Source organism: Carboxylicivirga caseinilyticus, assembly GCF_050589785.1.
In the GTDB taxonomy this organism is placed as follows: domain Bacteria; phylum Bacteroidota; class Bacteroidia; order Bacteroidales; family Marinilabiliaceae; genus Carboxylicivirga; species Carboxylicivirga caseinilyticus.
In genome coordinates this window covers 1-57,671 of the sequence record NZ_JBNGOX010000016.1, presented here as the reverse complement: position 1 = coordinate 57,671, position 57,671 = coordinate 1, and the positions used below count along the sequence as shown (strand labels likewise).

Annotated in this window: 58 protein-coding genes and 1 tRNA gene (1 of these 59 running past the window's edge); 2 read left to right on the top strand and 57 right to left on the bottom strand. The window is 34.5% G+C overall.

The features are described 5' to 3' along the window. The 52 genes from ACRD62_RS10260 to ACRD62_RS10005 all read right to left on the bottom strand — a co-directional run. Positions 1 to 441: the 5' end (the start) of a hypothetical protein gene (locus tag ACRD62_RS10260; RefSeq protein ID WP_430820019.1), read on the bottom strand. 4,563 nt of this gene lie to the left of the window's left edge; 441 of the gene's 5,004 nt are visible here — the first part of the coding sequence; the start codon lies at positions 439 to 441; the stop codon falls past the left edge of the window. Between the two features lie 20 nt (positions 442 to 461). After that, entirely contained in the window at positions 462 to 1,988 is a 1,527-nt protein-coding gene (locus ACRD62_RS10255; RefSeq protein ID WP_430820018.1) for a carbon-nitrogen hydrolase family protein, read from the bottom strand. Between the two features lie 153 nt (positions 1,989 to 2,141). Continuing rightward, positions 2,142 to 2,270, bottom strand: coding sequence for a recombinase family protein (locus ACRD62_RS10250; RefSeq protein WP_430820017.1), 129 nt, complete (start codon positions 2,268 to 2,270; stop codon positions 2,142 to 2,144). Between the two features lie 226 nt (positions 2,271 to 2,496). Continuing rightward, entirely contained in the window at positions 2,497 to 4,113 is a 1,617-nt protein-coding gene (locus tag ACRD62_RS10245) for a recombinase family protein (protein WP_430820016.1), read from the bottom strand. Positions 4,114 to 4,173: 60 nt separating this feature from the next. Then, entirely contained in the window at positions 4,174 to 4,377 is a 204-nt protein-coding gene (locus ACRD62_RS10240) for a hypothetical protein (protein ID WP_430820015.1), read from the bottom strand. 301 nt (positions 4,378 to 4,678) lie between these two features. Beyond that, positions 4,679 to 5,056 carry a hypothetical protein gene (locus ACRD62_RS10235; protein ID WP_430820014.1) on the bottom strand — a complete coding sequence of 126 codons (378 nt, stop codon included), beginning with the start codon at positions 5,054 to 5,056 and terminating at the stop codon, positions 4,679 to 4,681. Then, complete coding sequence (locus ACRD62_RS10230; protein ID WP_430820013.1) at positions 5,053 to 5,286, bottom strand: DUF4248 domain-containing protein; 234 nt, start codon at positions 5,284 to 5,286, stop codon at positions 5,053 to 5,055. Before ACRD62_RS10230 ends, ACRD62_RS10235 begins: the two co-directional genes overlap by 4 nt. 498 nt (positions 5,287 to 5,784) lie before the next feature. After that, complete coding sequence (locus tag ACRD62_RS10225) at positions 5,785 to 6,498, bottom strand: peroxiredoxin (RefSeq protein WP_301200346.1); 714 nt, start codon at positions 6,496 to 6,498, stop codon at positions 5,785 to 5,787. Positions 6,499 to 6,514: 16 nt separating this feature from the next. Then, positions 6,515 to 6,940, bottom strand: a complete 426-nt coding sequence (locus ACRD62_RS10220) for a Fur family transcriptional regulator (RefSeq protein ID WP_301200348.1) — start codon at positions 6,938 to 6,940, stop codon at positions 6,515 to 6,517. Between the two features lie 125 nt (positions 6,941 to 7,065). After that, positions 7,066 to 8,409, bottom strand: a complete 1,344-nt coding sequence (locus ACRD62_RS10215) for a bile acid:sodium symporter (protein WP_430820012.1) — start codon at positions 8,407 to 8,409, stop codon at positions 7,066 to 7,068. A 64-nt stretch (positions 8,410 to 8,473) separates the two neighbouring features. Then, on the bottom strand, positions 8,474 to 10,165 hold the full coding sequence (locus ACRD62_RS10210) for an FAD-dependent oxidoreductase (protein WP_319399550.1): 1,692 nt from the start codon (positions 10,163 to 10,165) through the stop codon (positions 8,474 to 8,476). Positions 10,166 to 10,296: 131 nt separating this feature from the next. Beyond that, a complete protein-coding gene (gene modA, locus ACRD62_RS10205) occupies positions 10,297 to 11,052 on the bottom strand; it encodes a molybdate ABC transporter substrate-binding protein (protein WP_430820011.1) in 756 nt (251 codons plus the stop codon). Between the two features lie 7 nt (positions 11,053 to 11,059). After that, the gene (locus tag ACRD62_RS10200) at positions 11,060 to 11,842 is read right to left on the bottom strand and encodes an MBL fold metallo-hydrolase (protein ID WP_430820010.1); all 783 of its coding nucleotides are present in this window, start codon (positions 11,840 to 11,842) and stop codon (positions 11,060 to 11,062) included. Next, positions 11,833 to 12,075 carry an acyl-CoA thioesterase gene (locus ACRD62_RS10195; RefSeq protein WP_430820009.1) on the bottom strand — a complete coding sequence of 81 codons (243 nt, stop codon included), beginning with the start codon at positions 12,073 to 12,075 and terminating at the stop codon, positions 11,833 to 11,835. Before ACRD62_RS10195 ends, ACRD62_RS10200 begins: the two co-directional genes overlap by 10 nt. Before the next feature lies 1 nt (position 12,076). Continuing rightward, entirely contained in the window at positions 12,077 to 12,592 is a 516-nt protein-coding gene (gene cobO / locus ACRD62_RS10190; RefSeq protein WP_430820008.1) for a cob(I)yrinic acid a,c-diamide adenosyltransferase, read from the bottom strand. Between the two features lie 3 nt (positions 12,593 to 12,595). Beyond that, the gene (locus tag ACRD62_RS10185; RefSeq protein WP_319399554.1) at positions 12,596 to 13,534 is read right to left on the bottom strand and encodes a radical SAM protein; all 939 of its coding nucleotides are present in this window, start codon (positions 13,532 to 13,534) and stop codon (positions 12,596 to 12,598) included. 6 nt (positions 13,535 to 13,540) lie between these two features. Further along, on the bottom strand, positions 13,541 to 14,785 hold the full coding sequence (fabF, locus tag ACRD62_RS10180; RefSeq protein ID WP_301200364.1) for a beta-ketoacyl-ACP synthase II: 1,245 nt from the start codon (positions 14,783 to 14,785) through the stop codon (positions 13,541 to 13,543). Between the two features lie 114 nt (positions 14,786 to 14,899). Beyond that, positions 14,900 to 15,277, bottom strand: a complete 378-nt coding sequence (locus tag ACRD62_RS10175; RefSeq protein ID WP_319399555.1) for a pyridoxamine 5'-phosphate oxidase family protein — start codon at positions 15,275 to 15,277, stop codon at positions 14,900 to 14,902. Between the two features lie 14 nt (positions 15,278 to 15,291). After that, the gene (locus ACRD62_RS10170; protein WP_301200368.1) at positions 15,292 to 15,759 is read right to left on the bottom strand and encodes a DUF1847 domain-containing protein; all 468 of its coding nucleotides are present in this window, start codon (positions 15,757 to 15,759) and stop codon (positions 15,292 to 15,294) included. Between the two features lie 13 nt (positions 15,760 to 15,772). Then, complete coding sequence (gene kduI, locus ACRD62_RS10165) at positions 15,773 to 16,612, bottom strand: 5-dehydro-4-deoxy-D-glucuronate isomerase (RefSeq protein ID WP_301200370.1); 840 nt, start codon at positions 16,610 to 16,612, stop codon at positions 15,773 to 15,775. 20 nt (positions 16,613 to 16,632) lie between these two features. Further along, positions 16,633 to 17,622, bottom strand: a complete 990-nt coding sequence (locus ACRD62_RS10160) for a beta-ketoacyl-ACP synthase III (RefSeq protein WP_301200372.1) — start codon at positions 17,620 to 17,622, stop codon at positions 16,633 to 16,635. A gap of 24 nt (positions 17,623 to 17,646) precedes the next feature. Next, positions 17,647 to 19,356 carry a FeoB small GTPase domain-containing protein gene (locus ACRD62_RS10155; RefSeq protein WP_430820007.1) on the bottom strand — a complete coding sequence of 570 codons (1,710 nt, stop codon included), beginning with the start codon at positions 19,354 to 19,356 and terminating at the stop codon, positions 17,647 to 17,649. A 93-nt stretch (positions 19,357 to 19,449) separates the two neighbouring features. Further along, positions 19,450 to 19,680 (bottom strand): FeoA family protein, encoded by a 231-nt coding sequence (locus ACRD62_RS10150; protein WP_301200376.1) that lies wholly within the window; start codon positions 19,678 to 19,680, stop codon positions 19,450 to 19,452. A 5-nt stretch (positions 19,681 to 19,685) separates the two neighbouring features. Continuing rightward, the gene (locus ACRD62_RS10145; protein ID WP_319399558.1) at positions 19,686 to 20,822 is read right to left on the bottom strand and encodes a BT_3928 family protein; all 1,137 of its coding nucleotides are present in this window, start codon (positions 20,820 to 20,822) and stop codon (positions 19,686 to 19,688) included. 9 nt (positions 20,823 to 20,831) lie between these two features. Beyond that, positions 20,832 to 21,437, bottom strand: coding sequence for a GTP cyclohydrolase II (gene ribA / locus ACRD62_RS10140; protein ID WP_430820006.1), 606 nt, complete (start codon positions 21,435 to 21,437; stop codon positions 20,832 to 20,834). A gap of 39 nt (positions 21,438 to 21,476) precedes the next feature. After that, positions 21,477 to 22,322, bottom strand: a complete 846-nt coding sequence (modD, locus tag ACRD62_RS10135; protein WP_301200382.1) for a ModD protein — start codon at positions 22,320 to 22,322, stop codon at positions 21,477 to 21,479. Positions 22,323 to 22,353: 31 nt separating this feature from the next. After that, positions 22,354 to 23,310, bottom strand: a complete 957-nt coding sequence (locus ACRD62_RS10130) for a hypothetical protein (protein WP_430820005.1) — start codon at positions 23,308 to 23,310, stop codon at positions 22,354 to 22,356. Beyond that, positions 23,307 to 24,044, bottom strand: a complete 738-nt coding sequence (locus tag ACRD62_RS10125; protein ID WP_430820004.1) for a DUF4405 domain-containing protein — start codon at positions 24,042 to 24,044, stop codon at positions 23,307 to 23,309. Before ACRD62_RS10125 ends, ACRD62_RS10130 begins: the two co-directional genes overlap by 4 nt. A gap of 4 nt (positions 24,045 to 24,048) precedes the next feature. Further along, the gene (locus tag ACRD62_RS10120; RefSeq protein WP_301200387.1) at positions 24,049 to 24,222 is read right to left on the bottom strand and encodes a 4Fe-4S binding protein; all 174 of its coding nucleotides are present in this window, start codon (positions 24,220 to 24,222) and stop codon (positions 24,049 to 24,051) included. Between the two features lie 24 nt (positions 24,223 to 24,246). Next, positions 24,247 to 24,768, bottom strand: a complete 522-nt coding sequence (locus ACRD62_RS10115) for a P-loop NTPase (RefSeq protein ID WP_430820003.1) — start codon at positions 24,766 to 24,768, stop codon at positions 24,247 to 24,249. A gap of 5 nt (positions 24,769 to 24,773) precedes the next feature. Then, on the bottom strand, positions 24,774 to 25,022 hold the full coding sequence (locus tag ACRD62_RS10110) for a P-loop NTPase (protein ID WP_319399564.1): 249 nt from the start codon (positions 25,020 to 25,022) through the stop codon (positions 24,774 to 24,776). Positions 25,023 to 25,070: 48 nt separating this feature from the next. Beyond that, positions 25,071 to 25,685: a peptide deformylase gene (gene def / locus ACRD62_RS10105; protein WP_319399565.1), complete on the bottom strand. Its 615-nt coding sequence runs from the start codon at positions 25,683 to 25,685 to the stop codon at positions 25,071 to 25,073. Next, positions 25,664 to 26,530 carry an ATP-binding protein gene (locus tag ACRD62_RS10100; protein ID WP_319399566.1) on the bottom strand — a complete coding sequence of 289 codons (867 nt, stop codon included), beginning with the start codon at positions 26,528 to 26,530 and terminating at the stop codon, positions 25,664 to 25,666. The genes def and ACRD62_RS10100 overlap by 22 nt, the downstream gene beginning before the upstream one ends. Before the next feature lie 9 nt (positions 26,531 to 26,539). Next, complete coding sequence (locus ACRD62_RS10095; protein ID WP_319399567.1) at positions 26,540 to 27,412, bottom strand: ATP-binding protein; 873 nt, start codon at positions 27,410 to 27,412, stop codon at positions 26,540 to 26,542. Between the two features lie 7 nt (positions 27,413 to 27,419). Beyond that, the gene (locus ACRD62_RS10090; RefSeq protein ID WP_324292779.1) at positions 27,420 to 28,262 is read right to left on the bottom strand and encodes a damage-control phosphatase ARMT1 family protein; all 843 of its coding nucleotides are present in this window, start codon (positions 28,260 to 28,262) and stop codon (positions 27,420 to 27,422) included. A 12-nt stretch (positions 28,263 to 28,274) separates the two neighbouring features. Then, positions 28,275 to 28,643 carry a NifB/NifX family molybdenum-iron cluster-binding protein gene (locus tag ACRD62_RS10085; RefSeq protein WP_430820002.1) on the bottom strand — a complete coding sequence of 123 codons (369 nt, stop codon included), beginning with the start codon at positions 28,641 to 28,643 and terminating at the stop codon, positions 28,275 to 28,277. Positions 28,644 to 28,969: 326 nt separating this feature from the next. After that, positions 28,970 to 29,176, bottom strand: a complete 207-nt coding sequence (locus ACRD62_RS10080) for a DUF5320 domain-containing protein (RefSeq protein WP_319399570.1) — start codon at positions 29,174 to 29,176, stop codon at positions 28,970 to 28,972. Positions 29,177 to 29,180: 4 nt separating this feature from the next. After that, positions 29,181 to 29,498 carry a NifB/NifX family molybdenum-iron cluster-binding protein gene (locus ACRD62_RS10075; protein ID WP_430820001.1) on the bottom strand — a complete coding sequence of 106 codons (318 nt, stop codon included), beginning with the start codon at positions 29,496 to 29,498 and terminating at the stop codon, positions 29,181 to 29,183. Further along, positions 29,495 to 29,941: a DUF134 domain-containing protein gene (locus ACRD62_RS10070; protein ID WP_319399572.1), complete on the bottom strand. Its 447-nt coding sequence runs from the start codon at positions 29,939 to 29,941 to the stop codon at positions 29,495 to 29,497. Before ACRD62_RS10070 ends, ACRD62_RS10075 begins: the two co-directional genes overlap by 4 nt. A gap of 249 nt (positions 29,942 to 30,190) precedes the next feature. Continuing rightward, positions 30,191 to 31,294, bottom strand: a complete 1,104-nt coding sequence (locus ACRD62_RS10065; protein WP_430820000.1) for a hypothetical protein — start codon at positions 31,292 to 31,294, stop codon at positions 30,191 to 30,193. 56 nt (positions 31,295 to 31,350) lie between these two features. Next, on the bottom strand, positions 31,351 to 32,889 hold the full coding sequence (locus ACRD62_RS10060) for a CHC2 zinc finger domain-containing protein (protein WP_430819999.1): 1,539 nt from the start codon (positions 32,887 to 32,889) through the stop codon (positions 31,351 to 31,353). Between the two features lie 41 nt (positions 32,890 to 32,930). Further along, positions 32,931 to 34,049 (bottom strand): hypothetical protein, encoded by a 1,119-nt coding sequence (locus tag ACRD62_RS10055; protein WP_430819998.1) that lies wholly within the window; start codon positions 34,047 to 34,049, stop codon positions 32,931 to 32,933. 327 nt (positions 34,050 to 34,376) lie between these two features. Then, on the bottom strand, positions 34,377 to 34,598 hold the full coding sequence (locus ACRD62_RS10050; protein ID WP_430819997.1) for a hypothetical protein: 222 nt from the start codon (positions 34,596 to 34,598) through the stop codon (positions 34,377 to 34,379). A gap of 72 nt (positions 34,599 to 34,670) precedes the next feature. After that, positions 34,671 to 34,904, bottom strand: a complete 234-nt coding sequence (locus ACRD62_RS10045) for a DUF4248 domain-containing protein (RefSeq protein ID WP_430819996.1) — start codon at positions 34,902 to 34,904, stop codon at positions 34,671 to 34,673. A gap of 467 nt (positions 34,905 to 35,371) precedes the next feature. Continuing rightward, positions 35,372 to 37,867, bottom strand: a complete 2,496-nt coding sequence (locus tag ACRD62_RS10040; RefSeq protein ID WP_430819994.1) for a DEAD/DEAH box helicase — start codon at positions 37,865 to 37,867, stop codon at positions 35,372 to 35,374. A gap of 13 nt (positions 37,868 to 37,880) precedes the next feature. Beyond that, positions 37,881 to 38,069 (bottom strand): hypothetical protein, encoded by a 189-nt coding sequence (locus tag ACRD62_RS10035; RefSeq protein ID WP_430819993.1) that lies wholly within the window; start codon positions 38,067 to 38,069, stop codon positions 37,881 to 37,883. 126 nt (positions 38,070 to 38,195) lie between these two features. Continuing rightward, positions 38,196 to 38,555, bottom strand: a complete 360-nt coding sequence (locus ACRD62_RS10030; RefSeq protein ID WP_430819992.1) for an RDD family protein — start codon at positions 38,553 to 38,555, stop codon at positions 38,196 to 38,198. A 102-nt stretch (positions 38,556 to 38,657) separates the two neighbouring features. Continuing rightward, complete coding sequence (locus ACRD62_RS10025; RefSeq protein WP_430819991.1) at positions 38,658 to 39,248, bottom strand: energy transducer TonB; 591 nt, start codon at positions 39,246 to 39,248, stop codon at positions 38,658 to 38,660. A 324-nt stretch (positions 39,249 to 39,572) separates the two neighbouring features. Then, complete coding sequence (locus ACRD62_RS10020) at positions 39,573 to 40,406, bottom strand: hypothetical protein (protein WP_430819990.1); 834 nt, start codon at positions 40,404 to 40,406, stop codon at positions 39,573 to 39,575. A gap of 381 nt (positions 40,407 to 40,787) precedes the next feature. After that, positions 40,788 to 42,899: an amino acid permease gene (locus ACRD62_RS10015; RefSeq protein ID WP_430819989.1), complete on the bottom strand. Its 2,112-nt coding sequence runs from the start codon at positions 42,897 to 42,899 to the stop codon at positions 40,788 to 40,790. A gap of 218 nt (positions 42,900 to 43,117) precedes the next feature. After that, on the bottom strand, positions 43,118 to 44,587 hold the full coding sequence (locus tag ACRD62_RS10010) for a sulfatase family protein (protein WP_430819988.1): 1,470 nt from the start codon (positions 44,585 to 44,587) through the stop codon (positions 43,118 to 43,120). Between the two features lie 178 nt (positions 44,588 to 44,765). Continuing rightward, the gene (locus tag ACRD62_RS10005; protein ID WP_430819987.1) at positions 44,766 to 47,279 is read right to left on the bottom strand and encodes a S9 family peptidase; all 2,514 of its coding nucleotides are present in this window, start codon (positions 47,277 to 47,279) and stop codon (positions 44,766 to 44,768) included. 195 nt (positions 47,280 to 47,474) lie between these two features. On the opposite strand from ACRD62_RS10005, the gene ACRD62_RS10000 reads away from it, so the two are divergent. After that, on the top strand, positions 47,475 to 47,975 hold the full coding sequence (locus tag ACRD62_RS10000) for an outer membrane beta-barrel protein (protein ID WP_430819986.1): 501 nt from the start codon (positions 47,475 to 47,477) through the stop codon (positions 47,973 to 47,975). 252 nt (positions 47,976 to 48,227) lie between these two features. After that, on the top strand, positions 48,228 to 50,165 hold the full coding sequence (locus ACRD62_RS09995; RefSeq protein ID WP_430819985.1) for a sialate O-acetylesterase: 1,938 nt from the start codon (positions 48,228 to 48,230) through the stop codon (positions 50,163 to 50,165). Between the two features lie 61 nt (positions 50,166 to 50,226). Here the strand turns inward: ACRD62_RS09995 and ACRD62_RS09990 are convergent, their stop codons facing one another. The 5 genes from ACRD62_RS09990 to ACRD62_RS09970 form a co-directional block, all read right to left on the bottom strand. Then, complete coding sequence (locus tag ACRD62_RS09990) at positions 50,227 to 50,688, bottom strand: DUF302 domain-containing protein (RefSeq protein WP_430819984.1); 462 nt, start codon at positions 50,686 to 50,688, stop codon at positions 50,227 to 50,229. A 58-nt stretch (positions 50,689 to 50,746) separates the two neighbouring features. Next, positions 50,747 to 52,081, bottom strand: a complete 1,335-nt coding sequence (gene xrtN, locus ACRD62_RS09985) for an exosortase N (protein ID WP_430819983.1) — start codon at positions 52,079 to 52,081, stop codon at positions 50,747 to 50,749. Positions 52,082 to 52,095: 14 nt separating this feature from the next. Continuing rightward, positions 52,096 to 54,576 carry an XrtN system VIT domain-containing protein gene (locus tag ACRD62_RS09980; RefSeq protein ID WP_430819982.1) on the bottom strand — a complete coding sequence of 827 codons (2,481 nt, stop codon included), beginning with the start codon at positions 54,574 to 54,576 and terminating at the stop codon, positions 52,096 to 52,098. Positions 54,577 to 54,774: 198 nt separating this feature from the next. Beyond that, positions 54,775 to 57,390 carry a BspA family leucine-rich repeat surface protein gene (locus ACRD62_RS09975; protein ID WP_430819981.1) on the bottom strand — a complete coding sequence of 872 codons (2,616 nt, stop codon included), beginning with the start codon at positions 57,388 to 57,390 and terminating at the stop codon, positions 54,775 to 54,777. 189 nt (positions 57,391 to 57,579) lie between these two features. After that, positions 57,580 to 57,652, bottom strand: a tRNA-Met gene (locus ACRD62_RS09970). Positions 57,653 to 57,671 lie beyond the last annotated feature (19 nt).

Here is a 57,671-nt window from a genome sequence, read left to right as displayed (position 1 = left end):
TAATGAAGTACTAATAAATGTAATGGTTGTAACAATAAATAATACAATTGAACCTGTAATTCTAATGGTATTAATATTGACATCCATACCCCAATATTGAAGAAAACTTTCTGCAAAACCTATTAAATAAAGACTCACACTAAATGATAGACCTACAAACAAGGCTAATCCAAGTGTTCCTCCAATGGGTAACCCAAGACTTCGTGAAATCATAAAGTATGTTCCACCTGTTTGAACAGGTTTGTCTGTTGAAAGGGAGGCTACACTTAAACTTGTAGTTATTGATATGATATGTGCAATAACTATTATTCCAATAGTATTTATTAAACCTGCCTGCCCGATTATGGCAGGAAACCTTAGGTACATTATTACACCTAAAATGGTCAAAATTGATGGTGTAAAAACACCACTAAATGTCCCAAATTTTTTAGCTTTAGCCATAATCTTAAGAACTTAAAAACTTACTTACTATTTCTTTCTAATTTGAATATATCTGTTCTTCTATCCTTTAAATTTCTTACACTTCCAAACTGGTTTAATTCTCTTAAAGAATTAATATCAACATCAGCAAGCAATATCATTTCGGTATTTGGCGTTGCTTCTGCCTTTATACCATTTGTTGGAAATGAAAAATCACATGGTGTAAATACCATTGATTGTGCATATTGAATATCCATATTATGAACTTTTGGAAGATTCCCTACACTTCCAGCAATGGCAACAAAACATTCATTTTCAATTGCTCTTGCCTGTGCACAATTTCGTACTCTTGAATAACCATTTTGTGTATCAGTTAAAAATGGTACAAAAAGAATATCCATACCATCATCAGCTAATAATCGACTCAATTCAGGAAACTCAACATCATAACAAATCAAGATTCCAATTTTACCACAATCTGTATCAAAAGTTTTTAATGTATTTCCTCCTTGTAACCCCCAAACCTTTGCTTCATCAGGTGTAACATGTATTTTCTCAAATCTTTCAACTCCTCCATCCCTCTTGCATAAATATCCAACATTATACAACTCATTATCAATTAATTCTGGCATACTGCCAGTAATTATATTAATATTATATGATATGGATAATTTCGAGAATTTATTAACAATTTCAGATGTAAATTGAGCTAAATATCTTATTGCATCAGGTTCTGATAAATGATTTGCCTTTGCCATCAATGGAGCATTAAAAAATTCTGGAAACAATGCAAAATCAGCTCTATAACCAGAAACTGCATCTACAAAGTATTCAGCTTGCTGCATAACTTCATGTAAATCTTTATATAATCTCATTTGCCATTGGACCAATCCTAATCGAACAATACTCTTTTTTATAGCCGCCTTCTTAGTTGGTTTTTCATAATAAACATTATCCCATTCTAATAATACAGCGTACTCATTTGATTCGTGATCGCCTTCTAAATATCCTTTTAATACTTTAGCCGGATGAAAATCATTAGACATCTGAAAGTCAAGAACTGGATCATGAATTTCTTTTCTTCTAACTTTATCAATATACTCTTTAGGTGTTAAGTCTGAAATGTATTTGTAGTAATTCGGGATTCGCCCTCCAAAAACAATTCCTTTCAGATTTAATCTCTCACAGAGTTCCTTTCTATAATCATATAGTCTTCTTCCAAGTCTCAATCCTCGAAACTTGGGGCGAACAAAAACATCTATGCCATATAATATATCTCCATCATTAGTATGGGTATCAAATGAGTAATTGCCTGTAATTTCTTTATAAGTATGCTTATTATCAAACTTATCATAATCAACAATTATTGACAACGCACATCCAGCAAATTCATCATTTATTTTTATTACTACCTGCCCTTCAGGAAATTTAGCAACTAATGTGTCAATATGGTTGGGCTTCCAGTATGCATTTTGTAAATTAGCATATGCCTCCAACATTGCATTTTTTAATTCATCATAATCACTTGGTTTTAAATAAACAAGTTCTATATTGTCAATTTTTTCCATATTTAGTATAATCTATTAACACAAAATTATTATTGATACTTATAAAAAATTAATAATCAGATTCTTTCTTTACTTATTATCAATCATAAGCATTACCCTTTTAAACTGATTCAAATGTACAATTTCCTATAAAAGAATAACCATTTTCTCATGTTACGGACATTCTTTTAATACACTTTTTGTTCTCTGAAAGATTTTAGTACAACCTGTTTTATTCAATGTTTCAATTTGCATCTCCAAATTCTGATATTTGCCATTTACCCTTGCATAACCAATTTTCATAATTGTCACATTTAAGGTTATAACATGAGACTCAATAATAACCTGATTTTTAAGACTGTCAAAGCCCGCGTAGAAAGTAAAGGGGAGAATTGTATCAGTAAAGGGTGGTTTTAAAATATAATCCAAGTATTTTTTCACATTGCATACATTCATTGTATATTTGTAATCAAAAGTTCTCAATATCAGAAGAGACTATATCGAGACCTTGATTTTAAGTGCTTTACAACTATTTAAAACAAAATAGATTACGAAATTTAAAGAGTCCCTTCGGGATCACAAAAGCGGGGATTTTGTCATTATTGATAAAATCCCCTTTTTTATGTCCTTCTGTGTACCTTGCCAGTTCAGGGATTAGAGAGAAAAAAGAATTTACACGAGGGGTTCGAACTTGGTTGTTTTCGTGATTGTAGTAAATTCCTTCGGGGAATAGCATTTTTTGGAATACTTTCTTACTGTCAATACTAAGTGATTCCCACATATTCAATAAATTAGAACTTATTTTAGTGACAAATTTCAAAGCTTTATTGAGGTTCGAACTATAATTGCCCATTGAATTTAATTCCTGCTCAATTTCGATAATTTCTTTCTCGAATTTAGGCTTAAACTTATTATATAATGAACGGTCTATTTCTCCGATAACAAACCTTTCTTCGATTGCATCCAGTTTCTTTTGTACTTCACTTTTTTGAGCTTTTAGTTTTTTTGAGTCTTCACTCTTCGATTTGAAAAATACATTCATTTGTTCTGATAGTACGACCTTGATTACTTCTTGCTCATCTTTGTCGATATGAAAAGCAGAAACTAAATTCTGAAACATTTGGTGCAATGATTTGGCACTTTTATTCACTCTGCAACCTTTCGTTCTGCATTTGTAATAGTAAATTCCTTTCTTTTTAACCAAATATCCGGTCATTGGCTTTCCACATTTCTCACACTTTGTAAATACTTTTAATGGCAGATTCTCATTGTCTTTGTCATGCACAAAGCCATGAACTCTATTTTCCTGTCGAATATTATTTACTTGTAAAAACAAATCACGAGTGACCATTGGTTCATGACGACCCTCAATAACCTCACCCGGTAGCATTTTGCTTGTAATTAAACCACAGTAAAACGGATTTGTAAATAGGTTGTGTAATCTTTTTTCAGAGATATCAACACCCAATGTTTTTAATTTACGAGATATTTCTGCATTAGGAGTTTGTTTATATGCTTTCCATTCGAAAGCCTTCTTTAATATTTTACCTTCGTCATTTATTACTAAATTACGCTCAGTTGCTTTTCCTTTATTGAGGTCAGTATAACCTCTTGGAGCAGCCCAAACCCAATGTCCTTTTATTAGCAGTTCTTTCATTCCGGTTACTACCTTATCTCGCCTCAATTCATTGTCCATTTGCCCTACAAGGAAAAGAATATTTTGTTGGAACGAGCCAGCAGGAGTTGTTGGGTCTAATTCTTGCGTAACTGCTAATGTAATAATCCCATGCTTTTTGATTAAGTCATTTGCAATAGAAGCTCCATTAATACCTGAGCGAGAAAAGCGCTCATAAGAATATACGATTACGTAATTAATGCTTTTTGACCTCTTTACAAAGGTTAGCATCTTGTTGAATTCTTTACGGTCATCAGTTTTGGCTGATTCGTAAGTCCCACCAAAATAGCCTACAACATTTAATCCCCTTCGTTCAGCAAACTTTTCGCAATGCTTTTTCTGAGAACCAAGACTTGTATTATCTTCCTGGTCTGCCGATGAAACTCTTGTATAAATTACCGCATTGTTACCCTCCTTGAATTTTTCAGGGACTTTCGGTGCAAATTGTTGAAAAAGGGATAAGTTGCTCATAAACTACATTTTTAGACTTACTCTCTACAAATATACTGATTCCCTGGATTTTACATAACACTATATCTCTTGCTCCACAACTTTTTCCTTTGATAAGGACTCAAGAATCAATAAAGAAAAGGTTTCAGCGCAATCAAAAAGGTCATTGTATTCCTGTTCTGTAATATCCTTGTATTTATTTCTTCTTTGCAGTTCCCCTATGGGAAGGCGTTGTTTTGCCCTCTGAGTAGCTTCCTGAATAGTATGTGAATCCGGCTTTTGCATAATTGCTATAAAAATTATGCTACAAACCTATACCTATTGCGTAGTCTGCTCTGGCTGGTTTTGCTCAGATTTTTTTATAATTGTCTTGAATATGCTAAATGTGGTTATTTTTGTTTGTATTTGTCTATTTGTAAGGTTGCCAATGGTAACTTGATGAGCGAATTTGCTAAAAGAATTGGTCATTTTATCTTATAAATCATTGGTAATATAGCAAGAATTATAGCTTAAGGACTATAAAGAATATTAGAATTAGAACTGTGTGAGTTCTAAAAAGAACTATTTTTTAGCATTATTCAATCCCTTATAACTCATTCAAGATGTCCACTATTTCATTTAGCACATCTTTCTTTATCGAAGAATTTGTCGTTGTAATCTTCCGACGTAGATAATTTTGTGGCACTTGCTTTTTAATAAGCACCTTTGCCATTTTCCCTAAAATAATCAACAATTCTTTTTCAGGTGATTCACCTTGAAAAAAGTCATTGGGTGTAGCCTTTGAAAAATGACTACTAACGGGATTGTGACATTCTTGCAATCTTGAAAGTGTAATTCTATATTCATCCTGCATTTTTTGAAACTCAAGTACAGTTCCCCCGGCATCAGGATGGAGTTGCTTTGCTAAATGACGATAACGTAGTTTGGCTTGCTCCACATTAGTAATACCCTGAAAATACTTCATAGCTGTTCAAATTCTTCAAGTGATATACTAAAGTGTTCCAGGATTAAAAGGAGTTGCTGTTTGTTGTAATAATGGCATCTGGTATTTCCGGCTTTTGCAATTTGTTCTTTTAATGGAGGGCAAATTTCAATTTCACATCTGAGTTGCTGCATTGCCGACCTTATAGAAATACTATTGGGATATAACTTCTTTACAATGTCTTGTTTTAATATTGTTCTTCGTATTATCATATTTGAAAAAATTTGCGAGAAATGAATACTTTTTTGAAACAAAAAGCATTTTGAAAAGCATGCGTGGAATTAAACAGGATTCTATTACTAATAAAACAAAGTATATCGTAATAAATCAAAAAACACAAAGGGTCTATAAACACGAAAAGCCTCTGTAAGAGGCTTATTTTAAGTGTTATATGTATTTCTTTAGGCACAATTCATAGTATTACACCCTTTGGTAAATTGTTCTGTAAATATATTAATTTGGAATTAAATTGGAAAATATTTTTATTATTGAAGGCCTAAACAAACTTTGAAAACCAAATACTCAAAAAAACACGTTAACCTTGTTAACTTTGTTAACTATGCTTGTAAATAATAGAAATTCTGTCACTTAATGGTTAACAAGCTGTTGGTCTCTATGTTAACCTGTGTTAACCATTAATTATGCGAAAAAAATGTAATAAACGAAAAAAGTCGGCTATTCACCGACTTCCTATTTTAGAGAATAAAAGCTTACTTTTTTAACACCTTCTTCAAAACTTCGTCTTTATCTAGCTTCTTGGTACAGAAGAACCAATCCTTACAATCTATTTCACTATCTTCCATTCTATCTTTTGCTGTACCACATGAACCCGCTGGGCTAATAATCACATCGTCTCCTGGTCTCCAATCAGCAGGAGTTGCTACTCCAAATTCATCAGCAGCTTGCATTGCAATTAATGCACGGTATAGCTCATCAAAGTTTCTGCCTAAACTTAAAGGATAATAAATGATAGCACGAATAATTCCTTTTGGATCAACAAAGAAAACGGCGCGAACAGCTTTAGTTGAGTCTTCATTGGGTTGAATCATGCCATATTTCTTAGCAACATCCATTTTAATATCTTCAATCAAAGGAAAAGTAACTTCTATGTCTTTCATCCCTTTATATTCAATTTTTTCTTTAATGGTGCGTAGCCATGCAATATGACTGTACAAGCCGTCAATAGAAAGACCGATAAGCTCACAATTAGCTTCATTGAATTGCTTCTCCATATGAGCAAAAGTCATAAATTCTGATGTACATACAGGTGTAAAATCAGCAGGATGGCTGAATAAAATTGACCATTTGCCTTTATAATCAGAGGGAAAATTGATTTCACCTTGTGTGGTTACTGCTTTAAATTCCGGTGCAGGGTCACCAATACGTGGCATACTCACTGCTTGTAATTCTTGATTTTCTTCCATTTTTTAATTTTTAAATTCAACATTTATTAAAAGTTCCATTTATTTGCAATACAAAATTTTTTAGTTTAAACCCTTTAATGTTTTTTTTCTTGAAATAATCAGTTAACAGCTTGTCAAGTTCTTTATCGTTGTAATCCTCTATTAAATCACACTCCACACAATACAAATGATGGTGATTTTCCATAATTCCATCGTATCGCATAACTCCATTATCTGTTGTAACCTTCTTGACAAGTTTATTTTCGATTAGCGTATCAAGCACTTTGTAAATTGTACCCATCGCAACATTGGGATTTTCCTTTCTCACATAGGCGAGTATGTTATCCGCTGTTGGATGATTATTAAGCTCATAAACAGCTTTTAACACAGCCATTCGCTGAGGGGTTACTTTTAATCCTTCGCTTTTAATCTTTTCGCTTATTTGTTCTGTCAACTTCTTCATTATATAATTTCTTTTCGGAGAAATATTCTTATCAAAGAACAAATAAAATTACGAAATGTTTACGATTTTAATAAGAAAACAGATTTATATTTTTTTAATATCCATTTTTTAGAAAGCATTTTAGTTTATTTGCTTTTCACAATTCTTTTAAAGTAGGTTGTTTCGGTAATTACGCCACAGAGTTGTTGTTTGACATCCTTGACCAGTACCTTGTACACATTATTATCTTTCATTTCTTTTCCAATTAATATTAATGGGTCAGTTTCATTGAAAATGAGAATTGGTTTAAGATCAATATTCGATATTTTCTGAGAAATATCTGTGCTGTTGTTTATTATATGGTCAAACAAGTTTCTTGTATTGAGTATACCTATTGGCTTATTAGTTGAGTCCATTACTACTAAAGAATGAATATGTTCTTCTTCAAATAATTCTATGGCTTCCTTAATACTTTTATCATCATTTATAGTAAAGACTCCTTTACTCATTACATCGCCAGCTACATCTGGTGGTGCTTGTCCAAATATTACATTGGTAAATTTAACATACCATGCAGCCGATTGCGTTTGAATAATATAAGCTACTGCAATTATTAGCGCAATTTCTGAACCCTCAGAGCCAAACACAGTCATTGCAATTGCCAAGGCAATAGAAAGGTTACGCAAAACACTTCCATATACCAAGGCAATTCCATTTGCACGTGTAAAGAAATACTTTCCAATTAGAGTACTTATAGCAAAGTTTGCAATATACAATATAGCTAATGGAATAGCATACTTTATTAAGACTGTTGGGTCGGCAACTATTGACTTTGCTTTTAATGCCATTGCTACAAATACTATACTTAACACTCCAAGAGTAGATATAGGTGGAAATATCTTTTTTATATCTTTTTGGTATTTAGCCATTCCATACTTTTTTATGATGAATTGCTGAGTTATGTAACCAAATAGCATCGGAAGAAAAACGACCACTATAATTTGTTGAAATACTTTAGCCAAAGGAATTTCTATTTTTGCACCTAATAAAAGTTGCAAATACAATGGAGTAATTGCAGAACCTAAAATAAGACCTATTACTGTCATTTTTACAGCTTCTACCATATTACCTTTAGCAAATCCTGTCCAAGAAATAGTCATTCCAGAAGTAGGCAATAAAGAAGTTAACAACAAACCCAGCATTAAAATTGGATTTTCAGGAAAAAATAAACGACCAAGTATATACCCAATAAAAGGGATTAATATAAAATTAATAAGTTGAGTTGTAACCTGAACTTTATTGTCTCCTTTCGAAAAGACTTTTTTAATATTCAAGTTTACCATCATCGGATAAACCATGAGAAATGTCAACGGTAGTATTGTTGTTTTTAATCTTACGGCATCTATGTTTGCACCATATATTAAACCAAGCACCATAAAAGCGGGAATCGTAAAAACCAAGTTTTTTTGAAGAAATTGTAATATTTTCATATCTCTCTATTTTTATAGTTTATCACAAACGCATGTTTATTACATTTTTTAGATACCTTCAGTGTTATTTTTCTTTCTCAAATGGCCATGCAGCAACTCCACCTTCAAGCACTTTTACGTTAGTGTATCCATGTGCTTGTAATAAAACTGCTGCTTCATAACCACGTAGTGAAATTTTACAATAAGTGATAATCTCTTTGTTTTTATCTTCCGGTAGTTCATTTAGCCTTATACGGAGCATTCCTATCGGGATTAATGTCTCTCCAATACCTAAGCGTGTTTGTTCGTACTCATCAGCTCCACGGACATCCAGTATAAACAGGTCTTCTTTGTTATCCAGTTTTTCTTTTAATTCTAATGAAGATATTCCATTAAAAATACCGTGCATTTTATTTTGTAATATATGTGCTGATGCTATGCTATGGTCAATAGCTAAAGAAAACGGAGGTGCATAGGGAAGGTCGGCATTTACCATGTCATCAACCGTTAAACCACCTTTTATGGCAGTAGCCCAAATAGCCAGTTGTTTGCTTACATCGCCTGGACCAAGGCATTGCGCTCCCAGAATTTTGCCAGTAGTTTTTTCTGCAAGCAATTTAGTTATTAGCAATTTACCATCCATAAAGCCAGGTTTATCAGGACTAGCATTTACAACTTTCTCAAAATCCATTCCTGCTTCCTTTGCTTTGGATTCTGATAATCCGGTTATCCCAATGCCATAATCAAACAATTTACAAATACCTGTTTGTTGTGTTCCGGGAAAAGTAGCAACATTTCCTTTAATAACATTTTCGCCAGCCACACGTCCCTCAAGGTTTGCAAGGTCGCCATAGGGAGCAAGTACGCTATTTCTTGTAATGATATTTTTAATTTCGCAACAATCGCCTGCTGCATAAACGTCAGAGGTAGACGTTTGCATGTGTTCATCGACAAGAATACCACCTAATGCTCCAATTTTTAGCCCTGCCTCTTTTGCTAGTTTAACATTGGGTTTTACACCTATGGCTACCACAGCTAATTCGCACGGGATTTCAGTTCCGTTTTGAAGTTTTACACCTGTAAGTTTACCGTTTTCTCCAAGAAATTCAGCAACCCCATTTTGGGTAATAACATTAGCCTTAGTCTTGAGGTAGTTCTCAACCAACTTAGCCATCTTCCAATCGAGAAATGTAAGAAGCTGAGGAAGCAATTCAATCATGGTAAGTTCGATGCCTGCTAAGTGTAAAGCTTCAAGTGTTTCAATACCTATTAATCCTCCACCAATAACAACGGCTTTTTTAATCTTACCTTCATCTCGGATTTTGCGCAAGTAATCAGCATCTTGCATCGACTGTAAAGTTGTTATCCCATTAAGGTTTGTTCCGGGTATTGGAGGCATATTTGCTGTCGCTCCTGTAGTAATGATTAACTTATCATATTCCTGAGAGCCTTGTTCTCCACTTGTTAAATCCTTAAATTCAATCTTCTTGTTTTTGATATCTATTTTTGTAACCTCGGTATTTACTTTAGCTAAAATACCTTTGGCGTTCCAATAAAACTTAGGGTCGCGAACCGCACCTGTGGGAGTGCAAAGTAATTTGTTGCGGTCATCGAAAAAACCACCAACAAAATATGGGTATCCACAGGATGCCATTGATAAATCGGGACTTTTCTGAAATATTGTTATTTCTGCATTTTCGTCCATTCTTCTTGCCCTTGCAGCTGCTTTGGGGCCGGCAGCTGACCCACCAATTACAATTATCTTTTTTGCCATCATATTAACCTTTTTTATTAATTACTGTTCCTTTTATTTTAAAATTTGAATTCACAAGTTTCAACATCGTTTAATTAAATCTATCTCAAAGTCATGAATGGTTCTATGATTTAGTTTGAGCCGATTATAATTAATTATTTTACAGTAAGAAAACCATGTTTCTCCCAAATTTTCAATCCTTTTTCAGAAGTAATATATTCATAAAGTTTATTCACTTTCGGGTTATCGACAACCATATAACTTATAAATTCAATAGGCTTATGTGAGTTTTGAGGGAATGTACCAATAACCTTAACTTTTGTGGATTTAATAGCATCAGAGGCAAAAACAACACTTGCGCTTACCTCACCCAGCTCGGCATAGCTTAAAGCTGCCCTAACATCTCTGGCATTTATAAAACGACCTCTAAAAGCAGAATCCCAACCAAAGTATTCCAAACTTTGCATTAAGTATCTGCCTGCCGGAACTGTTTCAGGATTACCAATGCCAATTTTACCCTGAATAATATTTGGTAAATCTGTTTGTTGATTAATTTCTATGGATTGCAGCTTACTGTTTTTAGGAGCAACTAAAACAAGTTCGTTCTGTGCTACGGTATAAGATGTGCTATCTATAACTAATTGCTTTTCCTCTGCATAGTCAGCCCATTGTTTGCTGGCCAATATTATCATATCAGCAGGTGCTCCCGATTCAAGTTGCATAACAAGTATTGCAGAACTTGCCAGACTTAACTTAACTTCAATGCTAGTTTCTTCTCTAAATTTTTTAGCGATTTCCTTTACGGCATCTGTCATACCAACTCCGGCGAAAAGTATAAGGTTTTCGCATGGGGTTTGTTTACACCCTGTAAGTACAACTATTAACGATATGCTTATAATTAATCTTATCATATTAGTTTTAAAATTTTAAAATCATCCCTGTTTTAATTTGAGGAAAACTAAATTCCTTGCGAAATGCAATTAGTGCATCTAATTGTGTACAATGCGCTGGATATATGTTTTGAATATTCTGATTCTTTAAAAAGCGAATGGTTTCTTTGGTCTGTTTATTGTCTGTTTTTAGGTGGAAACCGCCTATAACTGCTTTTACTTTTGTTATACCTGTTACTTTTTGTGCATGTAGGATAGTATTACAAATACCTGAATGTGCACATCCGCTAATAATGATAAGTTCATCATTTTGCACTACGACTATGGCAGAATCATCTGGCACATAATCAGGTTGATTTTGTTTATCAATAAAAGGAGTAGTTTTTGATTCAAATTCAGTTAGTCGTGGAATTTCACCAAGAAAATAAATATCTTTAAAAACTATATAAGGTTGCTCTGTGGTTATCAAGTTATATTTGTGCTTAACTTCACCCTCTGTTAAGCCTAAACCAATATAACTGTTATCATTTCCTCGAAACCTTTCCATAAAAGATAAAGGGTGGGTGATTAGAGCTTTGTCTTTAAGGTTTGCTAATCCGTTACCGTGATCCCAGTGTCCATGACTTAGAATAATGGTACTTACTTCTTTATACAAATCAATACCAAGCTTTGTTGCATTTTTGAGAAATACATCGCTGTGCCCTGTATCGAAAAGAATTTTATGCTCTTTTATTTCGATAAGATAAGAAAGTCCATGCTCGGCAAGGAAACTTGCTCCTGCACAATTGTCAGTTAATACGGTTAATTGCATGTGGTTTTTTCATTAAGATGAATGTTTAAAGCTTCTTCAACAAAATCAGGTACACCCATTGGATACCAGTTTTTACTATCGACAAAAACAACAGTCGAAATACCCATCTTTCGTAGTAATTCAGTACGAGCCAGATGGCAATAGCTAACATAATTGGCATGGTAAACATATCCCATCTGGTCAACCTCTCCATATCTGGGGCGTAATTGTATTTCGTCTGTTATCATCATCATTTTAAAATTCTATTCCTTTTCGAGCTTCAATGCCCGAATTATAGTAATGTTTAACTTCTTTCATTTCAGTTACCAGATCGGCAATAGCAATAATTTCTTCGGGGGCATATCGTCCAGTTATTATTATCTCTGTTTCGGGAGGTTTAGATTGCACTATTTTAATCAAATCCTTTACAGAGAAAAGGTTGAAGAAAAGTGCAATATTGGCTTCATCCAATACAATTACATCATAGGATACTGCTTGAATAAATTTTTTGATTTCCTGTAATCCTTTTTGTGCGCTTTCAATATCTGCTTTTGTTGGCTCTTTTTCTATAAAACAACCTAAACCGTATTGTTTTAGAGTAATTGTAGGCGAAAGCTTTTGCAGTACAGTGATTTCAGAATAAGGCTTGCCTTTTACGAATTGGGCAAAAAACACCTTTTTCCCAGCGCCAACTGCCCTGATTGACAAACCTATAGCTGCGGTTGTTTTTCCTTTTCCATTGCCTGTATAAACCTGAATAAACCCTTTCATTGGCTAAGTGTTATAAGTTCTCGTGTAATAATTAAATCCATTAAAACTCGACTTCTTTATTTTACCGTTTTGTATAAGTTGTTCAAGCACAGAGTGATCAGCGGAATCTTTTTCAAGTAATTCGTCAATGGTATCTTCCCTTAAAGGGTGAACGGATGAAATTGTAAGAATATCTGCCTGAGCATCGCCAGTGTATCCTGTGTCTGTCCCTTCAAACCCCGTAAGGGTTTCTACATTAATGTTGTGGTTTTTAAATATCTGCCATGCTTCCGCAATCCGAGCCTCCGAAACAGGTTTTACTCCCTTTTCAACAGGTGGACGAGTAGGGATTGATATATATGCTTTATTTGGTTTTAATCCTGAAATAAATTTTGCGGTATTCTGAATATCAGATATACTATCGTTATACCCTTCAACTAGCATAGTCTCAGTGTTTAAGATTCCTTTATAATCATTGCTAAAGATTTTAATCCCTTCAAGAATTGCATCAAGATTTAGCCAAATATACGGGCGGTTAATTTTTTTCCAGGATGCTTCATTAACCGAATCTATTTTAACCGAAACCCAATCGGCATTATATAAATCGTTACGGGTATGTTCTTTGTCTAATAAACTTGCATTGGTAATTACCGCAACAGGCAAACCTAATTGCTGCAATTGCCTGATTAAAGTACCCAGGTTTATATCAAGGGTAGGTTCTCCATTGGCAACAATGGTAAGGTATTTCGGTCGGTGTGTAAGGTCTAATTTTTTTAAATGCGATTTAACTTTCTCGTAAATGTGCTGTGGTTTGTAAAGTTCAGTCCTGAACATCGACTTATTGGAGGTTTCTCCAACCTGGCAGTACACACAGGAATAAGAACACTGTTTTGGTGGTAAAATATTGTTAATTCCTAAACTTGTAATTAACCTTCTTGAAGGTACTGGCCCAAAAATTATCATAGCAAATTAAATAAATCGTTTAAACAGAGAAGTAAAAATATGACCTCCAAAGCCAAAGGTGTTGTTCAACGCCGTATTTATTTCTTTATTAACCGCTTTGTTTGGGGTTAAATTCAGGGCATTGTCTATATCAGGGTCGGTTTCGTTAAGGTTCATTGTTGGAGGGACAACACCTTCTTTAATTGCCATAACACACGCTACTGCTTCAACAGCCCCGGCAGCACCCAATAAATGACCAATCATCGACTTGTTTGCACTTACATGTAGACTTTCCAGGTTATTGGAAAACACATTGCAGATAGCTTTACATTCGCTTAAATCACCCACAGGGGTTGACGTTCCGTGTGCGCTGATATAATCAATGTCAGAAGGTGCAAGCCCGGCTTCATTGATGGCATCAAGCATTGCTGTAACAGCTCCTTCACCTTCGGGATGTGGTGCTGCAATGTGATAAGCATCGGAACTAAAACCACCTCCGGCTAATTCGCAATATATTTTTGCTCCTCGCTGTTTGGCATGTTCCAGTTCTTCTAATAATAGTACGCCTGCACCTTCACCCATTACAAAACCATCACGGGTTTTATCGAAAGGACGAGAAGCCGTTTCGGGACTGTCGTTTCGCGCAGATATAGCTCTCATAGAACTAAAACCACCAATACCAGATTGTGTTACACAGGCTTCTGAACCACCTGCAAAAATAGCATTGGCCTTGCCTAAACGAATAAGGTTAAAAGCATCAATTATGGCATTATTACTTGATGCGCAAGCAGATGTAGTAACATAACTAACACCTTTTAAACCATAACGTATGGAGATATACCCGGCTGCCATATTAGAAATAAGCTTGGTAATAAAGAAGGGACTAAACCGTGATATCTCCGGGTTACGGTTAAAGCTTGTCACTTCGTCTTCGAAAGTTTTTATCCCTCCTATACCCGAACCCCATATTACCCCGGTTCGTTTTAAGTCTGTTTCGTCTAATTGAATTTTTGCATCAGCCAAGCATTCTTCCATAACTGCAATGGCATAGTGTACAAAAGCATCTTGTTTGCGGACTTCTGCTTTTTCCAGATATTGTAAAGGATCGAAATTTTTTACTTCTGCTGCAATCTGTGTTTTTAAATTAGAGGCATCGAACCTGGTAATCTTTGATATTCCGTTTTTACCTTTAATAAGATTGTTCCAAAAATCGTTTACATTATTACCAATTGGCGTTAATGCTCCCATACCTGTTACTACTACTCGTTTCATACGTGTAATTTTTACTATTAATTGTCATATGGAACCCATAAGAATTTTCATAGCCTACTTAATAAATTTAGAATGATGATAATTCTTATGAGTTTTATAATTCAATGTTTTGGTTTATACTATTTTTTCTGCCCCGGAGAAAATTTCCTGTACTTCAACAACAGCAACACCATAACCTGGCAAATCAGCTCTGTTCCATTTTTTCATGTCGTTGAACTCATCGCCTTCCGTTTTGTAACACACGCTTCCTTTTAATTGATATGATTTTGTCTCTTTTGTAATAAATAATACAGTTACTTTTTTACTGTTTTCAATGTTTTCAAGTGTCTTTTTAAACTTGTTATTCGCAATTAGTACTTTGTTATCATTGAATAATGCTGCCTGTGTAGCATAAATTGAATTTGGAATACCTGCCTCAGAAACTGTAGTTAAAACTATAGCATCTTGTTTATTGCTCCATTCTTTTTTTATTAATTCCGGTATTGTTATCATTTTGTAATTTTCTTTTAGTTATAATGTTCTAACTCTTTAATTGCTTTTAAAGAGTTGTGTTTATTGGTAAAGTCCTTGTCGAATAAATTGGTTACTAAACCTTCGGATAGTTTACTAAATATCATATCGTGTCCTACACACAATCCCATTGAAATGTTAAGTTCTGTTTTATGATTATTTAAAAAATCAGCCTGTCCGGCAGGATTGCATAATATACGCTTACTTTCACCTCCTAACAGCTCCTTTTTAGTTAGGTTGCCGTATTTACAATCAACAGAATATACGTTGAAATATTTTGATAAATAATCACTTAACACTTTTGCTTCGTGAGAAAAAGAAATGCAATGAGCAATACCTATCCGTTTGAAATTAGTACTTTGAGCAAAGTTTTTTATTTCTTCAATTCTGTTTGTTCTTAATTTAGAGCAATCGGCATTTGATTGCATGATTGCCCTAAATTCTTTCGTGTATAATCCAGTCATATTTATTCGTCCGTTATTTTAAGTCTGTTGGTAAATGCACATCCATATCACCATAATCAAGGTTTTCGCCTGCCATACCCCAAACAAAAATATAATTAGAAGTACCGGATGCGCTATGGATTGACCATGCGGGAGAGATTACAGCTTGTTCGTTTTTCATCCAAATATGCCTTGTTTCGTCGGGTTTACCCATATAATGGCATACTGCTTGTTTTTCAGGTACTTCAAAATAAAAATAGGCTTCCATACGGCGGCTATGTGTATGGGCAGGCATGGTATTCCAAACACTTCCTGGTTTTAATTCGGTCATGCCCATTTGTAATTGGCAGGTTTGCACATTGCTGTTTACAATAAGCTTATTAATTCTTCGAGCATTCGATTCTTCCAATGAACCTAAATCGATACATTCAGCATCATCAAGGGTTATTTTTTTAACCGGGTACGATGCGTGTGCAGGAGCTGAATTTAAGTAAAACCGGGCAGGTGTCTTCTTGTCAGAACTTTTAAATATAACCTCTTTATTTCCTGAACCAATATACAGCGCTTCTTTGAATTTAAGTTCGTATTCAGTTCCATCAACACTAACAACACCTGTTCCTTTTCCTACATTTATTACGCCAAGTTCCCTACGAGCTAAAAAGAATTCGGCTTTAAGTGCATCTACTGTTTCCAGTTTCAGTTCTTTGGAAATTGGTACTGCTCCGCCTACTATAAAACGGTCGTTGTGGGAATATACAATGTATATCTCATCATCTTCGAGAATGGTTTCAAGAAGAAATTTATCCCTGATTTTTTGGGTGTTATAACCTTCAAAATCTTGCGGATCTGTTGCGAATAGTTCTTTAAAATTCATCTTGTAAATATTTTATGTAGTTAATTATCATAAGCCCATTTTAAGTATATCGAACCCCAGGTAAAACCGCCTCCAAAAGCTGATAAAATAAGCTTATCGCCTTTTTTTAGGTCTTTTTCAAGCTCCCACAAGCATAAAGGGATAGTGGCAGCCGTAGTATTGCCGTAACGTTCAATGTTTATTTTAATCTTATCTTTCGTTAGCCCCATTCTTTTACCTACAGCTTCAATAATGCGGAGATTTGCCTGATGGGGAACAAACCATGCCAGTTCTTCAGCACTTATATTATGTTTTTTCATCATACCAACAGAAGTATCAGCCATACTTGTAACAGCAACTTTAAAAACCGATTTTCCTTCCTGGTATATAAAATGTTCTTTTGCATCGACAGTTTCGTGTGAGGCGGGTCTGAGAGAACCTCCTGCTTTCATATACAAAAAGTCTTTTCCTGAACCGTCAATATGCAAATCGTGGTCAAGTACCCCTGTTTTTTCTTCAGTGGGCTCTAACAGCATGGCAACGGCAGCATCGCCAAATAAAACACAGGTTGTGCGGTCAGTATAATCTGTTATTGACGACATTTTATCGGCTGCCACAAGTACTACTTTTTTGTGTTTGCCAGTTTCAATAAATTGTGATGCTGTTTGAAGGGAAAAAAGAAAACCCGAACAGGCAGCACTTATATCAAATCCCCATGCATTTTTTATCCCTGCTTTATCAGCAATTAAACAGGATGTTGACGGAAAAAACATATCGGGAGTAACGGTAGCGGTAATTATCAAGTCAATTTCTTCGGCTGATGTATTGGTTTTTTGTAGAAGCTTTTTAACGGCTTCTGCACCCATATCGGATGTTGCCAGACCTTCTCCTTTTAAAATCCTTCGTTCTTTAATACCAACCCGTTTGGTAATCCATTCATCGGAAGTATCTACCATTTCACTTAGTTTTTCGTTGGTTAATTTGTAATCTGGCAAGTATGCCTCTATTCCTGAAATTTTTGCAGTTATCATATTTTGTCTCCTATTGTATTTTTATCATATTAGATTAAGTACCTGATTTAATATTGTTCCTACAAGTATGGCAGTAATTAGCATGATTAGAACAGACTTTAGCATATCCCTAATACCCAACTCTTTAATTAAAACAGAAAAGGTTGCTACACATGGAAAATAAATTGCCAACACCACCGAAGCCACAATGAGTTGATTAAGTTCTAGTTGTAATGGGATTAACATACCAACAGCCAGGTCTTTTCTCAACAATCCTAATATCAATACGCCAACAGCCTCTTTGGGCAATCCTAAACAGTGCACGAATAATGGAGATGCGACTTTTTCAATGCCGTGTAAAATGTTAAAAGCATATAGAACATTAGCTAGCAAAACACCAAATAACATAAAAGGGATGGCTTCTTTAATAAACCATTTTATGCGCATAAACACTTTTTTAGTAATCCCTTTAAAATATGGCAGGCGATAAGGCGGTATCTCCATAAATATTTCGGGAGAAGTGCCTTTGACCGTATGTTTTAATATGTTTCCAACAATAAACCATACAATCACAAGAGTGGTAAACACAATTAATAAACCTTTATAGCCATAACTACCTAACAAGCCAAACAGCATTGCCTGTAGAGCCATACATGGTATTGCTATTGACAATAATGTGGCGGTAATAAATTTCTCTTTACGTGTTTCAAGAATTCTTGTGGCAAGAGCTCCTGGTACATTACACCCCAACCCTAAAAGCATAGGTATTATTGAAAGGCCGTGTATACCTGCCTTATGCATGGTGGTATCCATCATTACAGCCACCCTTGGCAAATACCCGGAATCTTCCATGAGTGCCAGAATGGTATAAAAAGAAAATACATATGGCAATACGATACCTATTGGGATATATAACCCTGTTGTAAGTAAGCCGAAAGATGTTTCATAATTTAGTACTGTATTAAACTCACCAAATAATAGTTTAGATAACAACTCATTGTTTTGAAGTAGGGCAGACAACTTACCCAAAACGGGTGTCCACAAGGAATTAAACAACGGATTTGATATATGCTCAATTATGCCCTCGCTAACAAAACGAATAGATAAGAACATTAACACCAGGATTATAAGTAAAATAGGAATACCGGTAACCGGTTTAATAGAATAATCACGCAGGGCTTCTAAAAAAGTATGATGTTTATGCTTGATATGCTGTATTTCCTGTAATATATTTCCAATTGTATTCCAACGATCTTCATTATCAAAGTCAAAATCAGACACTTTAACTTCTTCTAATGAATTAACAAGTTTACTAATCCCTACCCCGGTTAACGCACAGGTTGGTATGCATGTAACATTAAGAATACACTCAAGCTTTTCAACATCAATAAAAATACCTGTGTGTTCAGCTTCGTCAAACAAATTAAGGGCTGCTACAAACGGAATTTTCTGCTTTATAAGCTGAAGGGTAAGGTTTAAGCTGCGCTCCAGATTAGTTGCATCGATAACGTTAATAACAACGTCTCCTTCTTTCAGTAATTCAACGGCTATTTCCTCTGCTTTGCAAGTAGGTTCAAGTGTGTATGTACCAGGAACATCAATAAGTTGATGCCTTTTTCCGCTAATTGATAGAAAACCCCTGGTGTAATCAACAGAAGTTCCCGGGTAGTTCGATGATATTACATCAACCCCGGTAAGCCTGTTAAAGATTACGCTTTTCCCGACATTCGGATTACCTATTAGTAATATGTTCATCTGTTTATTTAATATTTTAATTTGCCAGATGGAACTTCACATAATCAAATAATTATTATGAATATCTTATTAATTATTTGGCCATGTTTCGTTTCATTTTACATCAACTATTATTTTTTGAGCAATTCCCGAACCTATGGCTACCTGAGTGTTTCCTAATTTCACAACTACCGGGCCCCGTTTTGATTGTTTTGAAACCAATTCTATTTCTTTTCCTATATAAAGCGAAAGACTGTCCATTCTTGCCAACAATTCTTTACCACCCCTAATTTGCTTTATAATGCCTTTTTCAGCCCTCTGCATTTCACTAAGTATTTTTGTCATCTCTATTAATTACTGGTCAATTGTTGTAATTCTTCTTTATTTGGAAAGTCGTTATGATGCCATTTTTTGATTATTGTGCCATCCTTTATTAATACCAGACCAGGATTCGACCGCACAATCGTTTTAAGCATAATGTCATCTGCTGCATAAAAGTGAAAAGGCAATTGATATTTCGAAGTGCAAAAGTCAATTTCTTCGCTTATCGATGCTGTTGCCAAATAAAAGTTATAGTTGTGTTGTCTGCTAAAATCAAAGTTGGTCTTTAGTTTTTCCAGTCCTTTCATATTTGCTTTATTTAGTTTGTGAGAGATAGCAAGAAATACATAAGAGGAATTGTGTAAGATAGAATCTGTAATATTTTCACCTTCGTTATTAGTAAAATAAAAATCATGAATTGGTGGGTGATATCCTCTTCTTACCAGTTTCGATTTGGTTTCTACCCATTGCCAGGTAGAATCAATACTTGCAATATCTTCGAGGGCAAATTCTCTAAGTTGATCACCTTTTTTATACATAACAGAATATGTAAAAGAATCGGTTGGCATTCCTTCCGGAATGGTCATTGCATCAGGAATAAAAGTTCCTGTTTTATAAGGGCGGAAGTCGATATAAGGAAGGTGATGATAGGTTTGCGCTGAAATAAATAAAAACCCGGTAATTGCCACTCCTGTAATTACCCATTGTTTTTTTAACCCTAATGAACTTATTAATTTGTTTCGGTTTAGAAAAACAGGAAAGAGAATAGCAACAATAACCAGATTTTTGAAAAAGGTTTGCCAATTAGTCATAACAATGGCATCCCCAAAACAACCACAATCAGTAACAGGATTATAAATGGCTAATATGAAAGTAAGCGGTGTAAAAACAAGCATATACACCGATACCATCCATATAAAAAAACGTTGAAAAACACCAAATACCAAACCTACACCTAACAGGAACTCCGACATATTCAGCAGGATTGAGAAAGCCAAAGACAGAGGTTCAAGAAATCCCAAGTTAAATGCATTAAAATAATCTATTAGCTTGTATGTTGTTCCCAAAGGGTCTATACCTTTCACAAAACCGGAAAACATAAATACAAGACCTATAAATATCCGGCAACCAATTAATAGTAAATTTAGTATGTTATTTATCCTCATTTTTACTTATTAAATTTCTAAAATATTATACAGATGATTCATCCGTTCCTGTTTGGTATTCATATATTTTTTATTGTATTTATTTGGTTTTATAACCAAAGGAATACGCTCAACAACTTGTATGTTATTTAATTCAAGTCCCGATATCTTTTCAGGATTATTTGTAAGCAGGTTTACCTTCTTAATCTCCAGCAGTTGAAGAATTGAAGAAGCGATGTGGTAATTTCTTTCATCGGGGGCAAAGCCCAGTTGAATATTAGCTTCAACTGTATCTAAACCCTCTTCCTGGAGTTTGTAAGCCATTATTTTGTTCATTAAGCCGATGCCTCTTCCTTCTTGTTGCAGGTAGAGGAGTAGCCCTTGTCCATTTTGTTCAATTATAGTCATGGCTTTTTCGAGCTGTTCTCCACAATCACACCTGAGCGAGCCAAATAAATCACCTGTTGCACAGGCAGAATGGATTCGGGTTAACACAATATCATTTTCCACAAAGGAGCCTTTTAACAAGGCAACATGCTCAAGTCCTGTTTGCTTCTCTAAAAAAGGAATTAACCTAAAGTGGCCATACTTACTAGGCAACTCAACACACTCTCCTTTTTCTATATTATCATTCATTTATCTACCAGTTTTATATCCATCATTTACTTTATATGGTTAGATTTTCTCAATAACCGCTTTAATGTCTGCCGGAGGAGCAAAATACATCCATGATGTAACCAATACTTCTGCACCAGCTTTGGCATATTCAGCAGCGTTAGATGCATTAACACCTCCGGCAGCAATAATGCAAATTGATGGATTTATCTTTTCGCATTCTTTTTTACAAATGGGAAAATCATTCGGTGGAAGCTTATCCATTTGAATTACATCAGCTCCTGAGCTTGCAATTAGTTTAGCTTCGGAAATATTATGTGCTTCCACAACTATCTTGCGTTCTTTTTGCTTGTTCCTGATTTTTGTAATTACGTTTTCAATATTTTCATATCCCCCTGAAAACAAGAGGTGTTCCCTGAAAATAAGGATTGTATCAGATAAACCTGTACGATGAGGTATTCCTCCGCCCGCCATGAGAGCCTTTAATGCAATTTTTTTTAGATACGGTGGATGTTTCCTGGTTCCGGCTACCTGAATATTCTGGTTTACAGCATGAGCTGCCTCAACTAAGGAATTGGTTCGTGTAGCAATTCCAGATGCAAATTCAATCATGGCAAGCCCTGTGCGCCAAATTAAGTGAATGGCTTCGGCATTTCCTTCCGCTTCAAGCATTTTATCTCCTTCTGATAGTTTTGTCCCGGAAGGAACACTATGCATTATTTGTAAGCCGTTTTTCCGATACATTCTTTCTGCCTCTTCAATGCAGCATACAACCATGGAGTGACGGGCAAATAATGAAATACGTCCTGTTTCTCCTTTAAAATCCATTAAATAAGATGTCATATCGCCAGCAGGCACATCGTCTTCAATTAAACGGTCAATATCTGTTTCTGTGAAATAAATCATTTGTTTAAGTCTGTATTAAATATTTACATTATTATTCGCATCCAAAACACGAAATGGGTTTATCGGGCACAAAATCTATTATTTTGTAATTCAATTCCTTGGAGACACTTTCGGTAGATTCATTAATGTTGTTAAATACCAATGAATTGTCACCAAATACTATTTTTAGGGGCGATATAAAAAAAGCATTCTCATTGCAATAACTTGTTACAAGTTTGGGTGAAAACCTTTTGTATTCAACACTACCTTTTTTAACTACTATTTGGTTAGATGAGGTGATAACACTTTGTACAGAACCGTCTTCGTTCAAACATAAAGAATGACTTTCTGCCTGAATGCCGTTTGGGTCGGGGTCAAATACTTTTAATTTGCCAATAGGACTGTTAACGGCAAGTTCTTCTAGGGGTTCAAAGCCTTTTACCTTTCCGTTTTTATAAAAAGAAATACCCTTTCGAATAAGCATTTCGCCCATATCTGTTGTTATTTTCACATGCTCATTAGGCCAAAACAGTAAGCTTTCTAGCTCACCTGTTTCATAAAACTGCAAATAGATTGGCTTAACTTTAATTTCACCCACAGCCGTTTGTATATCAATGATTTCTGCCAATTCACATTCATTCTCTTCCGTCCAAAAACCAGTAACTTTTCCATTTAAAGGGAAGGTACGATACAAAGCACCGCTTTTATAAAATATTACCAACTCGGATTTTATAGTTCCAACCGAAGTGGGTATTTCTGTTAACTTTTCTAAAGGCAACGATTTTAATTCACCTGTTTTATAAAATTTTACAGGGGCTTCCTTTTTTCTCCCAGAGTCATCATCAAAGGTATATCTTGGAATAAGATTTCCGACAGATGTTTCAAGAATTATTTCTTCGCCAACTAAAACGGTATCAATATTTCCATTTTTATTCCTTGAAATTAAATGGCTTTTCGATGAAAATTGTTGTTGCATATCCATTATTTGATGTTTTAGTTCATTTATCATTCCTTCATGTTTTTGCTCTCTATGTAATCTCGTATATCATTTAACTGAAAATTATATTGTTTACGCAATCTTCCCAATCTTTTATTATTGTTAGCAGTAGGTACATTAATGCTTTTAGCCAGTTCATGTGCAGAAACATTGTACTTTTCTGCAACTTCATTAATAGTCATGTTCCCATATATTTCGATATCTGATTGGTGAGCATGTTTGAGCTCCGTATGATGCTCTACATCTGGTATTTTTTCTTGGTCTTGTCCTATGTCAGGTTTTGCTTCAACTTTGTTTTTATATTGCCTTTCTTCAAAAGAATAGCCTTTACCATGCTTACTATTGTGAGCATGGTTTAAGACACTTTCATCATCTTCGGGATTAAGAAAAAAAGGAACAATACCAAAAACAAACGTGAATAATACCAATAATGAGCCTAGGATAACTCGCAATGCTTTTGCTGGTACCATCTTTTTAAAAATTCCAATAATCTGTTTCCAATGAAATACAATGTGAAGTACCAATAAAAAGAGCAGGACAAAACTCAGGATTAAATGAATTGTTCCCCACTGGTGTCGGTCAATACCCCAATAGTAAAGTTCAACATCACGTCCATAAATATCATTTCGTTTAAAGCCAGGAACAAGCACGTATTTAATCAGAAAACCAATACCAGCAATTGGTATCATTAACATAAACATGAGTATGTCTATTGATAAATTTAATTTTGGTTTGTTGATTTTCATAGTATTAATCTTTAATAGCTCCAACAGGACATTCTCCTAAACATAAGCCGCAGTTACGACATTTCTCATTGTTAATTTGCGCTTTACCATCAATTAATTCTATAGCGGCCATAGGACACACCTCTACGCATACACCGCAACCAGTGCATTCTTCTTTATTTACTACCGGATACTCCATAATTTTAATTTTTATGTTAACATATTATTTGCTTATTTTATTTACCAGCTTTTCAAAAGCCTGTACAATTAATTTGCTGTTTGATGCAAATACCGTTTTACCAGTATCACCAAGTTCGCAAACATCACTTACAAGCGGTATTTCAGTCAACAAAGGACAACGAAGCTCTTTGGCAAGTTCAATACCTCCTCCATTTCCAAATAAATAGTATTTTTCATCGGGATGTTTTTCGGGTGTGAACCACGACATGTTTTCTACAATACCCAATATTTCAATATCAATTTTTTCGGTTTTGAACATATTGGCAGCTTTTCGCCCATCAGCAACAGCCATTTGTTGCGGAGTAATTACTATAATAGCCTTTGCTTGTGGCAATTTCTGTGAAAGGGTAATACAGATATCTCCTGTTCCTGGAGGCATATCAATTACAAGGTAATCCAGTTCGCCCCAAACGGTATTTTCAAGCAACTGTGTTAAAACTTTTGAAGCCATTGGCCCACGCCAGATTATAGCATCTTCCTTTTTCATTATCAGACCAAGCGACATGGTTTTTACACCATATCTAGAAATTGGTATAATTGCTTCTTCCTCTTCTTTTTTTCTACTTGAGGGTGTTGGTCACTTACGCCAAGTGTTAAAGGCACAGATGGTCCATATAAATCGGCATCTAAAAGCCCGGCAGAAAAGCCTTCTCTTGTTAATGCAACGGCAAGGTTAGTTGCAACAGTTGATTTTCCAACCCCTCCTTTACCTGACGCAACAAGGATTATGTGTTTTACTTTATCTAAATAATTTGCCATAATTACTTCTACTTATCTTTTATTTCAAAAGCTATATGCTGTAACATGCTATCTGTATTTTAAATATTGAATGGGATAATCAGTTGGTATTTTGCCTTGTTTTATTTGCTTAAGTTTATTTCTCGTAAGTTTTTTGTTTAAAGCAGATAGATGGTCAATAAAAAGCAAACCTTTTGTGTGGTCAAATTCATGTTGAATAACCCTTGCCGTATAGCCGGAAAACATTTTTCGATGTAAAACAAAATCTTTGTCAAGATATTCAACAATAATATCCCATGGTCGTTTTATATCTTCACTTATTCCTGGGATACTAAGGCAACCCTCGGTCAGTTTGTTTGTTTCTTCGGAATATTCTAATATATTGGCATTTATAAAAACTTCTTCAATACCCTTGTCGCCACAAAATAACTTCTTACGGTAATTTGTTTCCAGTTCATCATACATTAAGGTACTTTTTACAACAAATGCGTTAAGCTGGCTATCAATTTGAGGAGCAGCTAACCCAACTCCACCTGATATTTCAAGCGTATTCCATAAATCCTCAATAAGTTTATCTACCAAAATATCCCTATCGTAGATGTTCCGGCTTTTTTGCCTCAAAACAGGATTGCCATAGGCTATAATCGGCAAGGCTTTATTTGTTAGTTTATCAATCTTTTCCATACCGTTTTGATGATTTCTGTAATTTCTGATTCAGGTTGATACTCAACAATAGTTTGCCCTAAAGTCATTGCTTCAACCATTTTCTCATCAAAAGGAATCTGAGCCAACAAGGGGATGTTATTATCATTGAGAAAAGTCTTAATTTCCTCTACAACTTCTTCGTTAATATCAAATTTGTTAATGATAGCATAGGTTTCGATATTGAACGAGTTGATTAGTTCAATAAGACGAATAGCATCATGTAATCCTGATTTTGTAGGTTCAATAACAAGTAAAACCCTATTAGTACCCGATATTGAAGCTATAGTTGCACAACCAATTCCGGGAGGGCCATCATTAAGAATGAAATTGAGATTAGAAGCTAATCCAATTTCCTTTGCCTTTTTACGAACTTGACTAACCAGTTTACCTGAATTTTCTTCACCCGGCCCCATTTCTGCATGAACTAAGGTTCCAAACCGGGAGGTAGAAATAAACCAGTGATTGTTTGTATTTTCAATTGAAGATATAGCATCATTCGGACATACACGTTCACATAACCGACAACCTTCGCATTGCAGGGAATTAATATATATTTCTCCATTGTCATGCTGATGAATCGCATCAAAACGACAATGTTGTAAACATAAACTACAGGCATTACATTTCTCGCTATCAATGCTAACTGCCCACCCACTTGAAAAATCGTATTTTTCCTGTATTGTTGGATTGAAAAGCAAATGAAGGTCGGCAGCATCCACATCATTATCGCAATAAACAGCATTTTTAGCTACCGAAGCCAAAGCAGCTGCAATGGTTGTCTTTCCTGTTCCACCTTTACCACTTAAAATAGTTATCTCCTTCATAATTCATGTTCATTTCATTAGTTTATGTGATAAATTCTCAACTATTTTTTCATAACTGAGTTTTATGTTATCAGGTGTGTTTTCAACAATATTTCCTTTTGCGTAAATGCTTGCATAGTCCCGACTAAAAGGCAATTCACCCAAAAGTTTAATGCCTTCATTTTTTAAATATTTATATACTTCATTACTGCCTAAACCAGCTTTGTTCACAATAACCCCAAAAGGTATTTCTACTTCTTTCATAAGGTTTACCATTAATTTTAAATCATGTAAACCAAAAAGGGTTGGCTCTGTGACAAGTATCACGTAATTTGCATCGCTAATAGTTTCTACCACAGGACAGCTCGTTCCCGGAGGGGCATCAAAAATTACAATTTCATTATTTTCCGACACTCTTTTTTTGAGGTCTTTAATCAGCATAGTTTGCATAGCAGAACCAATTTTGAGCCTGCCTTCTTTTAAGCCATTGATATTTTTTGTCCGGTATGAGTTTACCCAGCCAATTGTTTCAGGATTCTCAGTTATTGCGTTATGCTTGCAAGCAACCATACAAGCACCACAGGAATGGCACAGGCTTTTGTTTACTTCGGCAAAATTTACAGGTGGTATTACAACAATGGCATTAAACTCGCAATAATCAACACACTCACGACAAAAAGTACATTTATCTGTATCAATATGAGGTATTAATTGAAAAACCTCTTCCTGTTTTTCCTTAATCGCACCCTCAAAGAATATAAGATCATTGGGTTCTTCCACATCACAATCAACCAGTTCTATTTTATTGCCTAATACTTTATGTAGCATGGCATATAAGTTTACTGCAACTGTTGTTTTTCCGGTTCCGCCTTTTCCACTTGCTATTGCAATTTTGTATGACATGTCAATATTAATTTAACTGAGTTACTATAAGGTCATTCATACTACACCCCAGCATTTCTGCCATTGGTTCACATTTTGCCATAAGCAGAAAAAATGTGTTTGGGTGTTTCTCGTTCATTAATCCCTCAAAATTGCCCTGGCCTTTTGAAATGATTAAGTCTGCACTATTATATGCCAGTTTAAATTCATCAGAACAAAACTCCAACAAAGTTGATGGTGCATCGAACCCATTATCAATTATCTCGCATATATTATCAATACCAACCTGTTTGGCGTCTTCTATTGTAACATCGTTAATTACAGGCGCTCCTCTTGTTACAAAAGTTACTTTAGGATGACGTATAGTTTCAAGCAGTAATCGGTCGAAAAATACTTCCCCGGCATTGTCACCTAGATATAATATCCGTTCAGCTTTATCAATAGCTTTCTTGAACTCTTTTGATTTGTCAATAGCAAAGGGAGTGTTAATTAAATCTTTTATTTGTTCCTTAATATCTCCATTTACGCTGTGCGCCCCATAGTCTATAATATTTCCTGCTACGGCAAGTCTAACTGCTGTATAAAAAGGATTATTACTGTTGTCGATATAGTTCCTCCAATACTCATAATCAGCTAATAATAATTTATTAGCACTTAGTTTCTCACTAGCATACAAATCTTTGTTATTCAACTTTTGTTTTGCAATGCGTTGAATATTAGTTGCTAATTTGGGATTAATCATACTGCGATTATCCCCCAATATTTCATGCACTGAAAAGATGAAATCCTCCGAAACAGTTTTTGGAGGATTAAACTTAGCAAGCAGATTTTTCACAGTTTTTATGTGACAAAAATAACACTCTGGTCTCATTCAAATTTTATATTAATGTCCACCACATTCATGATCTGCATCATGATTGCAATAATTAGCCGTAAAATTTAATGTGCCGTCTAAGTGTCCTTTCACTAATTCAATGGCATTTAGTTGGGGCGCACCAACAAAAGCATTTACTCCGTTTTGGTTAAACAGTTGAATAGCTTTTTGTCCCATCCCTCCGGCTATAATGTCTGTTACGCCTTTCCCACCTAACCATTGAGGTAACAAACCAGGTTCGTGTGGGGGAGGCACAACTTTTTCTTCTGAAATAACTTTATCGCCATCGGTATTTACCAATGCGAAAAACTTACAATGCCCAAAATGAGCATCCAGTATTCCTGTTTCGTTAACAGGCAAAGCAATTTTTTTTGTCATGTTTATTAAATTTTTTCTAATGTATAAATGATTAACATACCTGTTAAAATCAGGCTTACTTGTGCTAAAGAATCTTTGAAATTGGTTTTTCTGTGTATTTGCGGTACAAGGTCTTCCAATGTTATATAAATAAAGATTGCTTCGGAAAAAGCCAATACATAAAGAATTGGTTTATTTTCTGCTAACAACCTACCTAAATAGGTAGTAACCCCGATAAAAGATTAAATGTCAATGCTTTTACCTTGGAATACCCGTTATTTGAATTAAATAATCGCATACCTGAAGGATACACGATTATCTAAAACTGAGTTTTAAACTACCTGAAATCAAGCGTTCCCCCTTCCATTCCTTCTACCCAAACCTTTACCTGCACCTCTACCTGTTCTTCTGCCAAACCCTCTTCCTAATCCACGAGAAGTTTCACTAACATCAATTTGTTCGGTAGTTTCCCGATTGTTGGGATTACATTTCCCCATTTTACGGCCTGTCTGAGAACCTTGTCCTTCTGGGCCTGTTCTATCAAATCTTGGCATAATTCTAATTTTTAAGTTTATTAATGATATTTTCAATTGTTAAGTTGTCATCTTGTAAGATGACCATTTGAATTTCAAACTTATCCAACAGCTCTTTAGCTTTTGGGCCAAAGTCGCCTGAGATTATTTTTTTAACATTTAATTCAATAGCCTTTTCAGCAGCCTTCGTACCTGCACCATTAGATGCATTGAGATTCACGTTTTCAATGAACTCTGCTTCTCCGGTTTGATCATCGTAAATACAAAACCATGCGGCCCTTCCAAAACGCTTATCAAAAACCGCAGTTGTTATATTTCCAGATGATGTTATTATTGTTTTCATATATCATTTTTTAAAAGATTAATATTAATAGATGAACATATTGCACAGCAGTGCTTGTTTTGTGTTTTAGGTATAGTAAATCGTGCATTGCATACATGGCATTCATACCAGTTTTTATCTAATAATGCGTTTCCATAAACCGTTCTGATTTCTTTTACCTCAACCATTGCCTTTGCAATTTTTCTTCTTGCGCTTTCGTAAATTCTTGCAAAGGTTGGACGGGAAATGCCCATCACTTTTGCTGCTGTTTCGTGGTTCATAAAATCATAATCCGACAATTTTATTGCTTCGTATTCTTCATAAAGCAATTCAATAAATTCATTTTTAGAATGATTTGCCCCATAAGGTTTATATCCTTTAAATCCAGGAGGAGCAATCACTTTTCTTAACCTTCTACGCCTTGGCATACAGACAACTAAATATTTAAATGAGAATATTCTCACTACAAATATAATGAGATATATCTCATTATAAAAATTTATTGATTCTTTTTTTTAATTCTATATTACATTGTCTACAAGTCGGTACAAAGGGAAATATGTTAACCATGTTTACCTCATGTTAACCGCTAAAGAGTTGTAGTACTGAATAATAAGATATTTGGTTAACACGGTTAACATAGTTAACAAAGTTTTTAGTTCAACATCTTTTCAAGTTTAATAAGGACAAAAAAAATACCGATTAAAACGGTATTATAAGTTCAGTTCAACATCATTTATTATTATCCCCATACTTTCGGGTATATCTTCATATTTAAACCGATAACAGCTTCCCAAAGGTTTTTTATTAATTGCCTTATCTCTCGATTTCTGTGTTGTATTTTGAATGAAAGATGTATTGCCTTTTGATGTGAGCAATGATTTCAATGAGTTCGCATCTAAATCATTAAATCCATTCTTTTTTACATATTCCTTGTAATATGGAAACAGGAGAGGAAATTTAATAAACAGGTTCTTATTTACCGGGTCTTTTAAGTAATGCGTGTTTACTTTAATCTCACTTTTTGGTTGGCTCAGTTTAAAAGCAATGGCTTCCCAAAATAAGGAGACATCTTTAATGGTACTGGCCATCTCATTTTGCTTAATTGTATTCTCAATAACGGACTGTTTGTATGTTGAATAATCGAATGGAAGCTCCAAATAGTTTTGTAAAAGCTGAACAGGAGTTAGCAATAAGGCTATGTGTTTAATCTGTCGGTCAGATATTTCTGTAACAGCTGTTATTTCCGGTTTTAGTTCGTAAAAGATAGAATCAAACACCGTTTTAAACCTCGATTCAATTACATTCCGGTATTTTAGAAGTTCCCTGGTTATGTTGCAAAAACCTTGTTCTTTTTCTTTTAAAAGGATTTTATAAGCTTGGGTGCTTTCATCTGAAAACTTATTGTCCTCAAAATGTAGTACTATCATTCTGGCAAATAATGCAGCTTCTGATGTAGGCAGCTCGTTACCATCTACCATACATGCAGAACTGATTTCAAGCGTTGTAGTTTTATTGTCATTGCTTTTTTGAGCCATAGTGTAAAGCTCTCCATCGTAACCAGTTTTAAACACATCAACCGTTTTCTTATCAATGGCATTGGTGTATTCCTTCAGATAATAAAGTGCATTATTTCGTTGTGTAAGCGAACGAGAAAAACCTTTATCAGTTGAGTTTAGTAATGATATGCCATGATTCGGTTCGCCAAACAGATGTAGAAAAAAGTTGACAAAATTTGATTTACCAGCACCCTGGTCACCAAATAGGAACAGGAATGGGAAAAAGCCTGTCAGTTCAAGTATGAAATCACGATACAAGGCAAGTATGATGAAGGATATACCAATTGCGCCATTAATACCATAAGCATTATAAATCAGTTCCGACCATTCTTAAAGTTCAGGTTTCCTGCTTTGTATGTAAATTTACGTTGTCCGGAATAACTTTTATCGTCAAGGTTTGTGTATGCAAATGGAGGCAAATAATAGGCGGATTTGCCATGATTCACAATGCCGAGCTTATCAGGATAAAGCAATTTATTATCATGGGTTATTGTAGCATCTGCAAAACAATAGTTTTTTGATTCTTGCTGATAACCCAGCTGATTTACAGCAATGGCATTTTTCTCGTTATCGTACAGGTAAGTCAGGATAGTGTCAAGATTTTGTGTGTTCCCAAAGAAAGTTAAGCCACGCCCTGATATGCTACGAATTACTTTCTTAAACTTATCGAGGTTAAGCTCCGAACTTGTTATTTCATTTACTGTAATCTCTCCTGTATTTCGTTGAAACTTAATTAACCGTTTACTTTCTTTTGTGCCATCCATTAAGTGATAAACCGAATCCATCAGGAAGTTGGATAGCTTTCTTTCAACAGGTTTACTTTTATGAAACTCATTGGCATAGTAGCATCCATTTTTCTTATAAAAGTTGTATTCTTCGATGTCGGCCAGTTCATCAATGCTGAATTTTGGAATAGGCTTATTAATAATATCTTCCCAAAGCAATTGGTAATTGTTCTTGTTTTGAAGAAAATCAACAATTGTTTTGTCTTGAAGTAAATCATTGGCATCCTTATTCTCCGGTAATATTAACCTACGTAGTGATTTAATGTCAAATCGGTTGGATAAAATATAATCTTGATAATACTCTGCACATTTATTTCCTGCACTATCGTTATCCATTGCTAAAACAACGATTTTCCCTTCAATATACTTTTGAAGGATTTTAGGATTCTTGATTTTATTCTCTGTGGAAAACAAAGCTATGGATGAACAGCCTTTCATTGATAATGCATTTACAACGCCTTCCTGTATGAAAACAACATCATAATCAGGATTGTACATTTTATCATAGATGCTGCCGTTTAACGTTCCGTTATTTTTGGCTTTCGACTTACCCTTTTCAGGATTAATCATCCTACGGTTAATAAGTTGATTATTGGCATCAATAAAGACAATGGCATTAGCGTGTGAATCGTACCAATAACTATTGTCAGGCAAATCATCAATAAAACTAATTCCACGAGATTTTAGGTAATCAGTAGCAGTTTCTTTAGTATTGTTTTTTATGGCAAAAAGCATTTTGTCGAAAGCACTTGTAACATTCTGTGATGGTTGGAACGTCTCTTTAATGCCGAGATATTCCTCCTGTAAATATTTGATAGCCTTATGTTCGTTCCAACCTGAATTTAGAGAAATCAAGAAATCAATGGTGCTGCCACCGGAACCACATGAAAAACATTTGAAGAAATTGTTTTTCTTTTTAATGCTAAAAGCCGGAGAATGATTCGTGCCTTTACCGCTACCACAAAAAGGACATTTTTCCAGTTGATTAGTTTTATTGAAGCAAGTTCCGGTTTCCTTTTCAATAAGTGCTTTTATATCAATTTGCTTTACTTTTTCAATTGTTTGCATCTGTATTGTTATTGAGCCATAACCTGGCTGTTTAAATCCTTTTATTCTTCTTCCCCTGCGCTTTCATCATCTTCCTCAATGCTCAAACGTTGTTTTTCCTTTTCGAGATGCTGAACCATGCTCTTAGTCAACTCTTTGCTTTCCATGCAATTGCCAATTATTGTTATCATATAAATAGCAAATTGAATATCGCTTTGTTTTAGTGCTTTTGCAGTATCGTTTATGGCATTAAAGATTTGTTTTTGCTGCTCTGTTTTTGGGACTGGCATCTCTTCTACGTCAACATCGTGTTGACTAATGGAAGAATGTCCTTGCAATTCTTCATCCTCTTCAACAAAACCCAGGGCAGCTTGTAGCTCATCTTTTGATAAGCCCATTAATTCAGCAGCCTTTGGACTATTTCCTAGTATCTTACTTCCAATTCCTGATAGTACACCCGTTGCTACACGTTTTAATAATTCCGTGTTTGAATACCCTGCAAGTCGGGTTTCCAGCTCTGATATCTCAGTTTTGTACGCCGTATTCGCTTTTTCTAATTCCTGATTTTGGTTTTTTAGGCTATCTCGTTCAGTAGTTATTTCATGCAACTGTTTTTTCTGTGTATTGAGTTCGGTTTCCTGTTTGTAATCGCTAAGTTTTCTCTCAAACTGCATCAAAGTGTTTTCATACCTGGAATTATTGACAGCCCCCAATAATCCTGCTAAACCATTTAGAGCATTACCATTGTTTTCATTCTCAGTTTCATTACCTGTTAATGCACCGAATAGCATATTGAGGTTTTCAATACTTCCCAATCCACCAATATTATTACTGAATTGGTATTTTTTAATGGCCATATCAACCGCCTGTTCTATCTGCGCCAGATTTGATACAGGTTTCTCAGCTTTCCTGTTCTCCTCTAAACCAATGTTGTACCGTGTAACTAATCCGGCTTTTGGACTTTTACCACGATAAATATCTACTTTGATATTACCGCCATCTTGATTGACAATATCTTTAGCCGATTTCATATTCTCATTAAAAGCCTCGATATTATTGGTTCGGGGTACAATCAGTATATGTCCTGAATTGTCTTCGACTAATATTTCATAAGCGTAAGTTGCGTTTTCTTGCAAATTCCGATAAATGGCATCTTGTAAATTGCTATGTTTTTCCTTCATTGTTGCATTTTTTATGTTGTACTTAATTCTTATGGTATTATCAGCTATTGGTCAGGTACATCTTTCTATAAAAAGCTATTATGACCAACTTTGCAGCTATTATTACCTTTTGTGAGCAATTAAATTCTACTAAACAGCTACTTTTTTAAGTGTTGCAGTTATTAATAGTTACTACTCATCTATTATTTTTTAAAAACTCCTTTTGTGATTTTAACTCAGACCTACTTCTAATAGACTTTTCAGTTCCATAGAGCAAAAGAGAGGGATTCTGAACGTATTAGTTTTAAGCTATGGGCTAATAATATTAACCCATAACTTACCATTACCTTACTCATCATCTTCTTGTGAGTAATCTTCGTCCAGGTCTTCTAAATGGTCAATCATTTCAAGAATCGCCTGGCTGTGTTCCTCTGGTTCGTATTCTACTTTAACAAGGATTTCATCATCTTCATTAGTGCCAATGATTGCACCTTCAAGTTCATACTCTCCCAATAACCCGGCAAATTCAACCATCAAATCTGCCGAAACATTAAATGTTCTAATCTTCATAATTTTAAATTTTAATTAAACAAAAAATTGACTACTCATTTCGGGGGATGGAGTATTGTCTAATATGGAGTATTACAGCTCCTCAAACTCTTCCGGCTCAACACAAAAATGGTCGAGTATTAATAAAAGTTGCTGTTTGTTATAGTAGTGACGTTTGGTATGACCAGCTTTAGCAATTTGCCTTTTTAAATCAGGGCATGTATCTATCTCACGCCTCAGATGCTGCATGGCAGATTTAATTGAGACACTATTAGGATATAACTTTGTAACTAACTCTTGCTTTAATATTGTTCTGCGATTTATCATAGCGATGAATTTTATTTAGATAACTGATATATTTTTAGAGGAATTGACGGTGAGAATAGAATGCAAGTGTTGAACCTTGATATTTCGGAAAACAAATCGAAACATAAGGCAACAAATCAAAAAACACTTAGGGACTATAAACACGAAAAGCCCCTGAACGGAGCTTGTTTTAAAAGAATCGACATGTATTTTCGGCATAATTATAAAAATTACACCCTTGACAATTAGCAAAGACAAATATATAATTTTAGCTGAAAATTGCTGAAAGTTTTCGTTTGAATTTATTTGAAGTGGATTGATTAACATATCTCGGACTTTAAATAAGTTAATCAAGTACTCCGCTACGGATTACATTAGAAATTGCCTCTAAATCTTCGAGTATGTAGTTCGAAATTTGACCACTTAGGGTCACAATAAAGCCTGCAGTCTATTGATTAGCAGGCTTTTGTATGTGTGATAACGGAGTTTTATTGAATAAAATCATTTAATTTCTTAATTGCTTCTGATTTATTCTTTTTCCAATAACTATAGTGTAAAGGCATACTTTTTATTCCTGTTCTGGCTAAAGTCTTGTATCGTTCTAATGAAAATGCTTCTTTAAACATTCCTGGATATCCAATAAGATCAATAAAATAGTTTTGGTCTTTATTAGTTACAAGAATATCTAATAAGCAGCCAGCCAGAGGATATCCACATTTTACACTTTCATATTTCTTCTTATTTAATTCGGTAATTACTTCTTTCTGAAATTCATCTAATTCTATATCTTCATTACTTGTATGAGAGAAGTCTTTAATAAATTTAAAATATTGGTATAGTAAAGAGTCTTTTTTTAGAGCAGAATCAGACACGGACTTAAAAATATACTGAAATGATTTAGCTCTGGTGATTGCTACATTAAGTACCTCAGGTTTATTTGCATGGATAAATGCTGATGGATGAGTGTTATCACATAAACAAAATGAAATTAAAATGACCTCTCGCTCTGAACCCTGAAAGTTATAAGGTGAACCACATAATAAATTGAACTTTTTCAGAGTATCTAATTCATATTTTTCTTTTAATAGCTTATTGATATAATTTACTTGACTACTGAATGGAGATATTATACCGATTGAAGGAGCTATTTTATCTTTAGAATATTCCTTAATTAGTTCATCTAATTTTTTTATTACTTCTCTTGCTTCTATTTCATTAATCCCCTTGTCATTGCGTTTTCCTTTTATTTCAAATAATTCAATTTGTTTATGGGTTGTATGCTTGGGGGTAGATTTCAAGACTTCAAGCTGACCTTCATAGAATTGTTTGTTACTAAACTCAATTAGCGACGGAGATGATCTGAAATGCTCTCTTAAAAAAGTTACTTGATCTTGGTTTTGTAATTTTGATACAAATAAATCAAGTATACTTCTGTTTCTATAATCAAATATTTTGTCGGCTGGAAGGTTAAACTTTTGTTGAAGATTTTCCTGTTGTGCTTTTGAAACAAATGAATAATGTCTTAATTGATTCGGATCTCCAACAATAACAGAACGTTTAGCTCTGTAAATCGCAGGTAAGGCTGAAGCAATATCACATTGAGTAGCCTCATCAATTATTACTAAATCAAATAAGTCAGGTTGCAATGGAAGAACGGAGTTTAGATCTGAAAGATTGGCAAGCCATATTGGAAAAACTTTTAATACATTTTGTTGCTTAACACCATTAAGTATTTTCTTATACTCCGTAAAACTCGATGAATCAAGGGCATCGAAAAACAATGCAATATCTCTTCTGTAAGTCCTCGAATTGTTTTTAATATTAGTTTGGATCTTTCTTTTTGAATAAGAGCTGACTTCTTTATCTAATTGAACTAACAATCTTTCTATTTCTTCAAAAATATTCCAAAGTTTTGCACCATTAAAAGTCAAACTTTTTAAATAAACCTTTCTCCACTTCTCATACAAGTTTAAATCATAACTGAATTCTAAATCAGATTTTTCTAATTCTCTTTCTATGAATTTATTAAACTTATTCTCCTGCATCTCAAGTCGCTCAAATAACCTGTTAATTGCAGATTCATTTAATCTAATGTTTTGCCTTGAAGCAATTCCACTCAAATATTTGCGAATTTTTGACTTTAAACTTATTTTATAATGTGTACCAGTGGTATGAATTAAATAATCTTTCAGTTTAAAATCATCCTGTAACATTGTTCTTAAAACCTCCACTGCTTGTTTTGTTTTTGAAACAACTAAAACGGATTGATTTTTAATTACAGCATCAGAAATTATTGAGGTAATTGTGTATGATTTGCCTGTTCCGGGAGGGCCTACAATAATGGAATTCGAAAACTGATAAGCATTTTGTAATGCTTTATATTGATCTGAATTCAATCTTGATTTATAAAAGCTAAAGTCAAACTTGTTTTGTTTTTCGCTTTTACTTAAAAGTTCATTAGTACTTGAATTAAGAATTGACTTATTGGCCATTTCACCTAAATCGCTTATAACTCTCAATGATGATTCTGATTTATCAACTAAAATGGTACCGGCAGCTGGAATAATTTTATACTGATGATCTTGATATTGATTATCTGATAAATGCTTTCTTATTTTGTTTACAGACCAAACTCTTGGATATAGCAATAATTCTTCTGAATCAAGGTTTGAAAAATACTTATCAAATATACTTTTAGCTCCAATCAAGTTGTTAATATCACTTAAAAGCAAATCTGATAGATCCTTGATAAACAAATCTTTTGAAAGTTTTTCGTTTCTTGATTCAAGTTTTGTTAAAACCGATTTATTTATAACAAAAGAGGTTTTATCTATTTCTAAAAACTTCTCATTATTAATGGTTTGAATATTTGCTGGATACAAAAGTAATGGCGCACAAATTCTCTTATCGGTTATTAAAGGATTTTCATTACTGCCTAAAACAAATAGACAAGCGTAAAACAATTTTTTTTCAAGCTTGTACAATTCAATCTCTTTCTCAAGCTGTAATTTTATTATTGATGTACGGAATTATTGGAAGATCATCTCCAATTAACTCTTCATTTTGGGAAACAAACCATTTAAATGAATATTTCTGTGCTAAAATGTTATCTATAGTAAACTCTTTGTAATCCAGTTTGTAACACTCTTTGAAATAGCTATAAAAATCTTTGGCTATATAAGTCACTTCTTAATTCTTTAAATCCTTTATAAATCTAATATTTTACCGATATTTTCAAATAATAATGTGTTACAACTTTTGCTGAACGAGCAAACCTAGCTATACTTAATCCCAATAGTTAGTGTACGTTTATTATTCTGTCATTATTACTTTAGTTTTAGATAATATGTCGTGAATACCTCTATCGCTACCAAATAAATATGATAATAAATCAAAAGGAACCAACCGTAGTAAAGTCCTAACAAAAATCTGCAGGAAGTTAGGTTTTGTACCCGATTGATTAGCAACAACAGATTTTGTAATTATTTTTCCAATAGTCTTTCCAAATATTGATTCCAAAATTAGATAGTATGCAAAATAAAAGAACATCAGTGCTAATCTTAAATCAAGATAATGCTGAGTTAATGAATCAAAAATGTAAGTCAATATAAAAACTAAAAGATAGTCAATAAAGAAGTTTCCAGCTCGAATGTTCTTATTAGCGTTAGTCATTTAAGTTTAATAATGGGTTAATATAGTTTGATTTAAGCGTGTTTGTCTGCCGTTTAAAGGACGGGCAAGCTGTGCCCTGTTTTGTTCCAGTATATGTTTTTTTTATTCTAACCTATACTTTAAAGTATCAATTATGTTTTTCCTTTCCCAATTTTCAAGTATTTCAGCAATTATTTTTAGGTTTTCGGCTTGTCCCAAATTGAGTTTATTAAAGTTATTGATGGTACCTTTTATCAAAATAGAATCACCTTGAATTCCTATAATATTTTTCAGCCGTCCTGACGCATCAATGTCATACTTAATTATTACATCTCCTTGAATGCCTAATTCATAAGCTAATATTGGATAATTATGTAATTGAAATGTAATTAATTTGTTCTTATTGAAGTCGTAATAAAACTTGGGATTCAAGAAAAATTCCCATATGCCAACTTTTATATTATTGTAAAATTGACCATTTGCAACAACTAAACGATCATGATTTTTGCCTTTAAAATATTTGTAATCTTGCTCGTCTATCTTCTTGTAATATATTGCTTCTCCATGTTTTATTGTAGAATCACTCTTTAGAACATATGAATGAGATCTAACTTGTTTTGAATTATTATAGTATTCTGTTTTTATGATAGTTTCTTGTCCAATAACATTGATGGACAGAAATAAGATAAAAAATATGAACCAGAATCTTTTCATTATACACTTTGTATCTTTCGTTCAAAATTAAACCCAACTATTGTATATACTGAGTACTCATTCTATCCCAAAAACTGCATTCTTTATAATATATAATAATGATCGCATATAGATATTATAAAACTATAAAAACACTGTTAGTTAACAAAGGTTATTTTATATTAATAAAATGAGAATTTTGAAATTTTATTGTGCATTATTTCGGAGGTATAGCCAGCTAATGCAAGGTATCTGTTTACGAATGATAATATCAATAGAAATAAAAACTCCCTTGTAAAAAATTAACAAGGGAGTCTATATATTTATTATTGAGGCTAATTAATCTTAATTGTAAACTTTGGGATTTCCCTGCCAATCCAGTTTGACAAAGACTTTTTGATTTTCACCATTTTCAGAAATTAACATTGCATCTTTGGTAAGTTTGCCTTTGTTATAATTCAATTCCAGGGTTGTATTTTCATTTTCAAACAAGGTTTCTTTCACTAATTTATCATTTTCAAATCGTCTTTCTGAGCTTTTATTTCCTGCCAGGTCATATTCTACACTGTTGCCATTCTTCACAGGAATGTATTTCGATTCACTCACTGACTTATTGGTGAAGAATGTAGAATCGCTAACGTTTCCGTTTTTATGATACTGAACCAACAATGTTTGTGCTTTGTCATACCTGGTTTCATAAACGAATTGAGGTGTATCGTCCCTGGTATACGTAATACTTTTATACGACAGGCAATCTTCGTAAACAGTGGAATAAGCATATTTCTTTTTACCAGCCATTTTCAAAACCTGTTTGTCATTGCTTTGAGCGATACTTTTCATCTCCAGTATTTCTTCTGCAACAATTCGGCCCTTACGGTCGAAAGTAAATCTTTTAAAAAGATTAAATCCATTAATATAGATGGTGCTGTCAGACAGTTGCCCATTCTTACACCAGTTTTTCATTTCAACAGGTTTACCATCCTTTAAAGTCATTTGCCATGCAATCTGATCATTATTGAAATATTGTTGACAGGTTCCATCATAGTTTGCATTTGTTTGTAAATCAATAGCTAATAATGAATTGTCATCAACTCTAAAGAATTGCTCATATTGTGAATACGTATACGTGCTACTTATTAAAAGTAGAATGTAAATGATAAATGTTCTTTTTGTTTTCATAATGCAGCAAATAATACTTAACAGGTTGTCAATCTTATTTATTTTAACGTCGATGACAGAAATAATGTAATCCGATTTACATGAATGGTAGTCTTCTTTTGATTAAACAATAAGTGACGCGCAATGAATGGAAGATTGAGCTATTGGTGGGCGTAAAATGCTCTTATTTAGTGCTTTTGATGGATGGATAAAATGAGTTGATGAAGGGGTAATTATTCGTTATTAAGGTGATTGATGAGGTTTATGAAAAATCAATCAGTTTTGACTTTTAAGTTGCCATTAATATTTACGATTTGTAAAGAAGCATCTTAAAACACATAACAAATTAAGAACCGTTAAGTGTAGGCTCTCAATACGTTTTTCATAATTTCTTATTCGGTTTTAAAGATTATTGCTGATATAACTTTTAAATAGTTTGGATATTGATTTTTCTTCACCCAGAATAGTAAGTATATCATCTTCCTGCAAAACAGTAGATCCGTTTGGAGCAAATGTTTTGTTGTCTCTTTCAATTAAGGCAACCAAAACATCTTTAGGTAGCGTTACTTCTTTCAGTTGAAGTCCGATCATTGATGACTGAGCTGTTTCTTTCAATAGTTTTATGCTGATAAAACGTTCGTTTTGTAACATATACTCCTTAATAGCACGGTGGCTGTCCATTTTAATAAGGTGTTGCACCATATCCGGTCTTTCCATAATGTCAACCAAGCGGGAAAGCATGCGTAATTGCTGTTTTGGATTTTCATCGGAGTTAATCAGAAAGCAGCAAATATGTATAGGCGCAAAGGGTTCCGGATTTTTAAACGGAGTTACATCTTTAATCACCTCTTTACTAACGATGGTATAGATCGAAGGGTGCAGTACATTTTTGCTTTTGACATGAAAAACCAATACTCCGGGCAAAGCAACTACTGAATCTTCATCTAAAGAATGTACAAACCTGTCGCGTAAGGTTTGCTTATCACACTGCAATTCAGTTCTAAAATAATCAGTTACCTTATCCAGAATCTCACCCAGATTGGTAGGTGTTTTTACAATGCTTATTCTTGAGTTAATAACGGTTTCGTCAAAAGGATCACCTTCTCTTAGTCCTTTTTCTTTTAAAATGGTCATAAGTTCGTTTTCCAACTCATCGTATTGGTATTGTCCCAGCAGGGCGAACCAGTGAAAAATTGCTCCTTCGCGTTTAACTTTTCCACGCGAATGAACATGATACCAAATCACAGCCATCACAATAATTCCGGCAGTGAAAAGAATAGGCATCCAACCCAAATAGATTATTAATAAGAAGGAAATGATAATGCCAATTACCTGCATAAAAGGATATAAAGGTGAAGTATATCCCGGATCGTATGATTCAATTTTACTGTTTCGGAATACGATAACTGAGAAATTGATAAATATAAAAATCAGCAATTGAAAGGTACTGGCCAGTTTTACAATGCCTTCTTCCGACAATAGTAGAATAAATAAAATGATAAAGATGGTTGTGAATAAGATGGCAACAGCAGGAGTTCCTTTTCCCCATATTTTAGACAAAACGGCTGGCAGTAATTTATCTCTTCCCATGGCAAATGGATACCGTGAGGCCGATAAAAGACCGGCATTACCCGTGGAAGCAAATGCTGCCAAAGCGGCAATCGACATTAGTATTACTCCAGTATTTTCGGGAAGCCAGCTAAATATTTTGGAAGCAGCTACTGCAGCAGGTGCCATTTCCTGAGAAAATGATTCCGTGTCGATTAGGCCAACCATCAGAAAAACGCCGACACCGTAAATAAGTCCTGTAACAATCAAGGATAAAGTCATACCTAGTGGTATGTTTCGTTCAGGGTTTTTTATTTCTTCAGCAACACTGGCTATCTGAGTTAATCCCAGGTATGAAACAAAAACAAATCCAGCTGATGTAAATAAACCACCCAATCCGTTAGACATAAACGGAGTAAACTGACTTTCAAAGGAAGTCTGGCTAACAGATTCATTAAAGAAGATTGAATAAAGTCCGTCAGCAATAAAAGTGACTAATATGACCAATAAAAAAACAACAAATATTTTTTGAAAGGCAGAAGTCTTTTTTGCGCCAATCAGGTTTAAGCCCATAAAGAAAATTGTGGCAACAATGGCAACTAGCTTGGTCGGAACATTCCAGAAAAGTGCAGCATAAGCACCAATACCAATAATGGCAAAGGTCGTTTTCAGCATCAATGCGAAGTAAGTTCCTAATCCTCCAATGGTGCCAAATAAAGGTCCCAGACTACGATCAAGAAAAAAGTATGCTCCACCGGATCGTGGCAGGGCTGTTGATATTTCAGCAATACTGAACATGGTTGGTAAAATCAACACGCCTGCAACCATATATGCCAGGAAAACGGAAGGGCCTGTGTAGTGTGAAGCTATACCCGGAAGTAAAAAGAAACCCGAGCTGAACATGGCTCCGGTGCTAATGGCAAAAACATCAAACAATCCCAGTTCTTTGTTTAATTTCTTTTTCATAGGCAAGTATTATCAGGTGTATTTGCCTCCCACTCAAAAGGAGTTTATAAATTAACAACTAAACAGGTTTTAGTGTTTATCGACGGATATTAATATGTAGGACATTGCTCATAAATTTTTTGTGATGGAAATATTAATCAAATGGAAGTATCTCGTTTATGCAGAAAATAAAACATTCGTTTTGAGATAGGTGAGGATGTGCTTATAAAAGGGTGCGTTTATTTTTTATCCCAATAAGTCCCCTCTTCTTGAATTTGTTTCTCATAGGTCTCTATTTGGTTGAGGAGGTCTGCCACTATTTCAGGTTGTTGATCAGCCACGTTAACTTTTTCGTTTAAGTCTTCTTCTATCTGAAATAAAAGTGGATCTTCTCTTGAAGCTTCGTAACCGTAATTGTTGCCTGTTTGAGATCCAATTCTGATATGCAGTTTCCATGGACCTTTGCGAACAGCATTGGGCTGATTAACATCATAGGAATAGAAAAATTTGAATTCTCCCAGATCTTCTTTGTATTGGTCTGGTATTAATAAGGGTCTGATGTCACGTCCATCAATAATATGATCAACAGGCACTTTAACTCCTGTAATGGCGAATAATGTTGGTAGAATATCAAGGGTTGAAATTGGTGTTTGTTCGTTTCGATTTCCCTGGATGCAGGCAGGCCAGCTAATAATACCCGGAACACGTAAGCCGCCTTCATATGTTGAGCCTTTACCATCGCGGAATGGTGCTGCATACCCCACCTGTAAACGGGTATCACCGTATTTGCTTTCTGAAGTGTTACTGTATTTTACCCATGGACCATTGTCTGATGAAAAAATAATAATGGTGTTTTCGCGGATGCCCAGCTCAGTCAATGTGTTGCATACATCACCAATAGCTGCATCCAACTCTTCCATAACATCTCCCAATATACCATTGCGTGATACACCCTTGAACTTTTTATTTACAAATAAGCCGAGATGGGGCATGTTGTAAGGGATGTAAGCAAAAAAAGGTTTGTTTTGGTTTCGCCTGATGAAGCTTATGGCTTCCTGCGTGCAAATATCCGTTAACGACTCCATCGTTAGTGTGTCATAAGGCAGGTTGGTAGCAAGAGTCTCATATCCGCTAATGGGTTTGTTCTCTTTAGGATTACTCTTTAATAACATGGCATCATTGTAATCGTGAGAGACGTTTGTGCCAAGCCACTCATCAAAACCATGGGCAAGCGGAAGCGATTTTTCGGCCATGTTGTTATTTTTATTGGGCGAGCCCAGATGCCATTTGCCAAATAAACCCGTTTGGTAGCCAATAGACTTAAGTCCATCAGCCAGAGTAAACTCATTTTCGTGGAGATATCTTTTACTATCTGGAGAAAGCACCCAGCTGCCAAATCCTGAACGGCTGGGGTAGCGTCCGGTCATTAAACTATATCGGGAAGCAGAGCAGGCAGGACTTGCTACATAAAACTGAGTGAAATTAATGCCTTCGTCGGCTAGTTTAGTAATGTTAGGAGTTTTGATGGTTGGATTTCCATTATGTTCCAGGTCGCCGTATGCGCTATCATCGAGAAAAAATATTACCACATTGGGCTTTGATGTATCCATCTGCTTACTCTCTTCTTTTAAAGAAGTATGACAGGATACTGCACATATCGTAATTAAAGAGAACGCATAAATTTTGGTTAAACGATTCAGTTTCATCATGCGGATATCATTTTAAATACATTTTAAAAACCTGAAGAATGGTTATTAAAAGCTAAAGTTATGATATGCAATTTATTTATGTCGATTTATGGATCAAAAGTTTTATTGAAACTTGTTAAAAAAAAGAGGCTATCCTTATCGGACAGCCTCAGAAGTATATCATATTTTTTAAAAGTAGCTATAGGTTTTTATCCGGATACATTTCATTGAATTGCTCAGGTTGATCTTTTAACATCTTATCGAACCAGGCAATAATGGTATTGTGCCACTTAATGCGCTTTGAATAGTCCAGTATGTGATGATTTTCACCATCGATCAAAACCATTTCAACATCTTTATTTAAAATCTTCAAGGCAGCGTAAAACTGCAAACTCTCACCCACAGGAACATTAGTATCGGATGTTCCATGTAGAAGCAAAATGGAGTTTTGAAACTTATCAGCATTAAATAACGGACTGTTATCCACATAAATATCGCGACGATTCCATGGGTAGCTGTTTTTGGTGGCCCCTGCACTGTAGGAATAACCCCAGTAACCTTCTCCCCAGTAACTGCTGATGTCGCTGATACCTGCATGAGCAATTGCTGTTTTAAAAATATCGGTTCGTGTTTGAAGCATCATGGTAGTAAAACCTCCGTAAGAAGCACCTATGCAACCTACATTTTCGGAATCTGCTGTTGGATGAGCAGCAAGGAACTGTTTGGTTCCATCAATAATATCATCAATGGCGTCGGTTCCCCAACCATTTACATGTAAAGCCGAGAAACTCTGTCCAAAACCAGTTGCTCCACTCGGTTGCAAAACATATACCATATAACCATTGGCAGCCCAAATGTTTTTCGGATATCTTCCACCAAAACTTCTGGAGGTAGGAGAGGTTCCACCGTAGTAATAAACAATCAAAGGATATTTTTTAGCAGGATCGTAGTCTTTGGGGTAATAAACACTGCCCGTGATGTTGGTTCCGGTTTTATTTACAAAATCCCATCTTTCAGTATTGCCAAAAGTAACTTCGCTCAGTTCTTTTTCCTTAGGGAAGGATACCAGTTTTGATTCGCCATTTTTTAAGTTGATGGTGTACAGTTTATCTGCAGTACTGATGCTTGTGCCATTAAACGCGGCCATCAAACTTTTTTTAGCAATGTCAATGCGGCTTATTACCTCCACAGGTAGCGAAAATGCTTTATATGTTTTGGTTTTTAGATCGTATTTGAAAAGTTTTACCAGGTCTTTGTCACTGGCAGTCAAATAAATTTCATTATTAGATTTCCAGATAGCCGTTCCAGCTGAAGGATCAAATTTTTTGGTGATGGCTTCTGCTTGTTGAGTCTTTAGATCGTAGATGTAAAGCTGTCCGTCGTACGAATTAGGCAAATGATCGTTGTTGACATCAACCCCAAGTTCGCCAAATGTTTCGGGTGATCCACTTACCAATAACTTTATTCCATCCGGCGAATACTGACAGCTACCACCGTATAATTTATCTTTCCAGATGGTATCCAGTTCAAACGTAGTGATGTCCATTTCAAACAAGGTTTGTTTTGAGAACGGCACAACTGTATAATCCATGTTACGGGTTGAAAATAATATTTTTGAACCATCTGGTTTGATATCGTGCAGACTGGTCGACAAAAAGCCGGCTGTCAATTGTTGAACGGTTCCGCTGTTAAGATCCAGTTTGTACAAAAAACTTCGGCTGCGGAAATATGGGAGGCGATCATCATTCCCGAAAATACGTTTTAGGTCACCTGGTTTATCTGCTTGCAGTGATCGGCTAAAAATTACATATTCCTCATTGGGTGACCAGTTGATATAGCCTAAATCATCAATCTTTTCAGCAACTAATTTATCTTCGCCAGTTACAACATCAAGAACATGTATATCACTTAGATCTCCTTTTTTAATGGTATACGAAATCTTATCGCTTTGAGGAAGCCATTGGGCGCCCGACAGGCCACCTTCAGGGTAGGTTTGTAATGTCTTATTTTTAATGACATCAAAAATTTTCATGCTACTAATTCTCTTTCCCGATCCGGTCAAAACCTCACTTTCATTTATAATCAGGTATTTGCCTGATGGTGAAATGCTGAAGCGTTGGATAGAATTACCATCCAGAATGTCATTTATAGTTAATCCTCTTAGGTTATTAGTGCTCCAGCTTAATTGGTTTTCACTATCCTCTTTGGTATTAATCGTTGCTTTGTACTTCAGTTGGTTTTCCAGACTTAGAAGTTTAACCTGCAAACAATGATTTCCAGTGCTTAGTGTCAATTCTGTTTTTACTTCCTTTACTGAAGCTGACTCCTGTGTTTTTAATTTTTTGCCATCAAGATATAGCTCATATATTCCATTGGAAGTAATCTCAAGAGTAGCTTTGGTGTATCTGTCGCTGCTAATAAATCCTTCGATCCAGATAGCCTGATTGGTATTGTTTACAGGCTTGATTATACTGTCTTCGGATATAGTTATCTCATCCCAATTGTTCAATTGGACAGCTTCAACAGATTGGATATTTTTAAGTAGTTCTGAGTTTTTAAATGCTTTGTTATCAACAGAGTTTTGATCTGAAAATATTGGTTTGTAAAGCTGAGTGACTTTAGATGCCTTCCACTTATTAAATTCTACTTTAGTCTGAGCCGAAACCAAAGTGCTGATAATAGCAAATAAATAGAAAAATGATATTTTTTTCATGGTGATATGTTTAGATATGTATGCTAAGTAACAAATCTACATCAATATGTTATCAAAAGGTATGACAAAGGGCAGGGTTAAATCAAAATGAAAAAAACAGAATTATCAATGTGATCAATGGAATTAAGAAATATTATTTTATTTCCTATTAGAATATATTACATTTGATAAATGTAAAACACTAAAACTATTAAGATGAAAAGAAATCTTTTAATTTTATTCACTCTTTTATTTTCAACAGGTCTTTTTGCTCAATCAATTGATGGTTCAAAATTACGTGTGGGTGCCGGTTTAGTTTATGCTACCGATATAAATAATGTGGGTGTTGCTATTAATGGAGTGTATTCTTTTACCAATCAATGGGAAGGAGCTGCCGGATTTACTCATGTTTTCAAGAAGAATTATGTATCATATAATATAGTTGATTTTGATGCACATTATGTGTTTCATGAGTTGAGCGAAAAGTTTAATATTTATGGACTTGCCGGTTTGGGACTTACATTCTGGAAAATAGAGGGAATAGATATTATGGGATACACAATACCTGATCAAACAGGTAGCGAAGTTGGTGTAAATCTAGGTGTAGGAGGTAATTATGCAATCACTGAAAATTTAAATTTAGCACCAGAAGTAAGATTTACAGTGATGGATGGTTCATTTGCAAGATTAGGAGCGACCTTACAATACAGATTCTAAAATTTGAATATTCTGATGAAATGAAGGGGCATTAACAATTAGTTGATGCCTTTTTTGTTTTTATTTTCTGTTCGTAATGTTACTTTGATAAGTGTAAGACTTATATTTTATTGGTAGTTACTAATTGAATGATAATGTGATAGATGATTTTCTTTCTGTTAGGTTTCATTCGTAGACCTAAGATATTCTTTATATTCTCTCATTCATTCCTATTATATTTGATAGTAAATACAACCCATTAAACAATTTGTTGTGAATAAAATAGTAGCTCTTTTTATACTTCTTGTTTTACCGTTAGGTGTTGGTGCACAAATTTCTATGCCCTATTTTTTAAGCGATCACATGGTGTTGCAGCGTGAAAAGCCAATAGTCGTTTGGGGATGGGCTGAACCGGGTATTAGCCTTACTATTGAGTTGAATGGATCAATTGTTGAAGTGACAACGAATGCAGAAGGGAGTTGGGAAGTTTATCTACCTCAAATGAATGCTGGTGGACCGTATGAGATGAAAATCTCAGAGTCTGACAATAACCAAAATACAAAAGTCTTTAAAGATGTAATGATTGGTGATGTATGGTTTGCATCGGGACAATCAAATATGGAGTGGCAGGTACAGCAATCGGATGGTGCTGAAACAGAAATACCCAATAGTTTCAATAATAACATTCGTTTTTGTCAGATTCCTCATGCAGTCAGTCTTGAACCACTCGAAAACACCCAGAAAACTTCATGGGAAGTTTGTGATACGTCCAGTGTAAAAGATTTCTCAGCGGTGGCATATTATTTTGCCAAGAACATTCAACCGAAGATTGGAGTACCTGTCGGAATTATTCAAAGTACCTGGGGAGGAACGCCTGTAGAAGCCTGGACAAGTAAAGAAATGTTGCAAACAAATGCTTTTACAAGAGGTCTGTCTCAGAAGAACGACACCATAACCTATGCCCATTTTCAAAAAGATACGGTTGATATCAATACCTTTTGGGATATTGTCTATAACCCTAAAAATAATGTAGATTCGCTATTTTCTCAGCCCCAGTATAAGGATGCTGATTGGAGGGAAGTGACTGTTCCTGGAGTTGTCTCAGAATGGGAGAATGATTTTTATGAAGGTATGATCTGGCTGCGTAAAACCGTGGACTTGAAAAGGGATTTTACAGGGACAGATTTAACCATAAACCTTGGGCATCCTGAGATGAACTATTCAGTTTATTTTAATGGAACAGGGATATGTAAAACGCAATGGAATGCCAATCTCACTCATGACTATAAGGTACCAGCTTCAATAATTAAGAAAGGAGAAAATGTTATTGCCATACGAATTGCTGCTCTCTGGGGAGGAGGTGGATTAAATCGTCCGGCAGAGGATATTTATTTGTCGAATGGTAAGAAGAAAATAAGTCTGGCCGGTAACTGGACATATAAAAAGGATCTTGAACCATCAATTCCAAAAGTAAAATACTATCATCAGTATCCCTATTTTATTTATAATGCAATGGTTCATCCGATTCATCCCTATGGTTTAAAAGGTTTTTTATGGTACCAGGGTGAGAATAACGAAGGAGAAGCATACCGATATCGTGAGATGCTTCCTTTGATGATTAATGACTGGCGCATTAATTGGAAACAGGGCAATTTACCCTTTGTATTGGTTCAATTACCTAATTACATGAAAACGGATGATGAGCCTTCTGATGGTAAGTGGGCTGTTTTAAGAGAATCGCAGACTGAAGCTTTGCATTTACCCAATACAGCGATGACCTGTATTATTGATTGTGGAACGGGTGATAATATTCATCCAACAAATAAAACAGTTGTGGGTGAAAGATTGGCAAATGTTGTTGCTAAAAGTTTCTATCAAATGGATCTTGTTGCTTCCGGACCTGTCTTTAAAGATTTTTCAAAGGAAGGTAATAAGTTACGTATCCGATTTACGGGAACCGCTGAAGGACTGCTTACGAAAAATAATGAATCAGTAAAGGGGTTTGCTATTGCCGGAGAAGATCATATGTTTTATTGGGCCGAAGCAATTATTGAAGGATCTGAGGTTGTTATTAGTTCTGATATGGTTAACCGCCCCATTGCTGTTCGGTATGCCTGGGGTAATAATCCAAATTGTAACCTGATGAATTCGGCTGGATTACCAGCTTTGCCATTCAGAACTGATGATTGGCAGGTTGTTACGCAACCATAAAAGCAAAAAACAGTGTTCCTTTTGAGAGAAACACTGTTTTATTGTTGCGTGTAATATGAAATTAAATATTGTCAAGAGCAGCCTTGAAGCTTTCAGTAACTTTCTTGGCTGCCGGAATTAATTCAGGATTACCGAGTGTACCCATTACAACAGTTGGGTCAATCATTACAATCTCTGTTGTATTATCATCAATGTATTTAACCAATACTTTGCACGGAAGAAATAATCCGATGTTTTCTTCGGCCAAAACAGTATCGTATGCCAGTTTAGGATTGCATGCACCCAATAAACGATAGGGTTTTGCATTGGCATCAATACCTTTTTCTATAAACTTTTCGTGCATGTTGACTTCGGTAACGATGCCGAATTTTTGTTCTGCAAGTGCTTCTTTTATCTTATTACTTGCCTCTTCGAATGGCAGATTTATGGTTTTACTGAAATAATATTTATCCATTTGTTGAGCATTTATATTTGATATTGTAATCGCAGAAAGGATTACCAATAAAGTTACGAATCTTTTCATTGTATTGCTTTTTTAAGAGTTTGAATAATAAACAAGTTTGTATTATATATGTTCAAATCTAGATACGTTGGTGGGATGAATCTATGATTTGCTTGTTTAAAAAATCTTTTGATGCTTTAAGTACAGATTCTTCTGATGTTCCTGTAATATTTATCAAATAAAAAGGGGCTTCTCCTTTAATTGTTGCTAATCTCCAGTTTAATTGACTAATTGTATTTGTTTCTCCATTGCTGTACCACCATACCGAATATAAATGATCATTGTTTTTAATTAATTCAAAAGAGAGTGCATCATGGTTGTCGATATTAATATATGATTCGTTCTTAATTTTATATCCCGCTCCCTTCCAACATATAAACGGACTATGATCTGAACCAAGTGTAAACGAAGGTGGTTTGATGTAAATTAGATGATCTCCGTTTTCAAACTTTAAAACACCGTCTTTGCTCAATGACTTATTAAATCCTTCAATGTTAATTTCTGAGGTGCTTAAAGAAGGTTGCAAACTGTTAGAGTAGATAACGTTGCTGCCAATTGTTAATAAAAGAAGTATGTATAAAATTGGATTGAATTTTGAATGAGATGAGTTGTTTGTGTGATTATTAATATATAAACCTCTAAGTAAAAAAGTGATTATTATTATAGGAATAAAACAGTTGATTACAATAGTGATTATACCGATTAAATCATGAAAGATAGTACCAGGGTAAACTTCAAATATCACTGTCAAAACTATTCGTGATAGGTTTGAAATTACCACAAGAAACAAGGTTAATGTCAGAATAGTTACACTTAATGAAATGCCCGGTTTTTGTTTATGCTTTTTTGAAAACAGAGCTATAATAAAGATTGAGAATACTAAGCTGGTACTAATCATATTCAGCCCTAAACATTCTTCAGCTACAGTAAATTCGTTACCGTACTTATATATAGAGTTTCCCGATATTTCAATATCATTATATATAAAGTTTAATAAGCCTCCGGCAAATTCAGTAATTTTTAGTCTGATCGGGAAACTGAATATGCTTAATAAATACTTAACAACAGGAGCTGTAATTACTGCTAAAAGAACTGAAAGTTTAGTTGGATAGAATCCTAAGTAATATATACCTGAAAAAACAGAAAAACAGATCGCCAGATAAAAGCTGGTATAAATGTGAGTTAAATAATAAATGAAAAAGAAAAGAATGGCCCCAACAATAAAAATAGCAGGGCCTTTCAGATCTTCACTGGTTTGAGTTGTAAAAGGTATAACAAGTAGAAACAGAAGTTGCTCAAACCTTAATCCACCAAAATTATGAAAAACAGGAATTGATGCTGAAATTATTAAGAGCAACGTAATTAGCTTTTTTTGCTCGGTAATGAGTGGTTTTAATAATGTGCTTTTTATCATTCTGGTAAAAGATTTTATTTTCTAAATTTCAGATATGATATAGTTATTATTATAACCAATGTTAGAATCAATGCCCACTCTTCAGGTTCGGGTACCGCTCCTGAATCTTTCAATGTTGCATTTTGTAAGCTGTTTTTATTCTTCTCAATATTAAATCGTTTATAATCTTCAATGGTTTCTAAAACGATTAAGCTTGAAATTGGAGAGACAATATATGCTTCCTGACACAGGTCGTAAATTTTTTCTGGTATTTCAATTTCATCCTGAAGAAAGAGATGTCCTGCCTGTTGAAGTATTGAATGATAATTATAAAGACGCATGAGATGAGACGGAGCTTCTTTTTTTGTAATATCTTCTTCAGATTGATCAACTGGAACAATTTGTACTTCTGACATTGACAGTGTTACAGCTTTATCTTCAATGTTATATTCTTTAAACCATTTGTCTATGGAATGTTCTTTAATGGTTTTTTCTGAAATATTTTGACAATCCAAAGCTTTGTATTGCTCTAGTGTGCTTATGTATGCTGATTTTTTTCCATCAATAACAATGGTTTTTAATTCACTTTCCGTTTGTCCAATATAATTTGTTAATACTTTATAAAATGAAGAGCCTTTTAGTTCAGAAGGAACAGGAGATAGGATGTTTCCTTCTGTAATTAACAATGCATTAGAATGGGTAACTTTATGAACAGGAAATATTGAAAAACTATTTTTCAACAGCCTATCTATAATGTGGTCCTTGTTTTCATTTGTCAATTGAAGCATTTCATTATCATATACAAAAACGGGTATGTTATTGGCTTTGTTAATGATAGTCCTAATAATACTTTTATTCCACGACTTATTTATGTCGAGATATATTGACTGAGGTTTTAAACTTGATTGGTATTGTAATGGTACCATCTTAAATGATTTCTTATTAAAGCTAAAGCTATTGTCTGATAAAACGGGAGCTGACATGCTTAACTTCCAGTCATTTCTTTTACTACCGTTAAAAATATATTGGTTATTGTTTTCCTGTTTGAAAAAAGAAGGAAGTTCAAGGTTGTTTGATTCTCCGACTATTTTGAGGTGAATGGTTTCGCTCATAAATTTACTGTCGGGGCCTTGAAGTCTTATGTTATCAAAAAATAATTTGTTATCAATCTTTTTAAGCGGAATGGTAAAACCGATTTTTAATCTTCGTGCTTCTTTGGGAGTACAAGGGAAGATGGTTGCAGTTAATCTGTTTCCTTCCTGCCAATGTAAAACAACAGGATCTCTTAACTCTACACCTACAACTGTTTTGTATGCATTTGCTGCTTTTTTTCGGGTTGTTAACCTTGATTTTTCTTCTTTACCATTTATCCATAGTGATAGAGATGTAGCAACGGCACCTTCAGGTAATTGAAAAGTATATAAGGCTTCCTGTCGATTGTTTTCCCATTTGTTATTATTGGTTGTCCAGATATTAAGTTCTGCATAAGCAATTCGGTATTCCGGATATATTCTGATGTCTGTTAGTTTATTGCTTTGATTTAAGTCTTTTCCTGACCATAGTTTTTCGTATGAGTAATGTCTGGAGTCTGTTATGGAGTTGATTATTTTTATACGCTCTTTTCTACTTAATGAAATTGTTTTGTTGAATGCTGCTGAAATTGAAACCAGAGGATCATGAACTTTTAATTCTGAAAATGATCCTGTGTTAAAGCCCATACTCCACCATGAATTTTTAATCACATCGTATAATAGTTCGTGACCAATAATTCTTTTAGTCCAATATTCTGAGTGGCAATTTTGGGCATAGCTAATCCAGTCAGGTAAATCCTCTTTTTCCTCTAGTACTATGTTTATTATAGATGATTCGATTTTCTTTTGATGATAGGAGTATATGGATACGTAAGTGATTGTGAAAAGTAAGGCAAACAAAACTCCAAATAAGGCCGACTTAATATGTGCATTAATAAACTTTCTGTATAAAGTAACAATTGTTGTAGCCAAGAGGAAGTAAGGAATCAGTAAGTGAATGCTCAAGCCAAGAAGAAATAGACCAATAATAGCAAAAGGAGCAAACGGGATTAAAATAATGGAATAATAGAGGAATATTGTTATTGAGATGCCGCTAAAGAATGAGAATGTATAGCTGGCAAACTTTGGCATTTCAATCTGGCTTCCAATTATCATATAAGAACATAGGCCTATGAATAGAAGAATTTCAAGCCATGTTGGTATACTTGTAAAAATTTCAATGGTCTTATTTAATGTAAAACAACTCACTGCGAGGATAGAAAGTAATATATGCCAGTTTAATCTGGGAATTTTCATTTTATATACTTTCGAACCTTTTTTTAAATCTCCAAATGAAAGCAGAAAGTAGAAGGAAGCTAGTATATAGTTAATGAAGAAGACAGGAGCATCGTTATTAGATACTAATGAAGTTAGATAATAAATAAAGATTGAAGCAATGAATAGGAATATGCCTATTGCCTGAATGTTAGTTAATTTTATTTTCATAGTAAATGGTATAAAAAAGAACTTTGAAGTACAAAGTAGAAAAGATTAATTGATTTTAACAAGAATAATTTGTTATTTTTAATAGAGGTATTAAGTCTATGAGTTTAATCTACGGTTTAGAAGTGATTGTTGTAAAATAAAAAAAGTCTTGAAGAAGATATTCAAGACTTTAAATATTAATTTAAATTCTTATCATTTCTATTCTATCATCACCTTTCTAATATAAACCTTATCAGCATAAACTTTTAACAGGTAAAGTCCGCTATTCAATTGGCTGCAGTTAATTTCGGTTTTATGGCTGTTGATGTTGCTATAATTACGAACCACTTTGCCTGTAAGATCGATCAGTTCGAATCGTTGGATTGGTTTATCTGCAACTGTTTCTATTAAAGCTGTTGATTTAATTGGGTTGGGAGAAACGGCAATCTTGTCTTTTGTCTCATTATTATTTATAATTATGGTTGCAGGTGGACAGGATCCCCAAATCGGGTAATATTCTGTTTGTAAAGGACAATCAGTTGCAAAATTATCAGGTTCACTAGTAATATTTTGTACACACCAATTAGAAAGATCCTGGTTAAAAGACTCAGCTTTATTAAACATTTGGCCCATATAAGTTACTTGACTTACATCCCAGTCACCAATATCCTGATTAAAATCTTTGGCCCAGGAAAACATGCTGTACATATCAGTAACCTTACCCACATCCCAATCACCGATATCCTGATTAAATTTCATGTTTACAACCACAGGCCACGGTTGATCAGGTATATAATACCCTGAAAACATTGCTTTCATATCTGTAACATTACTTACATCCCAATCACTTATGGGCTGATTAAATGAAGCTGCTGCATTGAACATACGACCCATATCAGTCACATTACTTACTTTCCAGGAACCAATATTCTGGTTAAAGTTTTCTGCGTTACTAAACATCCCACCCATATCTGTAACATGACTCACATTCCATCCACTTATGTCTTGATCAAATGAAGTTGCAGAAGAGAACATTGAAGTCATATTAGATACATTGCTTACGTCCCAATAGCTGATATCCTGATTGAAACTACGAGCATCGCTAAATATACCCCACATATTTATCACTTTACTCACATCCCAGGAGCTGATATCCTGATTGAACTCTGACATTCTATAAAATAGACTACCCATATCAGTGACCAACGAAGTACACAGTATGGTTAAATCAGCGTCCTCATCCCGGCGTTGTTCAAGTAAAGCCCTGTCTACAGCTTCGTATTCTTTTTCGCCTACAATTCCTTTATCGCCTGGTTGGCAACGGAGGCATTTTATGGTTACTCCATTTTCATCGAGATAGAAATAAGGTGTATTTGCATAAGGTGATTCAATAGCACCAATGTCCATAAATTTATCAACTGGATGTGGACGAATACTATCGTTAAAATCATAAGGTGGTGCTTTATACCACGCATCATCAATTTGAATGGAATCTACTCCGGCTCCAATACATTTACTATCTTCTGATAATTCAAAGGTTTCAGTGTTAAGTATCGGGTCTGAATCAATATTATTTTCTCCAATCCATGTACCTTCCCATACATTTTCTTGGCCGGGTTGCCATCCACCTTTTATGCAGTTATTGTTTAAATGCAGAGTTCCAAAATTCTTGCGAATTGGCCAATAAGGTCCGTTTGGGAAATTATAATCATCAATACTATCCTGAAAAATTTCCATTCCTGATAAAGAAGGAATATTATCCCATAAAATATTATTAATCATTACAGTTTTTGCATCGTAATTAAATACACCTGAACCTTCGGTTGCTTCATTTCCATACAAGGTATTATTGACAATGACAGGGTCGGCAGGATAATTCAAAGAATTGGAAACCATATCGTATGCCAGATTCCAGACTCCAATACCTCCACCTTTGTCCTGCGAATAGTTATTTGAAATAATGTTATTAAAAATTCTAACTTGGGTTGAAGTTAATGGGGTTACATCAAATCTATTATAAGTCACATAAATTCCGGCTCCAATGCTTGATAAGCAATGTAATTCATTATTCGATACAATATTATTATAGATCTGAACATCCGCCTCATAAGCATACTCTGTATTGACCGCTATTCCACCAGCAGTAACTTTATAATCGGCACTGCTGGTAACCTTGTTAAATTGAACTGTATTGTCATGAACTCTTATAAATGAATTTCTTCCAGAAAAGATCCACAGACCTCCACCTCCACACATTTTATCAGATATTATCTCATTTTTCTCTATTAAATTATTTTCAACAATTAAGGTATCATTCTCGCTTAAAATAGCTGCAACTCCGGCAGCATGTAGATTTACATTTCTTGACAAGATATTTTTTTGAATATGGTTGTTTGAAATAATTGCACCATTGCCATTGATATAGATGCCTCCACCCATATATCTTCCTGCATTAACAAAATAGACATATGAGCCTGAGCCACCTGTTATGGTTAAACCCGTTAATGTTGCTTTACCATTAGGTATATTGGTAATAGTCACAACAGATGCTTTTGTTGTATTTGCAGGCTGACTACCATCAATAATGGTTTTGGAAATATGCGAGGTATCTCCATCTAGTATAAATTGACTGGCCACGGTAATGGGTTTGCCATTAAAGTTAATGTTCTCGTAATAGGTACCTTCAGCTACCAAAACAGTATCACCTTCAGTTGCTGCATTGATAGCAGTCTGAATGCTGGAGTAATTAACAGGGACATGAAGCTGTTGTCCCATTGTATTAACAACAAGTGTAAAAGCCGTTGCAAAAGCGAAGTAAATTTTTTTGCATAACATGATTGTTTATTTTGTCGGGATATATGCTGCAAATTTACGCTATTGTAGAAGCGATGTAAAGTGAGGTTACATAAGGTTTTTAGTAAAATCCATTAGTTAACGGAAGAAAAAATTTCTTCAACTCAACTTTAAAAAACTAACTAATGAATACAAAAAAAGCCTTGAAGAAAAATCTCCAAGGCTTTATAGTAGCGGGGGCCCGACTCGAACGGACGACCTTTGGGTTATGAGCCCAACGAGCTACCAACTGCTCCACCCCGCAATATATCTTAAAACAATTT

Bases quoted from the DNA above. Each gene is read 5' to 3' on its own strand.
- ACRD62_RS10255 (WP_430820018.1), bottom strand. From the start codon at position 1,988: ATGGAAAAAATTGACAATATAGAACTTGTTTATTTAAAACCAAGTGAT.
- ACRD62_RS10250 (WP_430820017.1), bottom strand. From the start codon at position 2,270: ATGAAAATTGGTTATGCAAGGGTAAATGGCAAATATCAGAATTTGGAG.
- ACRD62_RS10245 (WP_430820016.1), bottom strand. From the start codon at position 4,113: ATGAGCAACTTATCCCTTTTTCAACAATTTGCACCGAAAGTCCCTGAA.
- ACRD62_RS10240 (WP_430820015.1), bottom strand. From the start codon at position 4,377: ATGCAAAAGCCGGATTCACATACTATTCAGGAAGCTACTCAGAGGGCA.
- ACRD62_RS10235 (WP_430820014.1), bottom strand. From the start codon at position 5,056: ATGAAGTATTTTCAGGGTATTACTAATGTGGAGCAAGCCAAACTACGT.
- ACRD62_RS10230 (WP_430820013.1), bottom strand. From the start codon at position 5,286: ATGATAATACGAAGAACAATATTAAAACAAGACATTGTAAAGAAGTTA.
- ACRD62_RS10225 (WP_301200346.1), bottom strand. From the start codon at position 6,498: ATGGAAGAAAATCAAGAATTACAAGCAGTGAGTATGCCACGTATTGGT.
- ACRD62_RS10220 (WP_301200348.1), bottom strand. From the start codon at position 6,940: ATGAAGAAGTTGACAGAACAAATAAGCGAAAAGATTAAAAGCGAAGGA.
- ACRD62_RS10215 (WP_430820012.1), bottom strand. From the start codon at position 8,409: ATGAAAATATTACAATTTCTTCAAAAAAACTTGGTTTTTACGATTCCC.
- ACRD62_RS10210 (WP_319399550.1), bottom strand. From the start codon at position 10,165: ATGATGGCAAAAAAGATAATTGTAATTGGTGGGTCAGCTGCCGGCCCC.
- modA (WP_430820011.1), bottom strand. From the start codon at position 11,052: ATGATAAGATTAATTATAAGCATATCGTTAATAGTTGTACTTACAGGG.
- ACRD62_RS10200 (WP_430820010.1), bottom strand. From the start codon at position 11,842: ATGCAATTAACCGTATTAACTGACAATTGTGCAGGAGCAAGTTTCCTT.
- ACRD62_RS10195 (WP_430820009.1), bottom strand. From the start codon at position 12,075: ATGATGATGATAACAGACGAAATACAATTACGCCCCAGATATGGAGAG.
- cobO (WP_430820008.1), bottom strand. From the start codon at position 12,592: ATGAAAGGGTTTATTCAGGTTTATACAGGCAATGGAAAAGGAAAAACA.
- ACRD62_RS10185 (WP_319399554.1), bottom strand. From the start codon at position 13,534: ATGATAATTTTTGGGCCAGTACCTTCAAGAAGGTTAATTACAAGTTTA.
- fabF (WP_301200364.1), bottom strand. From the start codon at position 14,785: ATGAAACGAGTAGTAGTAACAGGTATGGGAGCATTAACGCCAATTGGT.
- ACRD62_RS10175 (WP_319399555.1), bottom strand. From the start codon at position 15,277: ATGATAACAATACCGGAATTAATAAAAAAAGAATGGAGCAATAAACAA.
- ACRD62_RS10170 (WP_301200368.1), bottom strand. From the start codon at position 15,759: ATGACTGGATTATACACGAAAGAATTTAGGGCAATCATGCAATCAAAT.
- kduI (WP_301200370.1), bottom strand. From the start codon at position 16,612: ATGAATTTTAAAGAACTATTCGCAACAGATCCGCAAGATTTTGAAGGT.
- ACRD62_RS10160 (WP_301200372.1), bottom strand. From the start codon at position 17,622: ATGATAACTGCAAAAATTTCAGGAATAGAGGCATACTTGCCAGATTAC.
- ACRD62_RS10155 (WP_430820007.1), bottom strand. From the start codon at position 19,356: ATGAACATATTACTAATAGGTAATCCGAATGTCGGGAAAAGCGTAATC.
- ACRD62_RS10150 (WP_301200376.1), bottom strand. From the start codon at position 19,680: ATGACAAAAATACTTAGTGAAATGCAGAGGGCTGAAAAAGGCATTATA.
- ACRD62_RS10145 (WP_319399558.1), bottom strand. From the start codon at position 20,822: ATGAGGATAAATAACATACTAAATTTACTATTAATTGGTTGCCGGATA.
- ribA (WP_430820006.1), bottom strand. From the start codon at position 21,437: ATGAATGATAATATAGAAAAAGGAGAGTGTGTTGAGTTGCCTAGTAAG.
- modD (WP_301200382.1), bottom strand. From the start codon at position 22,322: ATGATTTATTTCACAGAAACAGATATTGACCGTTTAATTGAAGACGAT.
- ACRD62_RS10130 (WP_430820005.1), bottom strand. From the start codon at position 23,310: ATGATAAATGAACTAAAACATCAAATAATGGATATGCAACAACAATTT.
- ACRD62_RS10125 (WP_430820004.1), bottom strand. From the start codon at position 24,044: ATGAAAATCAACAAACCAAAATTAAATTTATCAATAGACATACTCATG.
- ACRD62_RS10120 (WP_301200387.1), bottom strand. From the start codon at position 24,222: ATGGAGTATCCGGTAGTAAATAAAGAAGAATGCACTGGTTGCGGTGTA.
- ACRD62_RS10115 (WP_430820003.1), bottom strand. From the start codon at position 24,768: ATGTCGCTTGGTCTGATAATGAAAAAGGAAGATGCTATAATCTGGCGT.
- ACRD62_RS10110 (WP_319399564.1), bottom strand. From the start codon at position 25,022: ATGGCAAATTATTTAGATAAAGTAAAACACATAATCCTTGTTGCGTCA.
- def (WP_319399565.1), bottom strand. From the start codon at position 25,685: ATGGAAAAGATTGATAAACTAACAAATAAAGCCTTGCCGATTATAGCC.
- ACRD62_RS10100 (WP_319399566.1), bottom strand. From the start codon at position 26,530: ATGAAGGAGATAACTATTTTAAGTGGTAAAGGTGGAACAGGAAAGACA.
- ACRD62_RS10095 (WP_319399567.1), bottom strand. From the start codon at position 27,412: ATGTCATACAAAATTGCAATAGCAAGTGGAAAAGGCGGAACCGGAAAA.
- ACRD62_RS10090 (WP_324292779.1), bottom strand. From the start codon at position 28,262: ATGAGACCAGAGTGTTATTTTTGTCACATAAAAACTGTGAAAAATCTG.
- ACRD62_RS10085 (WP_430820002.1), bottom strand. From the start codon at position 28,643: ATGACAAAAAAAATTGCTTTGCCTGTTAACGAAACAGGAATACTGGAT.
- ACRD62_RS10080 (WP_319399570.1), bottom strand. From the start codon at position 29,176: ATGCCAAGATTTGATAGAACAGGCCCAGAAGGACAAGGTTCTCAGACA.
- ACRD62_RS10075 (WP_430820001.1), bottom strand. From the start codon at position 29,498: ATGAAAACAATAATAACATCATCTGGAAATATAACAACTGCGGTTTTT.
- ACRD62_RS10060 (WP_430819999.1), bottom strand. From the start codon at position 32,889: ATGCAAACAATTGAAAAAGTAAAGCAAATTGATATAAAAGCACTTATT.
- ACRD62_RS10055 (WP_430819998.1), bottom strand. From the start codon at position 34,049: ATGAAGGAAAAACATAGCAATTTACAAGATGCCATTTATCGGAATTTG.
- ACRD62_RS10050 (WP_430819997.1), bottom strand. From the start codon at position 34,598: ATGAAGATTAGAACATTTAATGTTTCGGCAGATTTGATGGTTGAATTT.
- ACRD62_RS10045 (WP_430819996.1), bottom strand. From the start codon at position 34,904: ATGATAAATCGCAGAACAATATTAAAGCAAGAGTTAGTTACAAAGTTA.
- ACRD62_RS10030 (WP_430819992.1), bottom strand. From the start codon at position 38,555: ATGACTAACGCTAATAAGAACATTCGAGCTGGAAACTTCTTTATTGAC.
- ACRD62_RS10025 (WP_430819991.1), bottom strand. From the start codon at position 39,248: ATGAAAAGATTCTGGTTCATATTTTTTATCTTATTTCTGTCCATCAAT.
- ACRD62_RS10020 (WP_430819990.1), bottom strand. From the start codon at position 40,406: ATGAAAACAAAAAGAACATTTATCATTTACATTCTACTTTTAATAAGT.
- ACRD62_RS10015 (WP_430819989.1), bottom strand. From the start codon at position 42,899: ATGAAAAAGAAATTAAACAAAGAACTGGGATTGTTTGATGTTTTTGCC.
- ACRD62_RS10010 (WP_430819988.1), bottom strand. From the start codon at position 44,587: ATGATGAAACTGAATCGTTTAACCAAAATTTATGCGTTCTCTTTAATT.
- ACRD62_RS10005 (WP_430819987.1), bottom strand. From the start codon at position 47,279: ATGAAAAAAATATCATTTTTCTATTTATTTGCTATTATCAGCACTTTG.
- ACRD62_RS10000 (WP_430819986.1), top strand. From the start codon at position 47,475: ATGAAAAGAAATCTTTTAATTTTATTCACTCTTTTATTTTCAACAGGT.
- ACRD62_RS09990 (WP_430819984.1), bottom strand. From the start codon at position 50,688: ATGAAAAGATTCGTAACTTTATTGGTAATCCTTTCTGCGATTACAATA.
- xrtN (WP_430819983.1), bottom strand. From the start codon at position 52,081: ATGATAAAAAGCACATTATTAAAACCACTCATTACCGAGCAAAAAAAG.
- ACRD62_RS09980 (WP_430819982.1), bottom strand. From the start codon at position 54,576: ATGAAAATAAAATTAACTAACATTCAGGCAATAGGCATATTCCTATTC.
- ACRD62_RS09975 (WP_430819981.1), bottom strand. From the start codon at position 57,390: ATGTTATGCAAAAAAATTTACTTCGCTTTTGCAACGGCTTTTACACTT.